This is a genomic window from Enterobacter sp. MGH 4 (assembly GCF_000534735.1).
Classification (GTDB): Bacteria; Pseudomonadota; Gammaproteobacteria; order Enterobacterales; family Enterobacteriaceae; genus Enterobacter; species Enterobacter intestinihominis.
The window spans coordinates 381,708-439,378 of record NZ_KI973293.1 but is presented as its reverse complement, the minus strand read 5'-3'; the positions used below and the strand labels follow the sequence as shown (position 1 = coordinate 439,378).

51 protein-coding genes (2 of these 51 cut by a window edge) are annotated in these 57,671 nt (G+C 54.2%); 24 read left to right on the top strand and 27 right to left on the bottom strand.

Annotated features, from left to right (window positions below):
* From L350_RS08625 to L350_RS23940, 7 genes are all read left to right on the top strand, one after another.
* On the top strand, nt 1-297 hold the 3' portion of the coding sequence (locus L350_RS08625) for a fimbrial protein (RefSeq protein WP_023299349.1). Its footprint begins 315 nt before the window's first position; 297 of the gene's 612 nt are visible here — the last part of the coding sequence; its start codon lies beyond the left edge, outside the window; the stop codon is at nt 295-297.
* Nucleotides 298-382: 85 nt separating this feature from the next.
* Nucleotides 383-1,126 carry a fimbrial chaperone gene (locus L350_RS08630; protein ID WP_022647082.1) on the top strand — a complete coding sequence of 248 codons (744 nt, stop codon included), beginning with the start codon at nt 383-385 and terminating at the stop codon, nt 1,124-1,126.
* An 81-nt stretch (nt 1,127-1,207) separates the two neighbouring features.
* Nucleotides 1,208-3,802 carry an outer membrane usher protein gene (locus L350_RS08635; protein WP_032625536.1) on the top strand — a complete coding sequence of 865 codons (2,595 nt, stop codon included), beginning with the start codon at nt 1,208-1,210 and terminating at the stop codon, nt 3,800-3,802.
* 38 nt (nt 3,803-3,840) lie between these two features.
* Nucleotides 3,841-4,410, top strand: a complete 570-nt coding sequence (locus L350_RS08640; protein WP_032625598.1) for a fimbrial protein — start codon at nt 3,841-3,843, stop codon at nt 4,408-4,410.
* Between the two features lie 26 nt (nt 4,411-4,436).
* A complete protein-coding gene (locus tag L350_RS08645; RefSeq protein ID WP_023299346.1) occupies nt 4,437-5,000 on the top strand; it encodes a fimbrial protein in 564 nt (187 codons plus the stop codon).
* A gap of 14 nt (nt 5,001-5,014) precedes the next feature.
* Nucleotides 5,015-5,617, top strand: coding sequence for a fimbrial-like protein (locus tag L350_RS08650; RefSeq protein WP_032625534.1), 603 nt, complete (start codon nt 5,015-5,017; stop codon nt 5,615-5,617).
* Nucleotides 5,618-5,637: 20 nt separating this feature from the next.
* A complete protein-coding gene (locus L350_RS23940; RefSeq protein WP_050595075.1) occupies nt 5,638-6,723 on the top strand; it encodes a fimbrial protein in 1,086 nt (361 codons plus the stop codon).
* A gap of 3 nt (nt 6,724-6,726) precedes the next feature.
* Here L350_RS23940 and L350_RS08655 read toward each other — a convergent pair whose 3' ends face one another.
* From L350_RS08655 to L350_RS08670, 4 genes are all read right to left on the bottom strand, one after another.
* On the bottom strand, nt 6,727-7,974 hold the full coding sequence (locus L350_RS08655; RefSeq protein WP_032625531.1) for a polysaccharide deacetylase family protein: 1,248 nt from the start codon (nt 7,972-7,974) through the stop codon (nt 6,727-6,729).
* A 63-nt stretch (nt 7,975-8,037) separates the two neighbouring features.
* Complete coding sequence (locus L350_RS08660; protein ID WP_022647075.1) at nt 8,038-8,478, bottom strand: PTS sugar transporter subunit IIA; 441 nt, start codon at nt 8,476-8,478, stop codon at nt 8,038-8,040.
* Between the two features lie 105 nt (nt 8,479-8,583).
* Nucleotides 8,584-9,354: an ABC transporter permease gene (locus tag L350_RS08665; protein WP_022647074.1), complete on the bottom strand. Its 771-nt coding sequence runs from the start codon at nt 9,352-9,354 to the stop codon at nt 8,584-8,586.
* A complete protein-coding gene (locus L350_RS08670) occupies nt 9,351-10,277 on the bottom strand; it encodes an ABC transporter ATP-binding protein (protein WP_003856300.1) in 927 nt (308 codons plus the stop codon). The genes L350_RS08665 and L350_RS08670 overlap by 4 nt, the downstream gene beginning before the upstream one ends.
* 107 nt (nt 10,278-10,384) lie before the next feature.
* Between L350_RS08670 and can the strand changes: the two genes are divergently transcribed.
* Nucleotides 10,385-11,047, top strand: coding sequence for a carbonate dehydratase (can, locus tag L350_RS08675; RefSeq protein WP_003856301.1), 663 nt, complete (start codon nt 10,385-10,387; stop codon nt 11,045-11,047).
* Nucleotides 11,048-11,111: 64 nt separating this feature from the next.
* Here the strand turns inward: can and hpt are convergent, their stop codons facing one another.
* A complete protein-coding gene (gene hpt / locus L350_RS08680) occupies nt 11,112-11,648 on the bottom strand; it encodes a hypoxanthine phosphoribosyltransferase (protein WP_032625527.1) in 537 nt (178 codons plus the stop codon).
* Between the two features lie 206 nt (nt 11,649-11,854).
* On the opposite strand from hpt, the gene L350_RS08685 reads away from it, so the two are divergent.
* Nucleotides 11,855-14,245, top strand: coding sequence for a glucose/quinate/shikimate family membrane-bound PQQ-dependent dehydrogenase (locus L350_RS08685; RefSeq protein WP_032625525.1), 2,391 nt, complete (start codon nt 11,855-11,857; stop codon nt 14,243-14,245).
* A gap of 86 nt (nt 14,246-14,331) precedes the next feature.
* On the opposite strand, the gene cueO is transcribed toward L350_RS08685, so the two are convergent.
* Nucleotides 14,332-15,891 (bottom strand): multicopper oxidase CueO, encoded by a 1,560-nt coding sequence (cueO, locus tag L350_RS08690; RefSeq protein ID WP_032625523.1) that lies wholly within the window; start codon nt 15,889-15,891, stop codon nt 14,332-14,334.
* Between the two features lie 145 nt (nt 15,892-16,036).
* On the opposite strand from cueO, the gene L350_RS08695 reads away from it, so the two are divergent.
* From L350_RS08695 to speD, 3 genes are all read left to right on the top strand, one after another.
* Nucleotides 16,037-16,384, top strand: coding sequence for a YacC family pilotin-like protein (locus L350_RS08695; protein WP_003856306.1), 348 nt, complete (start codon nt 16,037-16,039; stop codon nt 16,382-16,384).
* Nucleotides 16,385-16,485: 101 nt separating this feature from the next.
* Nucleotides 16,486-17,355, top strand: a complete 870-nt coding sequence (gene speE, locus L350_RS08700) for a polyamine aminopropyltransferase (protein WP_032625520.1) — start codon at nt 16,486-16,488, stop codon at nt 17,353-17,355.
* A complete protein-coding gene (gene speD / locus L350_RS08705) occupies nt 17,356-18,150 on the top strand; it encodes an adenosylmethionine decarboxylase (RefSeq protein ID WP_022647070.1) in 795 nt (264 codons plus the stop codon).
* A 31-nt stretch (nt 18,151-18,181) separates the two neighbouring features.
* On the opposite strand, the gene yacL is transcribed toward speD, so the two are convergent.
* Nucleotides 18,182-18,544, bottom strand: coding sequence for a protein YacL (gene yacL, locus L350_RS08710; protein WP_022647069.1), 363 nt, complete (start codon nt 18,542-18,544; stop codon nt 18,182-18,184).
* A gap of 181 nt (nt 18,545-18,725) precedes the next feature.
* A complete protein-coding gene (gene acnB, locus L350_RS08715; protein WP_022647068.1) occupies nt 18,726-21,323 on the bottom strand; it encodes a bifunctional aconitate hydratase 2/2-methylisocitrate dehydratase in 2,598 nt (865 codons plus the stop codon).
* A gap of 387 nt (nt 21,324-21,710) precedes the next feature.
* On the opposite strand from acnB, the gene L350_RS08720 reads away from it, so the two are divergent.
* Complete coding sequence (locus L350_RS08720) at nt 21,711-23,228, top strand: DUF3300 domain-containing protein (RefSeq protein WP_032625518.1); 1,518 nt, start codon at nt 21,711-21,713, stop codon at nt 23,226-23,228.
* A gap of 10 nt (nt 23,229-23,238) precedes the next feature.
* Entirely contained in the window at nt 23,239-24,030 is a 792-nt protein-coding gene (locus L350_RS08725; protein WP_032625516.1) for a DUF2950 family protein, read from the top strand.
* Between the two features lie 52 nt (nt 24,031-24,082).
* Here the strand turns inward: L350_RS08725 and lpdA are convergent, their stop codons facing one another.
* From lpdA to pdhR, 4 genes are all read right to left on the bottom strand, one after another.
* Entirely contained in the window at nt 24,083-25,507 is a 1,425-nt protein-coding gene (lpdA, locus tag L350_RS08730) for a dihydrolipoyl dehydrogenase (protein WP_003856313.1), read from the bottom strand.
* Nucleotides 25,508-25,682: 175 nt separating this feature from the next.
* Complete coding sequence (aceF, locus tag L350_RS08735) at nt 25,683-27,578, bottom strand: pyruvate dehydrogenase complex dihydrolipoyllysine-residue acetyltransferase (protein ID WP_032625514.1); 1,896 nt, start codon at nt 27,576-27,578, stop codon at nt 25,683-25,685.
* Between the two features lie 14 nt (nt 27,579-27,592).
* Nucleotides 27,593-30,256, bottom strand: coding sequence for a pyruvate dehydrogenase (acetyl-transferring), homodimeric type (gene aceE, locus L350_RS08740; RefSeq protein ID WP_022647064.1), 2,664 nt, complete (start codon nt 30,254-30,256; stop codon nt 27,593-27,595).
* A 123-nt stretch (nt 30,257-30,379) separates the two neighbouring features.
* On the bottom strand, nt 30,380-31,144 hold the full coding sequence (gene pdhR, locus L350_RS08745) for a pyruvate dehydrogenase complex transcriptional repressor PdhR (RefSeq protein WP_006173806.1): 765 nt from the start codon (nt 31,142-31,144) through the stop codon (nt 30,380-30,382).
* A gap of 537 nt (nt 31,145-31,681) precedes the next feature.
* Here pdhR and aroP point away from each other — a divergent pair.
* The 3 genes from aroP to L350_RS08760 all read left to right on the top strand — a co-directional run bounded on the left by aroP (nt 31,682) and on the right by L350_RS08760 (nt 35,572).
* Entirely contained in the window at nt 31,682-33,049 is a 1,368-nt protein-coding gene (aroP, locus tag L350_RS08750) for an aromatic amino acid transporter AroP (RefSeq protein WP_032625509.1), read from the top strand.
* 164 nt (nt 33,050-33,213) lie between these two features.
* Nucleotides 33,214-34,611: a glycoside-pentoside-hexuronide (GPH):cation symporter gene (locus L350_RS08755; RefSeq protein ID WP_022647062.1), complete on the top strand. Its 1,398-nt coding sequence runs from the start codon at nt 33,214-33,216 to the stop codon at nt 34,609-34,611.
* Between the two features lie 10 nt (nt 34,612-34,621).
* Nucleotides 34,622-35,572 (top strand): glycoside hydrolase family 43 protein, encoded by a 951-nt coding sequence (locus L350_RS08760; RefSeq protein WP_032625507.1) that lies wholly within the window; start codon nt 34,622-34,624, stop codon nt 35,570-35,572.
* A gap of 18 nt (nt 35,573-35,590) precedes the next feature.
* Here L350_RS08760 and ampE read toward each other — a convergent pair whose 3' ends face one another.
* Together ampE and ampD are read right to left on the bottom strand one after the other, a co-directional pair.
* Nucleotides 35,591-36,445 carry a beta-lactamase regulator AmpE gene (gene ampE / locus L350_RS08765; RefSeq protein ID WP_032625504.1) on the bottom strand — a complete coding sequence of 285 codons (855 nt, stop codon included), beginning with the start codon at nt 36,443-36,445 and terminating at the stop codon, nt 35,591-35,593.
* On the bottom strand, nt 36,442-37,005 hold the full coding sequence (ampD, locus tag L350_RS08770; RefSeq protein ID WP_032625501.1) for a 1,6-anhydro-N-acetylmuramyl-L-alanine amidase AmpD: 564 nt from the start codon (nt 37,003-37,005) through the stop codon (nt 36,442-36,444). Before ampD ends, ampE begins: the two co-directional genes overlap by 4 nt.
* Before the next feature lie 87 nt (nt 37,006-37,092).
* On the opposite strand from ampD, the gene nadC reads away from it, so the two are divergent.
* The 4 genes from nadC (at nt 37,093) to hofC (ending at nt 41,164) form a co-directional block, all read left to right on the top strand.
* A complete protein-coding gene (gene nadC, locus L350_RS08775; RefSeq protein WP_032625499.1) occupies nt 37,093-37,986 on the top strand; it encodes a carboxylating nicotinate-nucleotide diphosphorylase in 894 nt (297 codons plus the stop codon).
* A gap of 174 nt (nt 37,987-38,160) precedes the next feature.
* Nucleotides 38,161-38,598, top strand: coding sequence for a prepilin peptidase-dependent pilin (ppdD, locus tag L350_RS08780; protein ID WP_023299332.1), 438 nt, complete (start codon nt 38,161-38,163; stop codon nt 38,596-38,598).
* Nucleotides 38,599-38,610: 12 nt separating this feature from the next.
* Complete coding sequence (gene gspE / locus L350_RS08785; protein ID WP_032625497.1) at nt 38,611-39,990, top strand: type II secretion system protein GspE; 1,380 nt, start codon at nt 38,611-38,613, stop codon at nt 39,988-39,990.
* Nucleotides 39,980-41,164, top strand: coding sequence for a protein transport protein HofC (gene hofC / locus L350_RS08790; RefSeq protein WP_032625494.1), 1,185 nt, complete (start codon nt 39,980-39,982; stop codon nt 41,162-41,164). Before gspE ends, hofC begins: the two co-directional genes overlap by 11 nt.
* Nucleotides 41,165-41,197: 33 nt before the next feature.
* Here the strand turns inward: hofC and L350_RS08795 are convergent, their stop codons facing one another.
* Nucleotides 41,198-42,241: a GMP reductase gene (locus L350_RS08795; RefSeq protein ID WP_022647054.1), complete on the bottom strand. Its 1,044-nt coding sequence runs from the start codon at nt 42,239-42,241 to the stop codon at nt 41,198-41,200.
* A 228-nt stretch (nt 42,242-42,469) separates the two neighbouring features.
* Between L350_RS08795 and coaE the strand changes: the two genes are divergently transcribed.
* The 3 genes from coaE to yacG are packed head-to-tail and all read left to right on the top strand — an operon-like array spanning nt 42,470 to nt 44,037.
* Nucleotides 42,470-43,090 carry a dephospho-CoA kinase gene (coaE, locus tag L350_RS08800; RefSeq protein ID WP_032625491.1) on the top strand — a complete coding sequence of 207 codons (621 nt, stop codon included), beginning with the start codon at nt 42,470-42,472 and terminating at the stop codon, nt 43,088-43,090.
* On the top strand, nt 43,090-43,833 hold the full coding sequence (zapD, locus tag L350_RS08805) for a cell division protein ZapD (protein ID WP_022647052.1): 744 nt from the start codon (nt 43,090-43,092) through the stop codon (nt 43,831-43,833). Before coaE ends, zapD begins: the two co-directional genes overlap by 1 nt.
* A 9-nt stretch (nt 43,834-43,842) precedes the next feature.
* Nucleotides 43,843-44,037 carry a DNA gyrase inhibitor YacG gene (gene yacG / locus L350_RS08810; protein ID WP_003856332.1) on the top strand — a complete coding sequence of 65 codons (195 nt, stop codon included), beginning with the start codon at nt 43,843-43,845 and terminating at the stop codon, nt 44,035-44,037.
* A gap of 34 nt (nt 44,038-44,071) precedes the next feature.
* Here the strand turns inward: yacG and mutT are convergent, their stop codons facing one another.
* From mutT to murD, 12 genes are all read right to left on the bottom strand, one after another.
* Nucleotides 44,072-44,464, bottom strand: a complete 393-nt coding sequence (gene mutT / locus L350_RS08815) for an 8-oxo-dGTP diphosphatase MutT (protein ID WP_032625594.1) — start codon at nt 44,462-44,464, stop codon at nt 44,072-44,074.
* Nucleotides 44,465-44,521: 57 nt separating this feature from the next.
* Nucleotides 44,522-47,227 (bottom strand): preprotein translocase subunit SecA, encoded by a 2,706-nt coding sequence (gene secA, locus L350_RS08820; protein WP_022647050.1) that lies wholly within the window; start codon nt 47,225-47,227, stop codon nt 44,522-44,524.
* 59 nt (nt 47,228-47,286) lie between these two features.
* Nucleotides 47,287-47,790: a secA translation cis-regulator SecM gene (gene secM, locus L350_RS08825; RefSeq protein ID WP_032625592.1), complete on the bottom strand. Its 504-nt coding sequence runs from the start codon at nt 47,788-47,790 to the stop codon at nt 47,287-47,289.
* A gap of 280 nt (nt 47,791-48,070) precedes the next feature.
* On the bottom strand, nt 48,071-48,988 hold the full coding sequence (lpxC, locus tag L350_RS08830) for a UDP-3-O-acyl-N-acetylglucosamine deacetylase (RefSeq protein ID WP_003856337.1): 918 nt from the start codon (nt 48,986-48,988) through the stop codon (nt 48,071-48,073).
* A gap of 101 nt (nt 48,989-49,089) precedes the next feature.
* Nucleotides 49,090-50,241: a cell division protein FtsZ gene (gene ftsZ / locus L350_RS08835; protein WP_022647048.1), complete on the bottom strand. Its 1,152-nt coding sequence runs from the start codon at nt 50,239-50,241 to the stop codon at nt 49,090-49,092.
* Nucleotides 50,242-50,303: 62 nt separating this feature from the next.
* A complete protein-coding gene (gene ftsA, locus L350_RS08840; protein WP_003856340.1) occupies nt 50,304-51,560 on the bottom strand; it encodes a cell division protein FtsA in 1,257 nt (418 codons plus the stop codon).
* Nucleotides 51,557-52,399, bottom strand: a complete 843-nt coding sequence (gene ftsQ / locus L350_RS08845; RefSeq protein ID WP_003856342.1) for a cell division protein FtsQ — start codon at nt 52,397-52,399, stop codon at nt 51,557-51,559. The genes ftsA and ftsQ overlap by 4 nt, the downstream gene beginning before the upstream one ends.
* A 1-nt stretch (nt 52,400) precedes the next feature.
* Nucleotides 52,401-53,321: a D-alanine--D-alanine ligase gene (locus L350_RS08850; protein WP_023299324.1), complete on the bottom strand. Its 921-nt coding sequence runs from the start codon at nt 53,319-53,321 to the stop codon at nt 52,401-52,403.
* Entirely contained in the window at nt 53,314-54,789 is a 1,476-nt protein-coding gene (gene murC, locus L350_RS08855; protein ID WP_022647046.1) for a UDP-N-acetylmuramate--L-alanine ligase, read from the bottom strand. The genes L350_RS08850 and murC overlap by 8 nt, the downstream gene beginning before the upstream one ends.
* Before the next feature lie 59 nt (nt 54,790-54,848).
* A complete protein-coding gene (murG, locus tag L350_RS08860; protein ID WP_032625488.1) occupies nt 54,849-55,913 on the bottom strand; it encodes an undecaprenyldiphospho-muramoylpentapeptide beta-N-acetylglucosaminyltransferase in 1,065 nt (354 codons plus the stop codon).
* A complete protein-coding gene (gene ftsW / locus L350_RS08865) occupies nt 55,910-57,154 on the bottom strand; it encodes a cell division protein FtsW (protein WP_032625486.1) in 1,245 nt (414 codons plus the stop codon). The genes murG and ftsW overlap by 4 nt, the downstream gene beginning before the upstream one ends.
* Nucleotides 57,154-57,671: the 3' portion of a UDP-N-acetylmuramoyl-L-alanine--D-glutamate ligase gene (gene murD / locus L350_RS08870; protein WP_023299321.1), read on the bottom strand. It continues 799 nt past the right edge of the window; 518 of the gene's 1,317 nt are visible here — the last part of the coding sequence; the start codon falls outside the window, past its right edge; its stop codon occupies nt 57,154-57,156. The genes ftsW and murD overlap by 1 nt, the downstream gene beginning before the upstream one ends.

Genomic DNA, 57,671 nt, shown 5'->3' with positions numbered 1-57,671 from the left:
GATTCCTGGGCGGGTTCTTCTTCAACTTCCGGCGGTCTGCTGGTTCCACCATCAAATACTCAAGGCGCCGCTAAAAACGTCAATCTGGTACTGTCAAACGATGGCAACTCCGCTACCGATCAGATCAAACTGGATCAGACCAACAATACCCAGAAAGCAACGATTGATACCACAGGCGCAGGCGCACTTTACTACCGTGTAGCGTATACCCAGGGTCAGAACTGGGATGCGGCCAACAACCCAGTGTCAGCTGGTGTGGTTCAGGCACAAGCTGCATTCACCATGATCTACGAGTAATTTTAAGCGCATAAATAAAATGCTCATATTATCCCCTGACGTACGTCAGGGGACTATTGATATCATTCCAACAGGAAGTGGAAAAATGTTAAGCACATCATTTTATAAAGGATTTAAAGCTGCCTGCTTTACAGCTGCTGCTGTCGCGTCATTCCAGGCAAGCGCAGATATCGTTATTTCGGGAACACGTATTGTTTATCAGCAGTCGCAAAAAGATGTCATCGTTTCTTTAGACAACCGTGGCAAAAAGCCACTATTAGTTCAATCATGGCTCGATGACGGTCGCGATGACACCAATCCACAGGAATTAAAACTACCGTTTATTATTACTCCACCAGTATCCCGAATTGATCCGCAAAAAGGTCAATCCGTTCGGATCTCGTACCTGGGTGGTTCATTGCCGCAAGATCGCGAATCCCTATTCTGGTTCAATGTGCTCGAGATTCCACCGAAGTCAAAAGTGAAAGACGGTGAAAATCCTAACCAGCTCCAGCTGGCATTCCGCACACGTATTAAACTCTTTTTCCGACCTGACGGCCTGAAAGGTACGCCAGGAGATGCAGCAGCCAAAGTAACGTGGTCACAACAAAAACAAGGTAATACGCTAAACCTGATCGCACACAATGATTCCCCTTACAACGTTTCTATTTCAAATGTAAAGCTGAAATCAGCAAATAAAGAGTACCAGGTTGAGCATAAATCTATTTTACCGTTTAGTACTCAAATTATGCAGGTAAAAGGTTTAGGTAGTACTGCCACCGGCACTGTTGCTTACGAAACCATTAATGACAATGGCGGCTCTGATACTTTTGAAAGCAAAGTAAATTAATAACCGCACCACCGCCACATTATAAATATAACACGTATGAATGATTCATAGCATTCATACGACGACTTGTCTGGATGAAGCATGCTATTTCAACGATCAATTTTATGTCTCGCAATCTGTGCAGCATTTCCTCTGCATGCCAGCGAGACTGAAAAAAAAGCTGTAGACACCTCATCCGAAACAGAATCGGCCATTGAATTTAATGACCAGTTCCTTATCGATAATGGTGGAGGTATCAATGTCGATCGTTATGCTTATGGCAACCCAGTTCTGCCAGGTACTTACCGTGTAAAAGTGAATTTGAATGGCAATTCAAAATCCACGGTCGAGATGACATTCATTGATAACAAAACGCCACGTGCCTCAGCATGTCTGACTAAACTCACGCTGACACAGGCAGGCGTTGATACCAGCATATTAGGCGATGATGTCAAAAACGACGAAACGTCTTGCGTAGATATCAAAAAATATTATCCCGGTGCTTCTGAAAATTTTGATAGTAGCAAGCAGGAAATGGATCTTAATTTCCCGCAAATCTACGTGCTTAAGCTTCCAGCAGGGTATGTCGATCCTTCATTATGGGATAATGGTGTTCCGGCCGGATTACTCTCATACGATCTTAATACCTGGCACAGCGAGTCAAACGGCACCAATTCAGATACCGCTTATGCGGGCTTGCATTATGGCCTGAACGTGGGGCCGTGGCGTTTACGTTCTCGCGGCAGTCTGAACTGGGACAGCGATAATGGCACACATTATTCCAGCCAGGATATCTACCTCCAGCGAGACATCACACCACTTAACGCACAGATGGTAATGGGTGATTCCTACACACGCGGTGATGTCTTTGACTCGGTGAGCCTGCGTGGTGCGCGTATGTATAACGATGACCGCATGCTCCCGGAAGGCACCTCTGGCTACGCGCCAGTAATTCGTGGTGTGGCAAACAGTAACGCCAAAGTTAGCGTAACGCAAAGCGGCAATAAAATTTATGAAACCACCGTTCCACCCGGTGCTTTCGAGATCAATGACCTCAGTACAACAGGCTATGGCAATGATTTGATTGTCACTGTAGAGGAAGCCGATGGAAGTAAACGGACGTTTACCGTTCCGTTCTCCTCAGTTACACAAATGCTCCGCCCAGGCTCCAGCCGCTGGGATGTGGGTTTAGGTGAGCTGAATGATGATTCATTGCACGATAAGCCAAACGTTGGCTACGCAACTTACGCGTATGGTCTGAATAATACCTTTACCGGTTACGTGGGTGCGCAATATACGGATATGGATTTCTACGCCAGCCTGCTTGGTCTGGCTATGAATACCCGTATTGGTGCATTCGCATTAGATGTTACCGGGTCCTATGCCGATATCGACGGGCTGGACACGCTTAAAGGGCAAAGTTATCGGCTGACCTACAGCAAAATGCTTGAAGCTACTAACACATCTCTTAACGTGGCAGCTTATCGCTTCTCTACAGAAGATTATCTCAGCCTTAACGATGCCGCCTCATTGCAGGACAGTATTCATCACGAGGAATATGGCAATCGATCTTATGACAGCAATGCCGAGCTTTATGCTGATTATCAGCGTACCAAAAACCAGATACAGGTCAGCCTGAATCAGCCATTGAATGTTAACGGTGATGAATACGGCTCACTCTATATTAGCGGCACCTGGCAGGATTACTGGAATGACTCTAGCTCCACCTCCGACTACAGCGTGGGTTACAACAATAGTTTTGCTTACGGTAGCTATAGCGTTTCTGTGCAACGCACGTACAACGAAACAGGGGAAAAGGATGACAGCGTTTATTTAAACGTCAGTATTCCATTCAGCATATTCAATAAAGATAGCGCGCAGTCAGGCGGATTTAATAACGTCAACATGAGCCTGCGCACTGATTTAAAAGGCGGTACCAGTTTTAACTCTACGGCAAGCGGCAACTCCAAAAACAGTGAAGTGAGCTATTCCGTTAGCGCCTCATCAAGCGGGGGCAACTACGGCAACCTGAACCAGGTCAGTGGCTATAGCTCATGGAACAGTCCTTACGGGCCGCTCGGTGTCTCAGCGTCCTTTGGCGATGACAATAGTAAACAGTATTCCGCGAGTTATAACGGCGGAATGGTTGTTCACTCGGGTGGCGTTGTATTTACATCCGGCAGTATCGGCGAAACGGATTCACTTGCGCTGGTAAAAGCAAGTGGCGCAACGGGTGCTCGGCTGGGTTACGGCCAAAGCCGCATTAACAGCTCCGGGTACGGGATTATGCCGTATATGTCAGCCTACAGAGAAAACCGAGTATCGCTCGATATCAGCACTCTCGAAGCAGACGTTGAAATCAAAAATACCAGCGCTGTTGCCGTACCTCGCAATGGCTCCGTTGTATTAGTGAATTTTGAAACGGATGAAGGTCGTTCGCTTGTTCTGGAATTACAACGTTCTGATAACGGCTTTATTCCGCTAGGTGCAGACGTTCTGAATGAGAAAAACGAATCTATCGGAACGGTAGGCCAGGCAGGACAAGCTTATGTACGCGGTGTGGAAGACAAAGGCGCTCTCCGGGTGGTATGGGGAAGCGATGGATCCAGCTCTTGCACGGTGCATTATCAGATTCCTGAAAATGCGAAGAAAGCAGGCTTAACCACGATTCTGAGTAATCAACAGTGCCAAATGTAATGATGTTAAAACAGGGAATCACACCCATGGGAAATAATATGAAGAAAAATCATTGCGGTTATTCATTAATCGCATTAGCAATGTTAGCGATGTCAGGTTCTGCTGCGGCAGCCGATCTCAATGTTAACTTCACTGCCAATATCCGCGAAACCACCTGCGATATGAAACTGGTCGGCGGTACGGGTTCAGATACGCAGCAAACGCTGACTATCGGTAATAACGGTCAGGTACGTTTAGATGATGTCAAAGCCGGAACGGCAAATGCCAATTTCAAAATTGTGCTCGTTGAATGCCCGGCGTCGCTAACCTCGTTAAAAACAACCGTAAAAGGAACCAAATCAGGTTATTTAGCTAGCGGCCTTGTTAACCAGATTGCAAAAACTAACGGTGGCGCTGATTACTCTGCGGCTGAAATCGCCAGAGCCGATGCACCAAATACTCCTTTTATCATTAACTCAACCCTGGATTCAGAGCGCCTGGTCTGGAGTCCGACAGAAATCCAGAATAAGGAAGTTGCTCTGGTGGCCACCTTACGTGAAACAAAAGAAAACAGCATGACCATTGGTGATTTTCAGGCCGTGGCGACCTTTGAATTTAGCTACGAGTGATTAGTGCAGGAAAACGGAGCAACATTATGAAATTCAATTCTACTTTTATCGCCCTGTCCGTTTCTGCTCTTCTGTTCTCGGGAATGGCAAGCGCAGCAATTACAGGCACCCCTAGTGTCGAATTAACGATTAAATCAAAAATTGTATCAGGCACATGTACCGCAAAAGTACTTAACGACGCAGGCACAGCCTCCACTGAAATTGCGTTCGGCGACGTATACAAATCCGATCTGGTGAACAAAACCCGAGTCGAGCCGCTCAAGATTAGTTTCACCAACTGTTCTGGAGTAACCAAGGCAACGGTGTCCGCTGCGAAAGGCGCTGGTGGTGAATGCAGTGGCGTCAACAAGACGGGTGATTCTTACTCTGGCGGCTTAGCAACGGGCTTTGAGATCTGGTCGGGTGTTGTCGATACTGGCGAGCTTATGAGCTGTAACACGCCTCCGGCTGCTAAGGATGTCACCATTACTGATGGTACCGGTGAATTCCCGATGAATTCCCGTATCGTTATCGGGCAAGGCCAAACCATTGCTGATGTAGGCGCGGGGGCGGTTACTGCGCCAGTCACGTTTACTATCGCTTATCCATAAGACCAGGAACCAGTATGCAACAATCACCGTTCACTTTATACCAGCCCGGTCTTGTGTTGCTTATGGGCTTGGCTGGTGGCATCTTGCCTGGCGTAAGCCAGGCAAGCTCAGGATTAGACGTAAATATTACCGCTAACATTGTTAATAGCACCTGTAAGATGACCGTGGAAAATGACGGCGAAATTTATCTCCCCAATGCGATGCGCAGTTGGTTTTATAACCCGGATGGTAGCGATCGTTTTACTGCAACCGATGATGCAGGCGGTACGCCTTTTAAGATCCATGTAGATGATTGCTATGGAGACAGCGGTACGGCTAAAAAGCTGAGTTTTAGCTTTTCGCCGCAGTCGGGTTTCTGGCCAGGACAAAATCAGGTTTTCAAAAGTGATGATACCGCCGCAGGCGCGGCAAAAAATGTCGGCCTCGTCGTTTTCTCAGAAAAATATAAAAAGAATGTTTTAAACAACGACGGCACGTCAAAAATCACTTATGACGTAAGCGGTCAGGATACTGCATTTTTAACGGATTATCAGTTCTATGCCCGATATCAAAATATTGGCGTAGTGGCTGGTGGTGTCGTTACCAGTAAAGTATTGGTTGACGTCACTTACGAATAATAATCAGAACAGGAAAAAGGATGAGAATGTTCAACTTTATAAGACAGGGTTTCAACGTGAAAGGCACAATGGCGTTTGCCATGGCGAGCGCGTTATTAACCCTCAGCCACTCCTGCTGGGCAGATGAGTGCCGCATGAATAATGGAAAAGGCGGCACAACCACGCTGATCAATTCTGACTACTCAGGTGGCACCGTACGTCTTCCCCCTCCGGGTAATTATGCCAGTACTCTTTTTAACGTTAACCTGACACCAGGCATTCAGGCCGAATGTGGTATGGGGGACGATGGTTTTAACCTCGTGTCACAAACAAACCCGATCTTGCTGATGGGGAGCAGTTATGGCAGGGCTATGTTTGAAACAAATATTCCGGGGATTTATTATTCCGTAAGGGTGCACACCGCAGAAAGCGATGGAGGCATGGGTGGTTACTTCGCTATGAATACTACTGGCTGGACTACCGTTGCATCCTCAGGTAAGTCTGACCCCTGGGATAGAAAATGGATAAACACCTCAGTTCAAATTTATATTGATGAAGGTTACAGAGGCAACCCGAACAAAGAAACCGCAATCAGACCCAAACCCGGCACTCTGGGTAAAATGGCTATTGGTAATCCAGATGATACTAACAACCGACCATGGACATTTGTGGTCAACGAGGACTCATTCCAGATCCCGATCGTTCTTCCAACCTGCGACATGGCCATGCTATCGGATGGTACTAATAATGTTAACCTGGGAGAATATTATGTTTCAGACATTAAAAACAATCGGGTTAAGGATATCCCTTTTTCCATTAGCTTAAGCAATTGTACCGGTGTGGCAAATATCACAACCAAACTCACCACCTCAAAGCTAACCGGAAAAAATAATGATCTTCTTGGTAATACGCTTTCGTCCGGAGCTGAAGGCGCAGGCGTGAAAATCATGTATAACGGAACCTCTCAACTTCTGCCGAATAATCCTGACTCATCCTATGTCATAACGGATTACCAAACCCCTGAATCCAAGCAAATTAATTATGTTGCTCAACTGGTAGCAAACGGAAACACAGTGAAACCGGGGTCGTTTAAAGCCACCGGCGTATTCACCCTTTCATACGATTAACCGCTATCCCTGCGGCTGATTACTGATCAGCCGCGACATCGTCTCCAGTGAGTCCGTTCTTAAGATATACAAACGCTTCAACAGGAACGGATTATCCCCCGGCTTCACCTTCCCCTTCATCGTCGTCACTGCCATATGAAAACCAGCCTCATTCGCTGCCTTTATCGCTTTATTGTCATAGCCGCCAAATGGATACGACACATACAATACGCGCGGGTTGAACTGAGCCAGTGCACGACGTGAGCGTTCAAAATCAAACAGGATCACGTGATAGCTACGGCTCAACAGGATGGGGTGTTTATAGCCATCCACGCGATGCAGGAAATGAGTGTGAGACTGAATGTCGAACACATCCTGGATGCCCTTAATTTCCTGAACGCTCATAAACTGCAGCGATTTTGGATCCCACTTCTGCGGGTGGCCTTTGATTCGGGATGAAATTATAAACGCCGTCGCGTTGAAGCCATACTCTTTTAGCACCGGATACGCATAGCGGCTCACCGATTTCAGGCCATCATCAAAAGTGATCACCACCGCTTTCGCGGGCAGGTTCATCTTGTTACGTACGTACCCTTCAAGCTGGTACATCGTCAGCGTGGTATAGCCCTGATCGCGTAACCAGGCCATCTGATTATTAAACGCACGTACGCTGGTCGTCGTGGAGGTATGTCGAAAACGGGTGTTCTCTTCATCACGCAAAATATGATGGTAGGTCAGAACCGGTAGCCCGTTATCTTCCTGCGCATCCAGGCTGCTTACCCATGCCAGACGATTACCGATGCGGATCTGGAACCAGGTCTGGTTCAGGCGGTCTTTCAGCTTATTCAGAATCGGATAGCGAAGATTAGCGCTTAAGGTGCCAAAGGGCGCGCTTCCGCTGCTGGGGGCGTTATACACCGGCGTGTCTTTCCAGGTAATGAGGTTTTGATTACTGAGCGGCTTGTTCAAGTCACCCAAACTATCCTCAACGCGTTGTTTGCCCTGAACTTTTTCAAGGTGGTCTTTATCAATAAACCCCGTACCGAATCCGAAACGAAATTCATAGTAATCCGCCGCGGCCGGAAAGACAGCGAGGATCTGCCCGGCGCGGACATTCCCCACATTCACAACGGCATTTCCCACCTGCGCCCAGATGGCCGCATCTTCGGTGGTTTGCATATATTGGGCAGGAAGGCCTTGCTGACTGGTCAGGCTGGCAGACGCACCACCGGAAACCACGAGCAGAAGGATAAAGATAACGCGTTTGAGCATGGAATATAAATCGACACAGAAAATCAGCCGCCATTGTAACAAAAGCGGCATCAATACCAATGTTTAATGCTTATACAGATCGTGAAGCAGAACAAAAGGCGGGTTCTTCTGCTGCTGGTGCCACAAGCTGCTCACGCCCGGCGAGCCCTGCGCCACAATGGCGTGACGAAACTCAGCGCTGCTCAACGTTGCGCGCAGCGGATACATCGCTTCGAGTAAAGGCAGGCTGATACCGGAGATTACTTCACAGTTATCGTGCTTATGGCTCATTAGGGCAGCCGCACGGTATGGCGCCGCGCCGGATCTGTCAGTGAGAAAAATCACGCCATCGCCGGTGTCGGTTTCATGCAGCGCGTCACACATCATCCGGCTGAGCATATTGGTGCTCAGCCCTCGCCAGTAATTTACCGCACGACATTGCGCCAGGGGGCCAAATCGGGCCTCCAGCTTAAGCAGCATTTCCTGTGCCTCTTCATCGTGGCAGGTGATCACCCATCCCAGCATAACGTCTCTCCTTAGCAGGCGAGTAGTTTATCCAGGTGAAGGTTAGTTTACGGTGATAACTGTCAAAGAAAGTGCCCGGCAAACAGAACGTCGCCGGGCAGAAGGTTAGCTACGCAGCCCGCGTCCGCGCTGGATCAGATACCAGCACAGCAGATAGAATGCCACGATAAACACCACCAGCACCACAACGGTGGTGAACAGCGGGACATCGGCAATGCCGAGGAAGCCAAAGCGGAAGCCGCTGATCATGTAGACAATCGGGTTCAGGTGCGACAGCGCCTGCCAGAACGGCGGCAACAGCGTCAGGGAGTAAAACACCCCGCCCAGATAGGTCAGCGGCGTCAGCACGAAGGTCGGGATCAGGCTGATGTCATCAAACGTTTTAGCAAACACCGCGTTCAGCAGCCCGGCGAGGGAGAACAGGATCGCCGTCAGCAATAATGTGAGCGCCACGAACAGCCACGAATGCACCTGGAACGGGACGAAGAACAACGAAATCGCCGTCACCAGAATCCCCACGCACAGCCCGCGCGCTACGCCGCCGCCCACGTAACCGGCGATGATCACATGCGTTGGCACCGGGGCCACCAGCAGCTCTTCAATGTTGCGCTGGAACTTGGCGCTAAAGAACGACGACGCTACGTTCGCGTAAGCGTTGGTGATCACCGCCATCATGATCAGGCCCGGCACGATAAACTGCATATAGGTAAAACCGTGCATCTCACCAATGCGGGAGCCAATCAGGTTACCGAAAATGATGAAGTAGAGCGTCATGGTGATCACCGGCGGCACCAGGGTTTGCACCCAGATACGCATAAAGCGGTTAATCTCTTTTGCCCAGATGCTTTTCAGCGCGACCCAGTAAAGATGCGTCATGCCTTGTCTCCTTGTTTGTCGTGCACCAGAGAGACAAACAGCTCTTCCAGTCGGTTTGCTTTGTTACGCATGCTTAATACCTGAATGCCCTGCGCACTCAACTGTGAGAACACGCTGTTGATACCCTGCTCGCGCAGCACTTCTACCTCCAGCGTCGAGGTATCGACCAGGCGATAGTTGTAGCCCTCCAGTTTCGGCAGCGCGCTTTTCGCCGCCAGATCGAGGATAAAGGTCTCTGATTTGAGCTTGGAAAGCAGATTCTTCATCGAGGTGTTTTCCACCAGCTCGCCGTGCTGAATGATGCCGATATTGCGGCACAGCATTTCCGCCTCTTCCAGATAGTGCGTGGTCAGAATGATGGTGGTGCCTTTATCGTTCAGATCTTTCAGGAAGCCCCACATGGAACGACGCAGTTCAATATCCACCCCAGCAGTCGGCTCATCAAGGATAAGCAGCTTTGGCTCGTGCATCAGCGCGCGGGCAATCATCAGGCGGCGCTTCATCCCCCCGGACAACATCCGCGCGCGTTCGTTACGCTTCTCCCACAGGTCGAGCTGTTTCAGATACTTTTCGCTGCGCTCAAGCGCCTCTTTGCGCTCAACGCCATAATAACCCGCCTGGTTAACAACAATCTGCTGTACCGTCTCAAACGGGTTGAAGTTGAACTCCTGCGGCACCAGCCCCAGCTGACGCTTGGCGTTGACCACATCTTTTTGCAGATCGTAGCCAAACACGCTGACGCGGCCGGAGGTTTTATTGACCAGCGAGCTGATGATCCCGATGGTGGTGGATTTCCCCGCCCCGTTCGGCCCCAGAAGCGCGTAGAAATCTCCCGCTTCGACTTTAAGATCTATCCCGCGCAGCGCCTGAACGCCCCCCGGGTAGGTTTTTTTGAGCTGTTCAAGCTCCAGTGCAATCGCCATGAATTCAACTTACCTTAAGTTCTGACACACGTTGTGTGGTTTCATTAAAAGTCGGGTTACCCTATAGTAGCGCAACGCAATCACTTGGTTACAGGTCGCTAACCTCCATGAACGACATAGATACACTCATCAGCAACAATGCACTATGGTCAAAAATGCTGGTGGAGGAAGACCCCGGATTTTTTGGAAAACTCGCGCAAGCGCAGAACCCGCGCTTTCTCTGGATTGGATGTTCTGACAGCCGTGTCCCCGCCGAACGTCTGACGGGTCTTGAACCTGGCGAACTGTTTGTTCACCGCAATGTGGCTAACCTGGTTATTCATACCGATCTCAACTGCCTTTCGGTTGTGCAGTACGCCGTTGACGTTCTTGAGGTTGAGCACATCATTATTTGTGGCCACTACGGCTGCGGCGGCGTGCAGGCGGCGGTCGAAAACACAGAGCTGGGGTTAATCGATAACTGGCTGCTGCACATTCGTGATATCTGGTTCAAACATAGCTCACTGCTGGGCGAAATGCCGCAGGAGCGCCGTCTCGACACCCTGTGTGAGCTGAACGTAATGGAGCAGGTCTATAACCTGGGCCATTCGACGATTATGCAGTCTGCCTGGAAACGCGGGCAGAAGGTCTCCATCCACGGCTGGGCGTACGGTATTCACGACGGTCTGCTGCGCAATCTGGAAGTGACCGCCACCAACCGCGAAACGCTGGAACAGCGTTACCGCTCGGGAATTGCCAACCTCAAGCTTAAGCATGTGAACCATAAATAACAAAGCCGGGGGTTTTCACCCTCTCCCTGTGGGAGAGGGCTGGGGTGAGGGCATCAGCCCGCAATTATTCGTCCAGAATCACTACTTTCCCAACATACGGCAGATGGCGATAACGCTGCGCGTAATCAATGCCGTAACCCACCACGAATTCGTCCGGGATGGAGAAACCAACGAACTCCACCGGCACCTGCACTTCACGGCGCTCAGGCTTATCCAGCAGGGTACAAATCGCCAGTGATTTTGGTTCACGCAGGCTCAGGATCTCACGAACTTTAGAGAGCGTGTTGCCGGAGTCGATGATGTCCTCAACAATCAACACATCTTTGCCACGAATATCTTCATCCAAATCTTTCAGGATTTTCACATCACGGGTTGTGGACATGCCGCTGCCGTAACTGGAGGCGGTCATAAAATCGACCTCGTGCGGCACCTGCACTTCACGGCACAGGTCTGCCATGAACATGAAAGAACCACGCAACAGACCGACCAGCACCATTTCGCTGTCGCTGTCCTTGTAATGTTCGGTGATTTGACGACCCAGTTCGGCGATACGCGCTTTGATCTCGGCTTCCGGGATCATCACTTCAACAGTATGTTTCATATTACTAACCAAATGATTTTAGTGAAAATCTCTCAATGCGGATGACTCTCGCTCCGGCATCGATACGCAAGCCAGCCATTATACCAGTAAATGGATTGCCCTGGCGTATGAGTTATAAAAAGCAATATTTGTGATTCCGATCACAGTTGTTAATACCTATAATTAATTGCTAGCAAATAATTAACAAAACTGACGAGTACTTTTCTATGGCTGAAACAAAAACTAAACAGCCGCGTCTACTGGTGACATTAACAGCCGCGTTTGCCGCATTCTGCGCGCTGTATTTGTTAATCGGTGGCGTATGGCTGGTCGCGATTGGCGGCTCCTGGTACTACCCGATTGCGGGTCTGGTTATGGTTGGCGTAACCGTCCTGCTTTTACGCAGAAAACAATCTGCTCTGTGGCTGTACGCAGCGTTACTGCTCGCAACCATGATCTGGGGCGTCTGGGAGGTCGGATTCGACTTCTGGGCGTTGACGCCGCGCAGCGACATTCTGGTCTTCTTCGGTATCTGGCTGATCCTGCCGTTTGTCTGGCGTCGTCTGATCGTCCCTTCCAGTGGTGCTGTAGCCGGTCTGGTCGTTGCCCTGCTGATTAGTGGCGGCATCCTGACCTGGGCCGGATTCAACGACCCGCAGGAGATCCACGGTACGCTAAACACTGAATCCACACAGGCTGCGGCTATTTCGCAGGTGGCTGACGGCGACTGGCCAGCCTATGGTCGAAATCAGGAAGGTCAACGTTACTCCCCGCTGAAGCAGATCAACGCTGACAACGTGAAAAACCTGAAGGAAGCCTGGGTATTCCGTACCGGCGACCTGAAAATGCCGAACGATCCGGGTGAGCTGACCAACGAAGTGACCCCGATTAAAGTGGGCAACATGCTCTACCTGTGTACGGCGCACCAGCGTCTGTTCGCGCTCGACGCGGCCACCGGTAAAGAGAAATGGCACTTTGATCCACAGCTGAACTCCAACCCGTCGTTCCAGCACATCACCTGCCGCGGCGTCTCTTACCACGAAGCGCGCGCTGATAATGCCAGCCCGGAAGTCATTGCCGACTGTCCTCGCCGCATTATGCTGCCGGTGAACGATGGCCGCCTGTTTGCCATCAACGCTGAGACCGGTAAGCTGTGCGAAACCTTCGCTAACAAAGGCATTCTGAATCTTCAGACCAACATGCCGGACACTACGCCGGGTCTGTATGAGCCGACCTCCCCGCCAATCATTACCGATAAAACCATCGTGATTGCCGGTTCGGTAACGGATAACTTCTCTACCCGCGAAACCTCCGGCGTTATCCGTGGTTTCGACGTGAACACCGGTAAACTGCTGTGGGCCTTCGACCCGGGCGCGAAAGATCCCAACGCGATCCCATCGGATGAACACACCTTTACCTTTAACTCACCGAACTCCTGGGCACCGGCAGCGTATGACGCGAAGCTGGACCTGGTTTACCTGCCGATGGGCGTGACCACGCCGGATATCTGGGGTGGTAACCGTACGCCGGAGCAGGAACGTTACGCCAGCTCCATCGTGGCGCTGAACGCAACGACCGGTAAACTGGCATGGAGCTACCAGACCGTTCACCACGATCTGTGGGATATGGATATGCCGTCCCAGCCGACGCTGGCGGACATTACCGTTAACGGTAAAACCGTTCCGGTGATTTACGCCCCGGCCAAAACCGGCAACATCTTCGTGCTGGATCGCAGCAACGGTAAGCTGGTTGTTCCTGCGCCGGAAAAACCGGTTCCGCAGGGTGCGGCCAAAGGCGACTACGTCACCAAAACGCAGCCGTTCTCTGATCTGAGTTTCCGTCCGGAGAAAGACCTCAGCGGTGCAGACATGTGGGGTGCCACGATGTTTGACCAGCTGGTATGCCGCGTGATGTTCCACCAGCTGCGCTATGAAGGCATCTTCACGCCGCCGTCAGAGCAGGGCACGCTGGTCTTCCCGGGTAACCTGGGGATGTTCGAGTGGGGTGGGATCTCCGTTGACCCTAACCGTCAGGTCGCCATCGCTAACCCAATGGCGCTGCCGTTCGTTTCCCGTCTGATCCCACGCGGTCCGGGTAACCCAATGGAGCAGCCGAAAGATGCGAAAGGCAGCGGTACCGAAGCCGGTATCCAGCCGCAGTATGGCGTTCCTTATGGTGTGACCCTGAATCCGTTCCTTTCTCCGTTCGGTCTGCCGTGTAAACAGCCTGCCTGGGGTTACATCTCCGGTCTGGATCTGAAGACCAACAAGATCGTCTGGAAGAAACGTATTGGTACGCCACAGGACAGCATGCCGTTCCCGATGCCTGTTCCAGTGCCGTTCAATATGGGTATGCCAATGCTGGGTGGCCCAATCTCCACCGCCGGTAACGTGCTGTTCATCGCGGCAACCGCAGATAACTACCTGCGCGCGTACAACATGACCAACGGTGAAAAACTGTGGCAAGGCCGTCTGCCAGCCGGTGGACAGGCAACGCCGATGACCTATGAAGTGAATGGCAAGCAGTACGTTGTCATCTCCGCAGGTGGTCACGGTTCGTTTGGCACGAAGATGGGCGACTATATTGTCGCGTATGCACTGCCTGACGACGCTAAGTAATGAAAAAGCCCGGTGGCGCTAACGCATACCGGGCTTTCGGGTGTCCTATGTAGGCCGGGTAAGGCGAAGCCGCCACCCGGCTTTTTTTATACGGTAAAGCCCAGCATCATCCCCGTATCTTCATGCTCCAGCAGATGGCAGTGGGCCATATAGGCAAACTCTTTCGGCGCTTCGTGGTCGAACTTCACCAGCACCTCGCTGACACCGCCTTCCACCCTCACCGTATCTTTCCAGCCCCGGCGATGCGCGTCCGGCGCTTTACCGTTCTCAGAGAGAATACGGAACTGCGTGCCGTGGATATGGAACGGGTGCAGCATCATGTCGCCTTCGCCTGAAATCACCCAGCGTTCAAACTGCCCTTTCGTGGCGGCGAACATGGGCGTGTTCATATCGAACGCTTTGCCGTTGATGCGGTTGGCGTTGTGGAAATCGAAACCATGGCCGCCGTGATCCATGCCGCCCATTTTACCGTGGTCCATATTCATATGGCCCATCATCTGGCCGTGGTGCATTCCCGCCATGGCCTGATTGCCGTACTTCTTCATCAGCGCCTGCATGCCCATCATGTCGAGCATCGGGTCCATGGAGAGCTGAAGTTTACGCTGCGTAAGCCCGTCCAGCGACGGGAGTGCGGGTAGCGTGGTGAGGGCGTCCGGCAGCGTACCGGAAGCGGCGATCTGTAGCGGCTGAATGCGCAGGACCGGATGGGGTTTATCAAACGGCGCAACGGCCATCCCCATCTGGCTGACCGGCAGGGTCACCAGGTCAAACGCTTTGCCATCGCTGATATCCACCAGCACCTCGAAGCGCTCGCCCATCAGCATCGGCAGCTCGCTCACCTTCACCGGTTCCGGCAGCAGGCCGCCGTCGCTTGCCACCACATACAGCGGGCGTTTATCGCTGGTGGCGAAGTTCAGCGAGCGGGCGTTACAGCCATTTAGCAGGCGTAAACGCAGCCAGCCTTTTGGCGCGGCATGCTGCGGGTAGATTGCGCCGTTGGTCAGCAGCGTATCGCCAAACCAGCCTACCGCCGCGCTCATTACGTCCAGCTGATAGTCAATTTGCCCGTCAGCGCTGAATTTTTTGTCCTGCACAATCACCGGGACATCGTCGATCCCCCACTGTTTTGGCAGGCGCAGCAGGCGGCTTTCATCGTCTTCAATCAGCACCAGACCGGCCAGCCCCATCGCCACCTGATGGCCCGTTTTGCCATGCTGATGCGGGTGGAACCAGCAGGTCGCCGCACGCTGGTCAGGAGTAAAGGTGACGCTGCGTTTACCACCAGGCCTGATGACGCCCTGAGGCCCCCCATCCACTTCGCCCGGGACTTCCAGCCCATGCCAGTGCAGCGTGGTCTCTTGCGCTAGTGTGTTATGAATGTCTACCGTCACCGCCTTCCCTTTGCGTAACTGCAACGCAGGGCCGAGCAAATTGCCGTTATAACCCCACGTCGTGGCGGCGTGCTGACCGAACGTGGTTTTACCGGCCTGCACCACAAGCTGAATGCGGCTGCGGGCATCTGCGGCGAGTAATTCAGGTATGGGTAAAGCAGGTCTGTCGGCGGCAAAAACGGCGCGGCTCCAGAGCGGTAACGCGCTGGCAACCCCCAGCGCGGCAGAAAATTTTAAAAAATCACGACGTTGCATGTGCATTTCCTTATTTCCAGCAGGCGATCTTTTGAGCATAAACCCTCCCCTTACCGGAAGGTCAAGCACGGCGGCAATAATAAAGATCGTCGGCCTGGCATCAAGTATGCTAACGTTAATTTTCCGTGATGCAGTGGTAAAGGCAATGAAGACGTTTTTCAGAACAATTTTGTTCGCCAGCCTGATGGCGATGTGTGCGAACAGTTACGCGCTAAGTGAAAACGAAGCGGAAGATATGGCCGATCTGACGGCAGTTTTTGTTTTTCTGAAAAACGATTGTGGTTACCAGAATTTACCCAATGGGCAAATTCGTCGCGCACTGGTCTTTTTTGCCCAGCAGAACCAATGGGACCTCAGCAACTACGACAGCTTCGACATGAAGGCGCTCGGTGAAGACAGCTACCGTGATTTAAGCGGTATTGGCATTCCCACTGCTAAAAAATGCAAAGCGCTGGCTCGCGATTCACTCAGCCTGCTCGCCTACGTGAAGTAACCTTCCCGACGCCCCTTGTTGACCCGCTAACCGCTTCACGGCGGTGTTGTGTTGCGCCCATCTGCCGGATGTAATGGATGCTAACGAAGGAGGTGCTCCCCATGACCGAAAAAACGGTATGGCAAGAAACGCTGCATGACCAGTTTGGTCAGTATTTTGCCGTGGATAACGTGCTCTATCATGAGAAAACCGCTCATCAGGATCTGATAATCTTCGAAAACGCCGCCTTTGGCCGCGTAATGGCGCTGGACGGCGTGGTGCAAACCACCGAGCGCGACGAGTTTATCTATCACGAAATGATGACCCACGTCCCGCTGCTGGCCCACGGCCACGCGAAGGACGTGCTGATTATCGGCGGCGGCGACGGCGCGATGCTGCGTGAAGTCTCGCGTCATCAGAATGTCGAAACCATCACCATGGTGGAAATCGACGCCGGTGTGGTGTCGTTCTGCCGCCAGTATCTGCCCAACCACAATGCTGGCAGCTATGACGATCCGCGGTTTAATCTGGTTATCGACGATGGCGTCAATTTTGTTAACCAGACCACGCAAACGTTTGATGTCATTATCTCTGACTGTACCGACCCTATCGGCCCCGGCGCGTCGCTGTTTACCTCGTCGTTTTACGAAGGCTGCAAGCGCTGCCTGAAGCCTGGCGGGATTTTTGTGGCGCAAAACGGCGTTTGCTTCCTGCAACAGGATGAAGCGCTTGATAGCCACCGTAAGCTGAGCACCTATTTTGCTGACGTCAGCTTCTACCAGGCGGCGATCCCCACTTACTACGGCGGGATCATGACCTTTGCCTGGGCGACGGATAACGACGTCCTGCGCCATCTCTCCACCGAAATTATCCAGGCCCGCTTCCACCAGGCCGGACTCAAATGCCGATACTACAACCCGGCGATCCACACCGCAGCCTTTGCGTTGCCTCAATATCTGCAAGACGCGCTGTCCTCAAAGGAGGTGAACTAATTGAAAAAGCTTAAACTGCATGGCTTTAACAATCTGACCAAAAGCCTGAGTTTTTGTATTTACGATATCTGCTACGCCAAAACAGCAGAAGAGCGCGATGGTTATATCGCCTATATCGATGAACTCTACAACGCCAACCGTCTGACCGAGATCCTGACAGAGACCTGCTCGATTATCGGCGCCAACATCCTGAATATCGCGCGCCAGGATTACGAGCCGCAGGGAGCAAGCGTCACCATTCTGGTCAGTGAAGAGCCGGTTGACCCGCAGCTTATCGACAAAACCGAGCACCCCGGCCCACTGCCAGAAGTGGTTGTCGCCCACCTGGATAAAAGCCATATCTGCGTGCACACCTACCCGGAAAGCCACCCGGAAGGCGGACTGTGTACCTTCCGCGCGGATATCGAGGTGTCGACCTGCGGCGTGATTTCACCGCTGAATGCGTTGAATTATTTAATCCACCAGCTGGAATCCGATATCGTCACTATTGATTATCGCGTACGCGGTTTTACCCGTGATATCAACGGCATGAAGCACTTCATCGATCATGAGATCAACTCCATTCAGAACTTCATGTCCGACGACATGAAATCGCTGTACGACATGATGGATGTGAACGTCTATCAGGAGAATATCTTCCACACCAAAATGTTACTTAAGGAATTCGACCTTAAGCACTACATGTTCCACACGAAACCGGAAGATTTAAGCGAAGAAGAGCGTAAGGTCATTACCGACCTGCTCTGGAAAGAGATGCGCGAAATTTACTACGGCCGTAACATTCCGACCGTGTAATCGTGGCCCGAAGCAGGGACGCTTCGGGGAGTTACTTCTGTTTCATAAAGTCGCGGTAGGCGTTCACCACTTTCAGGAAATCTTCCACACCGCACAGCGACAGGCTCTCTTCGTCGTAGTAGCTCATCCCCTCTTCCATCTCATCACCCGAGAACTCAAGCTGGTTGGCACGCACCATCACCTCTTCGCCATCCATCCACAGGGTGTATTCGTGTCCGGCGCGTTGCCAGGAGCGTTCACTGCCTTTCACCGTTTCCGCTGCCTGTTCGACTTCATCCAGCAGCGCGAGGTTCTCTTTCACCTCTTCGTTAAACCAGTGTCCAACGGCTTCGTGCCCCATCGACATTCGCACTTTCACCACGCCGGTGATGTCGCGCAAAAATTCGTAATCCATAGCGTTTTCCTCTGCAAAGCCATTAGGGTAATTATCGCAGCAGAGAGGAAGAAAAAAAGCGGGAGAGGTGGGAGGAATGAAAATAAAAAAATACCCCTCACCCTGGCCCTCTCCCAAAGGGAGAGGGAATAAAATCCCCCTCGCCCCTTTGGGAGAGGGGTTAGGGGTGAGGGGTTGGTTTTTATACCGCGGTCTGGAAGATCACCCCGTCAGCCTTCTCGGTGTACTGAGAGAGCTGGTCGAAGTTCAGATAGCGATAGGTATCCACCGCCGTCTTATCTACCTGAGCCACAAAGGTCTGGTACTCTTCCGGCGTTGGCAGTTTGCCAATCAGCGCCGCAACCGCTGCCAGCTCCGCAGAAGCCAGGTAGACGTTCGCCCCGGTACCCAAACGGTTCGGGAAGTTACGGGTGGAGGTGGAAACCACTGTCGCACCGTCGGCCACGCGCGCCTGGTTGCCCATGCACAGGGAGCAGCCCGGAATTTCAATACGCGCCCCGCTCTTACCGAACACGCTGTAGTAGCCCTCTTCGGTCAGCTGCGCCGCATCCATACGGGTTGGCGGCGCCACCCACAGACGGGTCGGCAGCTGGCCTTTGTGAGTATCCAGCAGCTTACCGGCAGCACGGAAGTGGCCGATGTTGGTCATACAGGAGCCGATGAACACTTCGTCGATCTTATCGCCCTGTACGTCAGAGAGCAGACGCGCATCGTCCGGATCGTTTGGCGCACACAGGATTGGCTCTTTGATATCCGCCAGATCGATGTCGATCACCGCCGCGTACTCTGCGTCAGCGTCAGCTTCCAGCAGCTGCGGATCCGCCAGCCATTTTTCCATGCCCTGAATACGACGCTCCAGCGTACGGCGGTCGCCGTAGCCTTCCGCAATCATCCACTTGAGCAGCACGATGTTGGAGGTCAGATACTCAATAATCGGCTCTTTGTTCAGCTTGATGGTACAGCCCGCCGCAGAACGCTCGGCAGAGGCATCGGTCAGCTCGAACGCCTGCTCAACTTTCAGATCCGGCAGACCTTCAATTTCCAGAATGCGGCCAGAGAAGATGTTTTTCTTGCCCTTCTTCTCAACGGTCAGCAGACCCTGTTTGATGGCATACAGCGGGATTGCGTGCACCAGATCGCGCAGAGTGATGCCCGGCTGCATTTTGCCTTTGAAACGCACCAGCACGGATTCAGGCATGTCGAGAGGCATCACGCCGGTCGCTGCGGCAAACGCCACCAGACCGGAGCCCGCAGGGAAGGAGATACCAATCGGGAAACGGGTATGGGAGTCACCGCCGGTACCCACGGTATCCGGCAGCAGCATGCGGTTCAGCCAGGAGTGGATAACGCCGTCGCCCGGACGCAGGGAGACACCGCCACGGTTCATAATGAAGTCAGGCAGCGTGTGGTGCGTAGTGACGTCAACCGGCTTCGGATATGCCGCAGTGTGGCAGAAGGACTGCATCACCAGGTCAGATGAGAAGCCCAGGCACGCAAGGTCTTTCAGTTCATCACGGGTCATTGGACCGGTGGTGTCCTGAGAGCCCACGGAGGTCATTTTCGGCTCGCAGTACGCGCCAGGACGGATACCAGCGACGCCGCAGGCGCGACCGACCATTTTCTGTGCCAGCGAGAAGCCGCGATTGCTTTCCGCCACGTCTTTCGCCTGACGGAACACGTCACTGTGCGGCAGACCCAGCGCTTCACGCGCTTTGGTGGTCAGGCCACGGCCAATGATCAGCGGAATACGGCCACCGGCACGCACTTCGTCGATCAGCACGTCGGTTTTCAGCTCGAAGCTTGCCAACAGTTCGTTGGTTTCGTGGTTGCGCACTTCGCCTTTATACGGGTAAACGTCAATCACGTCACCCATGTTCAGGTTGCTCACGTCCACTTCAATTGGCAGAGCGCCCGCATCTTCCATGGTGTTGAAGAAGATTGGCGCAATTTTGCCGCCGAGGCACAGGCCGCCGCCGCGCTTGTTCGGCACGTGCGGAATGTCGTCGCCCATGAACCACAGCACGGAGTTGGTGGCGGATTTACGGGAAGAACCGGTACCAACCACATCACCGACGTAGGCCAGCGGGAAACCTTTCTCCTGAAGCGCTTCGATCTGTTTAATCGGGCCAACGCTACCCGGCTGATCCGGCTCGATGCCTTCGCGGGCGTTTTTCAGCATCGCCAGGGCGTGCAGGGGGATATCAGGACGAGACCACGCGTCCGGAGCCGGAGAGAGGTCATCGGTGTTGGTTTCACCGGTAACCTTAAAGACGGTCACGGTAATTTTTTCAGCAAGCGCAGGGCGGTTCAGGAACCATTCGGCATCGGCCCAGGACTGCATCACCTGCTTCGCGTAAACGTTGCCTGCTTTGGCTTTTTCTTCTACATCGTAGAAGTTATCGAACATCAGCAGCGTTGAAGAGAGCGCTTTGGCAGCAATCGGTGCCAGCTTTTCGTTGTCCAGCGCGTCAATCAGCGGATGAATGTTATAGCCGCCCTGCATGGTGCCGAGCAGTTCAATGGCTTTTTCAGGAGTAACCAGTGGGGAGGTGGCTTCGCCTTTGGCGATAGCAGCAAGGAATCCGGCTTTTACGTAGGCAGCTTCATCTACGCCAGGCGGTACGCGGTTGATCAGCAGATCTAACAGGAATTCTTCTTCGCCCTCAGGCGGGTTCTTCAGCAGCTCGACGAGCGCGGCCATTTGGGTTGCATCTAAAGGTTTGGGTACAATTCCCTCGGCGGCACGTTCTGCTACGTGCTTACGGTATTCTTCTAGCACGACGGTTCTCCTCGCTCTCATTGTCATATGCGGCGGGCGTTCTCTTCACGCTCCTGTGAGACAGCAGTTTGTAGGGTAAATGCCCGATACCGCGTCGGGCAGCATAGCAGGATTTCTGCACAGTGTTAATCTGTTTACAAAAAAGCAACATTAAATTATTTGCTGAATCGTTAAGCATGGTGTAGCGGGGAGACGAGGCGAATCTTGTCCTCTTTCCCGTCGCCTTTTCAGCTATCCGATATAATTGTGTAATAAATACTCACACTCTTTATCCGGACGCTCCGGTTGGTTTCCCAACAATAGTCAAAACTGTAAAACACGAGTGAATGATACTCGCGGCAACAGCAACGCCTCACGGCACTGCACTCGTCTCGTTGGAGTCAATCTATGAAGTTGCCTTTTAAGCCACATCTTCTTGTTCTGCTTTGCAGTGCGGGGCTGTTTGCCGCCTCGGGTGTCATGTACGTTAAAAGCCGCGCAACGGAACCTGCTACGCCTGCTCCGGTTACACAACAACCTGGCGCACCGGTAGCCCAGCCTGCGCCCGTCGCTGCCCCGGTCTACACTGCGGCGCAAATCGACCAATGGGTTGCCCCTGTCGCGCTTTACCCGGATGCCCTGCTGTCGCAAATCTTGATGGCGTCGACTTACCCGTCAAATGTTATTCAGGCCGCGCAGTGGTCGAAAGATAATCCTAAAATGCAGGGTGATGCCGCCCTGCAGGCGGTAGCCACCCAGCCGTGGGATCCCAGCGTAAAATCCCTGGTTGCGTTTCCTCAGCTGATGTCGTTGATGGGCGAAAATCCGCCATGGGTACAAAATCTGGGAGACGCTTTCCTTGCACAGCCGAAAGATGTGATGGATTCCGTACAGCGGCTGCGCCTGCTGGCCCAACAAACGGGTGCGCTACAATCCACACCGCAGCAGACGGTCACCACCGTCACGAAACCTGCATCGACAAAAACCACGACAACCGCAACGCCTACCAGCCCAACGGTGATCAAGATTGAATCCGCCGATCCGCAGGTGGTGTATGTTCCCACGTATAACCCGAATACGGTTTATGGTAGCTGGCCTAACACCGCTTACCCGCCGGTCTATCTTCCGCCCTCACCCGGCGAGCAATTCACGGACAGTCTGGTTAAAGGATTAGGTTTTAGCCTCGGGGTCGCTACAACCTACGCCATTTTCAGCAATATTGACTGGGATGACGACGACTGGGATCACCATCATCACGATGATGACTGGGACAATCACGGCGGTTATAACCGCAACGGTGATAACAACATCAATATCAACGTGGATAATTTCAACAGAATCAGCGGGCAGCACCTGAACGGTAATAACCACACCTGGCAGCACAATCCTGCCTATCGTGAAGGCGTGCCTTACCCGAATAACCAGCTGGCTAACCGCTTCCACTCTACACAGACAGCCACCGGGCTAAGCGCGACGCAGCAAAATCCAGTCAATCGCGACAGCCAGCGCCAGGCCGCTCTCAGCCAGATGGAAAAATCAACGGGTAAAACCCTCCCACACTCAGTACATACAGCCACGCGGGACGCACAACGTCTGGCCTCAACGCAACAGTTGAAGCAGATCTCGCAGCGAAATAACTATCGTGGATATGACACCAGGCCACAGGCCGTAAAACGGACGAGCACGCCGCAGCGTGAACATCATCAGACTGACATGCACAGACAGGAGAAGCGGGTTTCACAGACGGTACAGCAGCCAGCCAGGCTGCATCGAGCCAATGCCCTGAGCGGCAACGACAGCCGCTCCGCGAACTGGCAAGCCCAGCAGCAGCGCGGGGCGCAAAGCCGGCAGCTCGCTACTCGTCAACATCAGCCGCGCCAGCTCACTGGCGAACGCGCTGAACGCCATGAATTCCGTCATCGTTAAGGGAGCCGACATGAAACGTCAATTACTCAGTGGAATGGTGTTGTTCATGGTCTCGGCGGCCGTCATGGCACAGCAATCGTTCAGTTCGCCAGAACAGGCGACCAGTGCGCTGGCAAGCGCCATCAGCGAGCAAAATGAAAGTGCGATGAACAATTTGCTCGGTGAAAACTGGCGCGATTTCCTGCCGCCCGAAGGCGTTGATCCTGATGCGGTCGATCGCTTCCTGCGCGACTGGAACGTTCATCATAAAACCGTCATCAGTGGCAACGTGGCGCACCTGGTGGTGGGCGATAACGGCTGGCAGCTACCGATCCCGGTGGTCAAAACGGCATCTGGCTGGCAGTTTGATATGCAGGAAGCCGCAGAAGAGATCCTGACCCGCGAAATCGGGCGCAACGAACTCGCAGCCATCGAAGCGCTTCACGCCTATGTTGATGCCCAGCAGAGCTATTTTGCGATGAACCAAAAGTACGCGCAGAAGATAGTCAGTTCTGAAGGTAAAAAGGATGGACTGTACTGGCCCGTCGCTCCCGGTGAAACGCCCAGCCCACTGGGTCCGGCGTTCAGTCCTCCACAGTCGGGGGCGGGTTACCATGGTTACCGATTCCGCATCCTGCCGGATAAAAATGGCTTTGCCATGGTCGCCTGGCCGGTGAACTACGGTCAGACGGGGGTAATGAGCTTTGTAATTAACCAGGATGACGCGGTTTATCAGGCAGATCTCGGCAACGATTCGGCGCAGAAAGCGCAGGCTCTTAGTGAATACCAGCCGGATAAGACCTGGCAGCCTGTCACACCCTGAACGCAGCGCATAAAAAAAGCGGCCTGAGGCCGCTTTTTTCATCTGAAGAAACTTATTTCTTCTTCGCTTTCGCGTTTGGCAGGTCAGTAATGCTACCTTCAAACACTTCAGCCGCCAGGCCCACGGACTCATGCAGAGTCGGGTGTGCGTGGATGGTCAGCGCGATGTCTTCTGCGTCGCAGCCCATTTCGATAGCCAGACCGATTTCACCCAGCAGCTCGCCGCCGTTGGTACCGACAATCGCACCACCGATGACGCGGTGAGTCTCTTTGTCGAAGATCAGTTTGGTCATACCGTCTGCGCAATCGGACGCGATAGCACGGCCAGAAGCAGCCCACGGGAAGGTGGCAGTTTCATAGCTGATGCCTTTCTCTTTCGCTTCTTTCTCAGTCAGACCAACCCATGCAACTTCTGGCTCGGTATACGCGATAGATGGGATCACTTTCGGATCGAAGTAATGCTTCATGCCGGCGATAACTTCAGCGGCAACATGACCTTCGTGAACACCTTTGTGCGCCAGCATTGGCTGACCGACGATATCGCCGATAGCAAAGATGTGCGGCACGTTGGTACGCAGCTGTTTGTCAACGCGGATGAAGCCACGGTCGTCCACTTCCACGCCAGCTTTGCCCGCGTCGAGATTTTTACCGTTCGGCACACGGCCGATAGCCACCAGCACGGCGTCGTAACGCTGTGGTTCGGATGGGGCTTTTTTGCCTTCCATGGAAACGTAAATACCGTCTTCTTTCGCTTCAACGGCAGTCACTTTGGTTTCCAGCATCAGGTTGAATTTCTTGCTGATGCGTTTGGTGAAGACTTTAACGATATCTTTGTCGGCTGCCGGGATTACCTGGTCGAACATTTCAACCACGTCGATCTCTGAACCCAGCGCATGGTACACAGTACCCATTTCCAGACCGATGATACCGCCGCCCATAACCAGCAGACGCTTAGGAACGGTTTTCAGCTCCAGCGCATCGGTGGAATCCCACACGCGTGGATCTTCATGTGGAATGAATGGCAGTTCGATTGGGCGAGAGCCTGCCGCGATGATCGCGTTGTCGAAGTTGATCACGGTTTTGCCGTTTTCGCCTTCCACTTCCAGGGTGTTCGCACCGGTGAATTTACCCAGACCGTTTACCACTTTCACTTTACGGCCTTTGGCCATACCCGCCAGACCGCCGGTCAGCTGAGTGATAACTTTCTCTTTCCAGGTACGAATTTTGTCGATATCGGTTTTCGGCTCGCCGAAGACGATACCGTGTTCAGCCAGCGCTTTGGCTTCTTCGATAACTTTCGCTACGTGCAGCAGCGCTTTAGAAGGGATACAGCCGACGTTCAGACAAACACCGCCGAGGGTGCTGTAACGTTCTACGATGACGGTTTCCAGACCTAAATCCGCGGCGCGAAATGCTGCGGAGTAACCTGCCGGGCCTGCCCCAAGTACTACGACCTGAGTTTTGATTTCTGTGCTCATCATGACCTCTTAATGTATACCCGTCGTCCACCGGGTCGTTCTATCCGCCCGTATTTTACAAAATTGTTAACAATTTTGAAACAACAAACGGCTCACGAATTATCGCTTTCACCAATAACCTCAAAAACCCCATGAGATTATCAGAAAAAAGCCGGCCGACTGGCCGGCTTTTCGATTACATCACCAGGCGGCGAATGTCGCTCAGGGTGTTGTTGATGATGGTGATGAAACGCGCACCATCAGCCCCGTCGATTACGCGGTGGTCGAAGGAGAGAGAGATTGGCATCATCAGACGCGGCACGAACTCTTTGCCATTCCACACCGGCTCCATCGCGGACTTAGACACACCGAGGATAGCCACTTCCGGCGCGTTTACAATCGGCGCGAAGTGGGTGGTACCCAGGCCGCCGATGCTGGAGATAGTGAAGCAGCCGCCCTGCATTTCGCCGGCAGTCAGCTTACCATCACGCGCTTTTTTGGAGATGGTGGTCAGTTCACGGGACAGCTCGGTAATGCTCTTCTTGTTCACGTCTTTGAAGACCGGAACCACCAGACCATTTGGCGTATCAACCGCAACACCGATGTTGATGTATTTCTTCAGCGTCAGCTTCTGGCCGTCTTCGGACAGGGAGCTGTTGAAGCGTGGCATCTGCTCAAGAGCAGCGGCAACGGCCTTCATGATAAAGACCACTGGGGTGAACTTCACGTCCAGCTTACGCTTCTCAGCTTCGGCGTTCTGCTGTTTACGGAACGCTTCCAGATCGGTGATATCGGTCTTATCGAAGTGCGTAACGTGCGGGATCATCACCCAGTTACGGCTCAGGTTAGCACCAGAGATTTTCTGGATACGGCCCAGCTCCACTTCTTCGATTTCACCGAACTTGCTGAAGTCCACTTTCGGCCATGGCAGCATGCCCGGGATACCGCCGCCAGCGGCTGCCGCAGGTGCAGCTTCGGCGCGTTTCACCGCGTCTTTCACGTAACCCTGAACGTCTTCGCGCAGGATACGACCTTTACGGCCGGTGCCCTTCACTTTCGCCAGGTTCACACCGAATTCGCGCGCCAGGCGACGAATCAGCGGAGTCGCGTGGACGTAAGCGTCGTTTTCAGCGAACTCAGATTTTTCTGCTTTAGCAGCAGGGGCAGCAGCAGGTTTAGCAGCCTGAGCCGGTGCAGCAGCAGGTGCCGGAGCAGCCGCGGCAGCCGGAGCGGCGGCAGGCGCTGCGCCTTCCACTTCGAAGACCATGATCAGAGAGCCGGTAGACACTTTGTCGCCGGTGCTGATTTTGATCTCTTTAACGGTACCGGCGAACGGCGCAGGCACTTCCATAGAAGCTTTGTCGCCTTCAACGGTGATCAGTGACTGTTCAGCGGCAACTTTGTCGCCCACTTTCACCATCACTTCGGTCACTTCAACTTCGTCACCGCCGATATCCGGTACGTTAACGTCTTTCGCGCCGCCAGCAGCCGCTGGTGCAGCGGCCGGAGCCGGAGCAGCAGCCTGAGCAGGCGCAGCGGCAGGTGCTGCACCCGCCACTTCGAAGACCATGATCAGCGAGCCGGTAGACACTTTGTCACCGGTGTTAATCTTGATCTCTTTAACGGTACCGGCGAACGGTGCTGGCACTTCCATAGAGGCTTTGTCGCCTTCTACGGTGATCAGTGACTGCTCAGCCGCAACGGTGTCGCCCACTTTCACCAGGATTTCGGTAACTTCAACTTCGTCACCGCCGATATCAGGCACATTTACTTCTTTCGCTGCCGCGGCCGCTGCTGGAGCAGCAGCAGGAGCGGCTTCTTTCTTCTCTTCCTGCGCAGGTGCAGCAGCTGCTGCACCGTCGGCGGAATCGAAAATCATGATCAGTTTGCCAGTCTCGGTTTTATCGCCAACAGAGACTTTGATCTCTTTAACGATGCCAGCCTGAGGAGACGGGACTTCCATAGAGGCTTTGTCGCCTTCTACGGTGATCAGCGACTGTTCAGCTTCAACTTTGTCGCCTACTTTGACCAGGATCTCGGTGATTTCAACTTCATCAGCCCCGATGTCCGGTACATTGATTTCGATAGCCATTATTCTTTTACCTCTTACGCCAGACGCGGGTTAACTTTATCTGCATCGATGTTGAATTTGGTGATTGCGTCCGCAACCACTTTCTTATCGATTTCGCCACGTTTAGCCAGTTCGCCCAGTGCTGCTACAACCACGTAGGAAGCATCAACTTCGAAGTGGTGACGCAGGTTTTCGCGGCTGTCAGAACGACCGAAGCCGTCAGTACCCAGTACGCGATAATCATCAGCTGGAACGTAAGTACGAACCTGCTCAGCGAACAGTTTCATATAGTCAGTAGACGCCACCGCTGGCGCGTCGTTCATCACCTGAGCGATGTACGGAACGCGTGGGGTTTCCATTGGGTGCAGCATGTTCCAGCGCTCACAATCCTGGCCATCACGCGCCAGTTCAGTGAAGGAGGTCACAGAGTACACATCGGAACCCACACCGTAGTCTTTCGCCAGGATCTGCGCTGCTTCACGAACGTGACGCAGGATAGAACCGGAGCCCAGCAGCTGAACTTTACCTTTGCTACCTTCGATGGTTTCGAGTTTGTAGATACCTTTACGGATACCTTCCTCGGCACCTGCTGGCATTGCCGGCATGTGGTAGTTTTCGTTCAGGGTGGTGATGTAGTAGTAAACGTTCTCTTGCGCTTCACCGTACATGCGCTGCAGACCGTCATGCATGATGACTGCCACTTCGTACGCGTAAGACGGGTCGTAAGAGATACAGTTAGGGATAGTCAGAGACTGAATGTGGCTGTGACCATCTTCGTGCTGCAGACCTTCACCGTTCAGGGTCGTACGACCAGAAGTACCACCGATCAGGAAGCCGCGAGCCTGCTGGTCGCCTGCCTGCCAGCACAGATCACCGATACGCTGGAACCCGAACATGGAGTAGTAGATGTAGAACGGGATCATCGGCAGGTTGTTGGTGCTGTAAGAGGTCGCAGCAGCCAGCCAGGATGCGCCTGCGCCCAGCTCGTTGATACCTTCCTGCAGGATCTGACCTTTCTCGTCTTCTTTGTAGTATGCAACCTGCTCACGGTCCTGCGGGGTGTACTGCTGGCCGTTCGGGCTGTAGATACCGATCTGACGGAACAGACCTTCCATACCGAAAGTACGCGCTTCGTCGGCGATGATTGGAACCAGACGATCTTTGATTGACTTGTTCTTCAGCATCACGTTCAGGGCACGAACGAAAGCGATAGTGGTAGAGATCTCTTTGTTCTGCTCTTCCAGCAGCTGAGAGAAGTCTTCCAGGGCTGGCAGTTCCAGCTTCTCGGTGAAGTTAGGCTGACGAGCAGGCAGGTAGCCTTTCAGCGCCTGACGACGTTCGTGCAGGTACTTGTGCTCTTCAGACCCTTCCGGGAAGGTGATGTAAGACAGGTTTTCTACCTGCTCATCGGTCACTGGAACGTTGAAACGGTCGCGAATATAACGCACGCCGTCCATGTTCATTTTCTTAACCTGGTGAGCGATGTTTTTACCTTCTGCGGTATCACCCATGCCGTAACCTTTGATGGTGTGGGCCAGGATCACAGTCGCTTTACCTTTGGTTTCCTGCGCTTTTTTCAGTGCAGCGTAAACTTTCTTCGGATCGTGACCACCGCGGTTCAGCGCCCAGATCTGCTCGTCAGTCCAGTCTGCAACCAGGGCTGCGGTTTCAGGATATTTGCCGAAGAAGTGCTCACGAACGTAGGCACCGTCTTTGGATTTGAAGGTCTGGTAGTCGCCGTCAACGGTTTCGTTCATCAGCTGGATCAGTTTACCGCTGGTGTCTTTACGCAGCAGCTCATCCCAACGACCGCCCCACATGACTTTGATCACGTTCCAGCCTGCACCCGCGAAGATGCCTTCCAGTTCGTTAATGATCTTGCCGTTACCGGTTACCGGACCATCCAGACGTTGTAGGTTACAGTTGATGATGAAGCACAGGTTGTCCAGCTTCTCACGGGTCGCGATAGTGATCGCGCCTTTAGATTCTGGCTCATCCATTTCACCGTCGCCCAGGAAGGCGTAAACGGTCTGCTCAGAGGTGTCTTTCAGACCACGGTGTTCCAGGTACTTCAGGAATTTAGCCTGATAGATTGCACCAATTGGACCCAGACCCATAGATACGGTCGGGAACTGCCAGAACTCAGGCATCAGTTTAGGGTGCGGATAAGAAGACAGACCCTTACCGTGAACTTCCTGACGGAAGTTGTTCATCTGCTCTTCAGTCAGACGACCTTCCAGGAAGGCACGTGCATAGATGCCCGGAGAGATGTGGCCCTGGAAGTACACCAGATCGCCGCCGTCTTTCTCGTTGGCTGCACGGAAGAAGTGGTTGAAGCACACTTCGTAAACGGTCGCAGAGGACTGGAAGGACGCCATGTGGCCACCCAGTTCCAGATCTTTCTTGGATGCGCGCAGAACGGTCATGATAGCGTTCCAGCGGATAGCAGAACGGATACGGCGTTCCAGATCCAGATTGCCCGGGTATTCCGGTTCGTCTTCGACGGCAATCGTGTTTACGTAGTTGCTAGCCCCTGCACCTGAAGCCACTTTCACGCCGCCTTTGCGCGCTTCTGAAAGCAGCTGATCAATCAGATACTGAGCACGCTCAACACCTTCTTCACGGATGACCGATTCGATCGCCTGTAGCCAGTCGCGAGTTTCGATCGGATCCACGTCATTTTGGAGACGTTCTGACATGGGGGTATTCCTTATCTATCTAATACGTTGATTTGTCTGGAACCTGTCCCATTGTGCTCTCGGTTAAGAGCACAATAAGACAGGTTCTGCGTTTAGTTGCCGCGCTCTAAAAGTACCTGGCGCTTAATCCTTTCGTTGCTGTATGCGGCGCAATGAACGCTCGCGACGCGATTGTTCACGGCTGCGGTCCAGCAAGATTTCCTCAATGAAAGCCAGATGGCGGTGCGACGCTTCACGCGCCTGCTCCGGTTCCCCGGCCATTATCGCCTCGAATACTCGGGTGCGATGGTTGCTTACCAGCGGGAGCATCTCCCGACGGGCATACAACAATTCAAAATTCTGACGAACGTTCTGGGCCAGCATGGGCTCCATGCAGCGTAGCAGATGGAGGAGCACCACGTTGTGCGCTGCTTCGGTGACGGCAATTTGATACTGGACAACGGCGCTGGATTCGGCGTCTAAGTCGCCGGACTGCTGTGCCCGTTCAATGGCCTGATGCAGCTCGCGAATACGTACGCGGTCTTCATCAGTGCTGCGAAGGGCGGCGTAATAGGCCGCGATACCTTCCAGCGCGTGACGGGTCTCAAGCAGATCAAACTGGGATTCTGGGTGGTCAGAGAGAAGTTCTACCAGCGGGTCGCTGAAGCTCTGCCACAGGCTGTTTTGCACAAAGGTTCCGCCACCCTGACGACGGAGCAACAGGCCCTTTGCTTCGAGACGTTGAATCGCCTCACGCAGAGAGGGGCGTGAAACGTCGAACTGTTTTGCCAGCTCGCGTTCTGGCGGGAGTTTCTCGCCCGGGCGCAGTGTCCCTTCGAGAATCAAAAACTCCAGCTGCTGCTCAATCACATCGGAAAGTTTTGGTTGGCGAATTTTGCTGTAGGCCATATTCCCTGTCTTACGCCTTTTTGCCCGGAGTCAATTGGTCTTACCAATTTCATGTTCGTATCGCTAAAGTAACAAAGTATTCACCTTCTGTCCATATTGGTTTTGATTGAAATCAGGAAACCCGGCACATTTTAACAACCTTACAGAACTAACGTTTCAGGAATGTAACTTTGCACAAATGAAATGGTTACTCCCAAAGGGGCAGTTTTAACCATATTTAAACGAGGGATTTTGCAATCTGAAGCGATTCAACAAGGCAAAATATGAAAATTCGCCCACTTATGACGCATTTCTATTCTATAGGTTGGGGTATGAGGGGTTAACGTACCGATTTACAATTGGTTTCTTTTTATTCAAGTCGTCATCAGCCCTTCATAAAGCAGGTGCATTCGCTGGCACTTACCACTATTCTGGCGCTAACGGAAGCCATCTCCGCTTTTTTCGGTATCGTTAACCGTAAAGAAATAAATACAGAATATGGACTTTCATAATTACACACGCACAGCGTGAACATAACAACCACACACGAGGTTTCAAATGGAAGCTCAACAGCATGGCGATCAGCTAAAGCGCGGTCTTAAAAACCGCCATATTCAGCTCATCGCCCTGGGCGGTGCTATTGGTACTGGCCTGTTTCTGGGCAGTGCGTCCGTTATCCAGTCGGCCGGTCCGGGCATCATTCTGGGTTACGCGATTGCAGGTTTCATTGCGTTTTTGATTATGCGCCAGTTAGGGGAAATGGTCGTCGAGGAGCCGGTTGCAGGCTCTTTTAGCCACTTTGCCTACAAATACTGGGGCAGCTTTGCGGGGTTCGCCTCCGGATGGAACTACTGGGTTCTTTACGTGCTGGTTGCTATGGCGGAACTCACCGCCGTCGGTAAATACATTCAATTCTGGTACCCGGAGATCCCCACCTGGGCGTCTGCGGCAGTCTTCTTCGTGCTGATCAACGCCATCAACCTGACCAACGTGAAAGTGTTTGGGGAAATGGAGTTCTGGTTCGCCATTATCAAAGTAATTGCCGTTGTAGCGATGATCATTTTTGGCGGCTGGCTGCTCTTCAGCGGCAACGGTGGCCCGCAGGCAACCGTGCGCAACCTCTGGGAACAGGGCGGGTTCCTGCCGCACGGCATGACCGGCCTGGTAATGATGATGGCGATCATTATGTTCTCCTTCGGCGGTCTGGAGCTGGTGGGCATCACCGCCGCGGAAGCCGACAACCCGGAGCAGAGCATCCCGAAAGCCACAAATCAGGTTATCTACCGTATTCTGATCTTCTACGTGGGCTCCCTGGCGGTCCTGCTCTCCCTGCTGCCATGGACACGCGTCACGGCGGATACCAGCCCGTTTGTGCTGATCTTCCACGAGCTGGGCGACACCTTCGTGGCGAACGCGCTCAACGTCGTAGTGCTGACCGCCGCGCTCTCTGTTTATAACAGCTGCGTTTACTGCAACAGCCGTATGCTGTTCGGCCTGGCGCAACAGGGCAACGCACCGAAAGCGCTGCTTACCATTGATAAACGTGGCGTACCGGTTAACACCATTATCGTGTCGGCGGTCGTGACGGCGCTTTGCGTTCTGATTAACTACCTGGCACCGGAATCGGCCTTCGGCCTGCTGATGGCGTTGGTGGTTTCCGCGCTGGTGATCAACTGGGCGATGATTAGCCTCGCGCACATCAAGTTCCGCCGCGCCAAGCAGCAGGGCGTAACCACGCGCTTCCCTGCCCTGCTCTATCCGCTGGGGAACTGGGTTTGCCTGCTGTTCATGGCGGCCGTGCTGGTCATCATGCTCATCACGCCAGGCATGGCGATTTCCGTCTACCTCATCCCGGTGTGGATTGCGATCCTCGGCGTGGGCTATATGGTGAAACAGAAAAACGCCAAAACGGTGAAAGCGCACTAAGTGTTTTCTCGCTGTACCCGCAGTTGCGGGTACAGCGTCTTGTTACCTTCCTCACAAATTCACGCCAACAGCAAAATCCTCCATATCACCGCCCTTATATTGCAACGCATATATCCGTTTGCCAGCGAATAATTCTCTCCATACCGAAACCCGGAGATCTGTCGATGGATAACAACAAACTGTCAGTAAAAGAAAAGATCGGCTATGGCATGGGTGACGCCGGATGCAACATTATCTTTGGCGCCATCATGTTATTTGTTAACTATTTTTATACGGATATTTTTGGTCTGGCGCCTGCGCTGGTTGGGGTACTGCTGCTGTCCGTTCGCGTGATTGACGCCGTAACGGACCCAATCATGGGCGCGATTGCCGACCGTACCCGCAGCAAATATGGCCGATTTCGTCCATGGCTACTGTGGATTGCCTTCCCCTATGCGCTGTTCAGCATCCTGATGTTCACCACCCCAGAGTGGAGCTATAACAGCAAAGTTATCTATGCATTTGTCACCTACTTCCTGCTGTCGCTGACCTATACCGCCATCAACATTCCGTACTGCTCGCTCGGCGGCGTAATCACCAACGACCCGAAAGAGCGCGTTGCCTGCCAGTCCTATCGTTTTGTTATGGTCGGTATCGCCACGCTGCTGCTGTCGCTTACGCTCCTGCCAATGGCCGACTGGTTCGGTGGGGATAACAAAGCCAAAGGCTACCAGATGGCGATGACCGTGCTGGCGCTGATTGGTACCTGCATGTTCCTGTTCTGCTTCGCCACGGTGCGCGAGCGCGTTCGCCCGGCTGTACAAACCCACGACGAACTGAAAAACGACCTGAAGGATGTGTGGAAGAATGACCAGTGGGTGCGCATTCTGCTTCTGACGCTCTGCAACGTCTGCCCGGGCTTTATCCGCATGGCGGCCACCATGTATTACGTCACCTGGGTAATGGGGCAAAGCACCCATTTCGCCACGCTGTTTATCAGCCTGGGCGTTGTCGGCATGATGTTCGGCAGTATGCTGGCGAAAGTGCTGACCGACCGCTGGTGCAAGCTGAAGGTCTTCTTCTGGACCAACATCGCGCTGGCGATTTTCTCCTGCGCCTTCTACTTCTTCGACCCGAAAGCGACGACAACCATTGTTGTGCTTTACGTCCTGCTGAATATCCTGCACCAGATCCCATCCCCTCTGCACTGGTCACTGATGGCCGACGTGGACGACTACGGTGAATGGAAAACCGGGAAACGTATCACCGGGATCAGCTTCTCCGGCAACATTTTCTTCCTGAAGCTGGGTCTGGCGATTGCCGGGGCGATGGTTGGCTTCCTGCTCTCCTGGTACGGTTATGACGCGGGCGCAAAAGCGCAGAGCGCGGATGCCATCAACGGCATTGTGCTGCTCTTTACCGTCATCCCTGGCATTGGATATTTAATTACCGCGGGCGTTGTACGTCTGCTGAAAGTGGACCGTGAGACCATGAAGCAAATCCAGTCCGATCTGGAGAAGCGTCGCACCAACTATCGTGAACTGAGCGACTATCAGGAATTTAAAGCCGCTGAGACTAAATAAGGAAAGCCGAATGCAAACCTGGCCAAACCCGTTTATTGAACAACGCGCCGACCCGTATATCCTGCGTCACGAAGGACAATATTACTTTATCGCCTCCGTGCCGGAGTATGACCGGCTGGCGATCCGCCGCGCGGACTCGCTGGAAGATTTAGGCAATGCCGAAGAGGTAGTTGTCTGGCGCAAGCCCGACACCGGCCCGATGAGCCAGCTGATCTGGGCACCGGAACTGCATCATATCGACGGCAAGTGGTACATCTACTTTGCCGCCACACATACCCAGGCGCTCGACGAACTCGGGATGTTCCAGCATCGCATGTTCGCCATTGAATGCGCAGATCGCGATCCGCTCACCGGTACATGGGTGGAAAAAGGGCAAATCAAAACCCCGTTTGACACCTTCGCGCTGGATGCCACTACCTTTGTGCATCAGGGCAAACGCTGGTATCTGTGGGCGCAAAAAGCCCCGGACATTTCCGGTAACTCCAATCTTTACCTGTGTGAAATGGAAAATCCGTGGACGCTGAAAGGCGAGCCGGTGATGCTCAGTAAACCGGAATATGACTGGGAGTGCCGCGGGTTCTGGGTCAACGAAGGTCCGGCGGTGCTGTTCCATGGCGATAAGCTGTTTATCAGCTATTCCGCCAGCGCCACCGACGAGAACTACTGCATGGGATTACTGTGGGCAGACCTGAATGCCGATCCGCAAAACCCGGCTAACTGGCATAAATCCCCGCGCCCGGTGTTCGTCACCAGCTACGAAAACCGTCAGTATGGGCCAGGCCATAACAGCTTTACGCAGACGCCGGAAGGCGAAGATGTGCTGGTCTACCACGCGCGAAACTACACTGAAATTGAAGGCGATCCGCTTTACGATCCCAATCGCCATACTCGCCTGAAACTCGTCCGCTGGAACGAAAACGGGATGCCTGATTTCGGCATCCCGCCCGCAGATACGCTATAACGGCTTCGGCACGCTGGCTTAAACCAGCGTGCCGTAAATCGTCAACAGCGCCACAATCACCACCACCACAAACGACGTTTTCTTCGCCATCGAGACGGCAGCCTTTGGCGTTACAACTTTATCCGTGTGCGGCTCACGCGCCAGCGAGAACTGTGCCAGTCGGGTTAAAACCTGATACTGCGCGGTATGGCGGTCTGCAAGGGAGGCAAACCACGCGGGCAGCGCCTTTTCACCGTGACCGATGAGGGCATAGACCACGCCGACCAGACGCACCGGAAGCCAGTCGAGCACGTGCAGGATGGCATCAATGCCGGACTGTAGACGTTCATGCGGCGTAAGATAGCGGGCAAGCCAGGTCTGCCAGGCGCGCAGGAACGCGTAACCCATCAGCAGTACCGGCCCCCAGGGTCCGCCCACCACGAACCAGAACAGCGGCGCCAGGTAGTAACGGAAGTTAATCCACAGCAGCGCGTTTTGCAGCTCCCGCAGAAACTCGCGTTCATCGCAGTCCGGCGGTACACCGTGGATCATCGTCAACTCGCTCGCCATCGCGCCGCGCGCGTGGGCATCATCCCGGGAAGCGGCTTTCAGATACGCGTGATAGTGCAAACGCACCTTGCCCGCGCCAATACACAACACACCGAGCAGGATCCACATCACCAGCAGCGGCACGTTGAAAAAGAGGCCGTAAAGCGAGCGCAGCAACAGGAACGTAATCACCATCACGCCTGCCGTCATCAGCAACGTGCGCAGCATGGAAAAATGCCTGATGCGGCGGAATAACACCTCCAGCCGATGATCCAGATGCCAGTGTTCGCCGAGCTTAAACAGGCGTTCAGCGATCATAACCAGCAGCATGGTAAACAACGTCATGTTATCTCCTTATCTGACGACGTGGTAAGCATGGCGTGAAACCGGGACCAGTCAAAAGCCGGGCCGGGGTCGGTTTTTCTTTCGGGGGCGATGTCGCTGTGCCCTGTAATATTGTCTGCAATGGCGGGATAGCGCCCGATTAACGTTTGCGTTACAGCAACCAGTTTCTCATATTGCGCATCGGTGTAAGGCGTGGTGTCCGTTCCTTCCAGTTCAATTCCAATGGAGAAATCATTGCACCGCTCGCGCCCCTGATACTTCGACACGCCGGCATGCCAGGCACGCTTATCAAAAGGAACATACTGAACCACTTCGCCATTACGACGGATCAGACAGTGCGCCGATACGCGCAGATGCGCAATCTCAGCAAAGAAGGGGTGGGCATCGGGATCTATCGTTCCAGTGAATAACGCATCGATCCACGGACCGCCAAACTCACCCGGCGGGAGACTAATATTGTGAACCACCAGCAGTGTGGGCTTTTCATCCTCCGGGCGGCAGTCGTGGTGCGGCGACGGTACATGCCGCGCGTCCACCAGCCATCCGTTTTCTAACAACATGCTGGAACTCCTTATCTATGGTGCTGTTACTCGGTTCAGAGTAGCATGTTTCAATATTATGATTCGTTACCAATTTGGAGTTTTATCATGCCGCCTCGCCGCTATAACCCCGACCACCGACGTGACGCGCTTCTGGAACGTATTAATAGTGATATCCCGGCAAGCGTTGCCCATGCCCTGAGAGAAGACCTCGGCGGTGACGTCAGCGCCGATAACGATATTACCGCCCAATTGTTGCCAAAAGAGACACGCTCGCATGCGGTGATTATCACCCGTCAAGCGGGGGTTTTCTGCGGCAAACGCTGGGTTGAGGAGGTCTTTACCCAGCTGGCGGGCGACGAGGTGCAGGTAACATGGCACGTTGAGGACGGCGATGCGGTCACGGCGAATCAGCCACTGTTCGAACTGGCCGGCCCGTCCCGCGTCTTGCTGACCGGTGAACGCACCGCCCTCAATTTTGTGCAAACGCTCTCTGGCGTTGCCAGTGAAGTACGCCGCTACGTTGACCTGCTGGCAGGCACCCGCACGCAGCTGCTGGATACCCGTAAAACCCTGCCGGGCCTGCGCATCGCGCTGAAATACGCCGTGCTCTGCGGCGGTGGCGCCAACCATCGTCTGGGGCTATCCGATGCCTTCCTGATCAAAGAGAACCACATTATTGCCTCTGGCTCGGTACGTCAGGCCGTGGAAAAAGCCTTCTGGCTGCATCCGGATGTGCCGGTTGAGGTGGAAGTGGAAACGCTGGATGAGCTGGACGAGGCCATTAAAGCGGGGGCTGACATCATCATGCTCGATAACTTCGACACGGAGCAGATGCGTGAAGCGGTCAAACGCACAAACGGCCAGGCGCAGCTTGAGGTGTCCGGCAACGTGACGTTCGACACCCTTCGCGAATTTGCTGAAACCGGCGTCGATTATATCTCCGTTGGCGCCCTGACCAAGCACGTACGTGCCCTGGACCTCTCGATGCGCTTCAAATAACTGATCTTCCCCTCTCCGCCCGGAGAGGGGAAATACGAAACCGCTCGCAATTACGCTGTCCTTCTCTGCAACACTGAATCATTTCCCTGAAAGCCCTTTCACGTTCGCGCTTTTGCCCCTCGTTTCTGCGCGCCGGTACTGCCACAGTAGCGCCACTTAACGTAAGGAGCAGATATGAACAGACAACAAGGATTTACCCTGATTGAGCTAATGGTGGTCATTGGCATTATTGCCATCCTGAGCGCGATTGGCATCCCGGCCTATCAGAACTACCTGCGAAAAGCAGCGCTCACCGATATGCTTCAAACGTTCATTCCCTACCGCACCGCTATTGAGCTTTGCGCCCTGGATCGTGGTGGTGTGGATCGCTGCGACGCAGGAACCAATGGCATCCCCTCCCCGACAACCACGCGTTACGTTTCAGCGATGAGCGTGGCGAAGGGGGTCGTATCGTTAACAGGGCAGGAAAGCCTTAACGGACTTGAAGTGCTCATGACACCGATCTGGAGCGACGGTAACGGTATGACGGGCTGGACGCGTGCCTGCAACATTGCGTCCGACACGGCGCTCAGACAAGCCTGTGAAGATGTTTTCCGCTTCGACAACAACTGACAGGAGTGGACAATGAACACCGAACAGCTTATGACGCTCTGTCAGCGCCATCACGCACTGCTACTCGCAAGCGACACCGAGATGATCAGCATTGCGGTGGTGGGTAATCCTGCCTCTGAGCTGATGGAAGCGTTACGCTTCGCCACGCAGAAACGTATTGATATTGAGTGCTGGACGGCCGAACGGATGGAAAAACGGCTTCAGTCCCTCTCATCATCACACCTGCCGGGAATAGTGCCAAACTCAGCCGCTGACGTGCTCAGTACAACGTTGCAGCAGGCAGTGAACCAGCGGGCTTCTGACATCCATATTGAACCGACGGAGCACGGCTACCAGATCCGTTTGCGAATCGACGGTGTTCTCTACCCGCAACCGCCGGTTTCCGCCGCCCTCGGTACGACGCTTGCCGCACGCCTGAAGGTGCTGGGCCAACTGGATATTGCGGAGCGCCGCCTGCCGCAGGACGGTCAGTTTACGGTGGAGCTGGCAAGCGCCACCGTCTCTTTTCGTATCGCAACCCTTCCCTGTAGCGGTGGAGAAAAAATCGTGCTTCGTCTGCTTCACCAGGTACAGCAGGCACTGGAGCTTGAACTGCTGGGGATGAGTGCAGACCAGCAGGCCCGTTTTGCCGGGGCGCTTAACAGCCCTCAGGGGTTGATTCTGGTCACCGGCCCGACCGGTAGCGGGAAAACGGTGACGCTGTACAGTGCGTTACAGGCGCGAAATACCCCTGACGTTAATATTTGCAGCGTGGAAGATCCCGTTGAAATCCCGCTTGCAGGCTTAAACCAGACGCAGATTAATCCGCGCGCGGGGCTGACCTTCCAGAGCGTGCTGCGTGCCCTGCTCAGGCAGGATCCTGACATCATTATGGTGGGTGAAATTCGTGACGGCGAAACGGCAGAAATTGCCATTAAGGCGGCGCAAACCGGGCATCTGGTGCTGTCCACCCTCCATACTAATTCGACGACTGAAACGCTGGTACGGCTGCAACAGATGGGCGTCGCGCGCTGGATGATCTCTTCGGCGCTCTCGATGGTGATTGCCCAGCGGCTGGTGCGTCGTTTATGCCCGTACTGCCGACAGGAAGCCAGCCGCCACACCGAATTACCTCGCACGCTGTGGCCCCGGCCGCTTCCTCGCTGGCAACCCACCGGTTGCGATCGCTGCTATCACGGTTTTTATGGTCGCGTAGCCATTTTTGAAGTGCTCGTCATCGACGACACGCTGCGGCAGGCCATCGCCAGCGGAGCAAGCACGGAGGTGATTGGGTCCAGCGCACGTCAGGCGGGAATGACATCTTTGTTTGAGCATGGCTGCATGGCCGTGGAGCAAGGGCTGACCACGCTCGAAGAGCTGTTGCGCGTCCTGGGAATGCCCGATGGCTGCTAATTCGCTCTGGCGCTGGCGTGCCCTGACCACCGAGGGGGAGGTGCAAACCGGCACCCTCTGGGCCATCGACCGTAACGCAGCTTACACGGCTCTGGTGCTTAAACAACTGCACCCGCTGGCGCTAAAACGCTGCCAGCAGCGCCACCGATGGCAGGTGCAGCACTGCTACGATATTTTTCGCCAGCTCGCCACGCTGCTACAGGCCGGACTCACGCTGTCCCAAAGCCTGCACATGCTGGCGGAACAGCATCCTTTGAAGCACTGGCAGGCGCTGCTGCACAGTCTTGCTGATGACCTGAGCGAAGGTTGCGCCCTGTCAGAGGCCATGAAGAAATGGCCAGAGGTGTTTAGCCCACTTTATGTCTCGATGGTGAAGACGGGTGAGCTGACGGGTAAGCTCGAAGCCTGCTGCCGTCAGCTTGCGCAGCAACAAAAATCCCAGCAGCAGCTCAGTGCAAAGGTGAAGAAAGCGCTGCGCTATCCGCTGATCATCCTGACGCTGGCCGTTTTCGTGGTGCTGGCGATGGTCACGCTGGTGTTGCCTGAGTTTGCTGCAATCTACAAAACGTTCAACACCCCGCTCCCTTTGCTCACGCAGGCAGTCATGGGGCTGGCGGCCCTGGTTCAGGCGCATATCCTCACCCTTTTGGCCCTGCTCGTGGCAATGGTTGTCATCGCCTGTAAGCTGCGGCGGCATCCGCGCTGGCAGTACGTCCTGTTACATGTACCTGTGATGGGCACGCTGATGCGTGGGCAAAAACTGGGGCAAATTTTTACAGTGCTGTCATTAACCCAGCAGGCCGGGATTGCCTTTTTACAAGGAGTGGAGAGTGTGGAGGAAACCGTTGAGAGTGGCTACTGGCAGGAGAAACTCCGTGAGATACGCAGCGATATCGAACAGGGGATGCCCGTGTGGTCCTCCTTCCAGAAGGCCTCTGTTTTTACGCCACTGTGTATTCAGCTCATTCGCACCGGAGAAGTATCGGGTTCACTGGATGTGATGCTGATGAATCTGGCCCGCCATCATACGGAACAGACATTTCAGCAGGCAGACAATCTGGCGTCGCTTCTTGAGCCTTTGCTACTGGTCGTGACAGGTCTGATTATTGGCACGCTGGTGGTGGCGATGTATCTGCCAATTTTCCATCTGGGGGATGCAATGAGCGCGGGGTAATGCTGGCGCACGGACGCGCGCCAGCCGTAGCCGTCAGAGGCTATTAAATACGCGGTTTTCCTGCTCCTGAACGCGGATAAACGTCGTGCGTTTCGTCAGCTCTTTCAGGCGGGAAGCCCCCACGTAGGTGCAGGCAGAACGCAGACCGCCGAGGATATCGCGCGCCGTGTTTTCGACCGGGCCACGCAGTGGCAGCTTAACGGTTTTGCCTTCCGCCGCACGGTATTTCGCGACACCACCCACGTGACGGGTCATCGCAGATTCAGAGCTCATTCCGTAGAACAGCATGAATTTCTCACCGTTCTCTTCCACCACGGTACCGCCGCTCTCTTCGTGGCCTGCCAGCATGCCGCCGAGCATCACGAAGTCCGCGCCGCCGCCGAAGGCTTTCGCCACATCGCCTGGCATGGTGCAGCCACCGTCGCTGATGATCTGGCCGCCCAGACCGTGCGCGGCGTCAGCGCATTCAATTACCGCAGACAGCTGCGGATAACCCACACCGGTTTTCACGCGCGTGGTGCAAACGGACCCCGGGCCAATGCCTACTTTCACAATGTCGGCCCCGGAGAGGATCAGCTCTTCACACATTTCACCGGTCACCACGTTGCCCGCGATGATGGTTTTGGTTGGCCAGGCTTCACGCGCCTTGCTGACGAACTGGACGAAATGCTCGGAATAACCATTTGCCACGTCAATGCAGACAAAATTCAGCGCCGGATTGGCGTTCAGGATCTGTTTGGTTTTCTCGAAATCTGCATCAGACGTACCGGTCGAGACCATCACATGCTTCACCACGTCAGCCGAGGCGGAGGCGACAAACGCATTCCACTCCTCAGGGCTGTAGTGTTTATGTACCGCAGTAAGGATGTCGAATTGCGCCAGCGCGGTCGCCATCTCGAAGGTCCCGACGGTGTCCATGTTGGCCGCGATAATCGGCACGCCAGACCACGTCTGACCGGAATGCTTAAAGGTGAATTGACGTTCGAGTTCAACGTCTGAGCGACTTTTCAGTGTAGAGCGTTTAGGGCGGATAAGAACGTCTTTGAAACCTAACTTCAGATCTTCTTCAATACGCATGTGCGGATTCCTGGGGTTAGAGGCAAATATATTAAAAGCACAACTCCAGTGACGCTATCATACGCACTAATACCTGCTCCGCAAGACTGCGAAATTCTCTTTTTTTACGCTACAATCCTATAAATTTACCTGGTAAAAAGCGGGTAAAGAGAGCTAAACATTGGCTGTTGTAAGTTTGAATTTTAAGCAACTGATTTTAAAACTGAATAATTCCCAGGATCTGATTTAATGGGGTATATCGTCGCATTAACCGGCGGCATCGGTAGTGGTAAAAGCACCGTTGCGCACGCGTTTGCTCGTCTCGGCATCACGATTATCGACGCCGATATCATTGCCCGTCAGGTGGTAGAACCCAATACACCCGCCTTAAACGCCATCGAAGCGCATTTTGGTCGCCGTGTGATACAGGCTGACGGCACCCTGAATCGTCGGCAGCTGCGTGAGTGCATATTTTCCGATCCGGCGGAAAAAGCCTGGCTTAATGCCCTGCTCCACCCCATTATCCACCAGGAAACTCAGCGTCAGATTGCCGCAGCCAGTTCGCCCTATGTGTTGTGGGTGATCCCGTTACTGGTGGAAAATCAGCTTCAAAATAAAGCAGACAGAACGCTGGTGATTGACGTTTCCCGCGAAACGCAAATCCAGAGAACCATGGCGCGTGACCATGTTTCACGCGAGCATGCTGAACAAATTCTTGCCGCACAGGCCACGCGCGAAGCGCGCCTCGCCGTTGCGGATGATGTTATTGATAATAACGGCGCACCAGATGCCATTGCATCGGATGTTGCTCGTCTGCACGCGAAGTATCTGACCTTCGCCGCGCAGGCCGTTGCACAGGAAAAACCATAATGTCGACTCATATCCTTTTTGAGCATCCGCTTAACGAAAAAATGCGTACCTGGCTACGCATAGAATTTCTTATTCAACAACTTTCACAACATCTGCCCGTCAACGATCACGCCACCGCGCTGCATTTTTTCCGCAACGTGGGCGATCTGCTGGATGTGATTGAACGCGGCGATGTCCGCACTGAGCTGTTGAAAGAGCTGGAGCGCCAGCAGCGTAAATTACAGGCCTGGGCCGAAGTACCGGGCGTAGATAAAAGTCGAATTGACGCTTTACGCCAGCAGCTAAAAAACAGCAGCGCGACGCTGATGGCCGCGCCGCGCGTTGGACAATTTTTACGCGAGGACCGTCTGATTGCGCTGGTGCGTCAGCGTCTGAGCATACCGGGCGGTTGCTGTAGCTTTGACCTTCCAACGCTGCATATGTGGCTGCACATGCCGCAGGAACAGCGCGATCGCCAGGTGAACAGCTGGATGGGCAGTCTGGAGCCGATGAATCAAACGTTATCCCTGATCCTCGATCTTGTGCGTAACTCTGCCCCGTTCCGCAAGCAGACCAGTCTCAACGGTTTTTATCAGGATAACGGCGACGACGCCGATCTTCTGCGTTTGAATCTCTCTCTTGGCGAGCAGCTTTACCCGCAAATTTCCGGACATAAAAGCCGTTTCGCGATCCGCTTTATGCCGCTGGACAGTGAGCATGGCACCGTGCCGGAACGCCTCGATTTTGAACTGGCCTGTTGTTAAGGAGTGCCGATGTCTGACGTAACCACCGTAAACTGCCCAACCTGTGGGAAAACTGTCGTCTGGGGAGAAGTGAGTCCATTTCGCCCATTCTGCTGCAAACGCTGTCAACTTATAGACCTGGGCGAATGGGCGGCGGAAGAGAAACGCATTCCGAGCGAAGGCGATCTCTCGGATAGCGATGACTGGAGCGAAAACCAGCAGTAACATTTAAAGCCTGCTGGCGCTTCGCTTAGCAGGCCTACGGTTGTGCGACCAGCCGGAGGATCACAGGCTCATTGGCAGGCGGGAATTTTTCCGCATCACTGGCCTGAAGCTCAATCCAGTTACCCGGCTGCCCCTCTTTTCCCCATGGCTCACCTTCCCAGTTTTCCACCAGCCAGAACCACAGCGTGATGTGCCTGTCCGGAAACTGGTACTCCAGCTTATCGAACAGCGTTGCGCCATGCGGGGTGATCCCCACCTCTTCCTGAAGCTCACGCACCAGCGCCTGCTCCGGCGTTTCACCTGATTCGATTTTTCCGCCGGGGAATTCCCATTTGTTGGCCATATGCGCATCGGCGGCACGTTGGGTAATGAAGATCTGGTTTTGCGGGTTGCGAATGATCCCGACAGCAATTTGCAGTGTTTTCATCATGTCACGTCCATAAAAAAGGCGCAGATATCTGCGCCTTTTCGTTTTGTTATGTTCTTAGCTCAGGCGGCCATGGCACGCCTTGTATTTTTTGCCGGAACCGCATGGGCACGGATCGTTACGACCGACTTTACGATCGCCCGTCTGCGCTGCGATTGCCGCTGCGGCTTCGCTCTCATCGGTCTGATGACTCAGCTGCTGCATCTGTGCCAGACGCTCAGCTTCTTCACGACGCTGCTGCTCCATCGCTTCCACTTCTTCCGGCATACGCACCTGAACTTTGCTCAGAGTGCTGATGACTTCATACTTCAGCGACTCCAGCATGGCAGCAAACATGGAGAAGGATTCACGCTTGTACTCCTGCTTCGGATCTTTCTGCGCATAACCACGCAGGTGGATACCCTGACGCAGGTAGTCCATCGCCGCCAGGTGCTCTTTCCACAGGGAGTCCAGGGTCTGCAACATTACGCCTTTCTCGAAGTGACGCATCATCTCAGCGCCAACCACTTCTTCCTTACGCTTATAGACGTCCAGGGCGGTTTCGTAGATACGCTCGCGCAGGGTCTCTTCGTGCAGCTCAGGCTCTTTGTCCAGCCACTCTTTGATTGGCAGTTCGAGGTCGAAGTCGTTTTTCAGACGTTCCTGCAGGCCTTCGATATCCCACATCTCTTCCAGAGACTGCGGTGGAATGTGCGCGTCGATAGTGGCTTTGAACACATCTTCGCGAATGCTGTTGATGGTTTCGCTCACGTCGGACACGTCCAGCAGTTCGTTACGCTGGGTATAAATCGCACGACGCTGGTCGTTGGCAACGTCATCATATTCCAGCAGCTGCTTACGAATATCGAAGTTGCGGCTTTCTACTTTACGCTGGGCGTTGGCAATCGCTTTGGTAACCCACGGGTGCTCGATCGCTTCGCCTGGTTTCATGCCCAGTTTACGCATCATGCCGGACACACGGTCAGAGGCGAAAATACGCATCAGCGCATCTTCCATAGACAGATAGAAACGGGAAGAACCGGCATCACCCTGACGGCCCGCACGACCGCGCAGCTGGTTATCGATACGACGAGATTCATGACGCTCGGTACCAATGATGTGCAGACCACCGGATGCCAGCACCGCGTCGTGACGCACCTGCCAGTCGGCTTTTATCTGCGCGATTTGCTCTGGGGTTGGGTTTTCCAGCTCGGCCACTTCGGCCTGCCAGCTACCGCCGAGCATAATATCGGTACCACGACCCGCCATGTTGGTAGCGATGGTTACGGCAGCCGGGTAACCCGCCTGCGCAACGATATCTGCTTCTTTAGCGTGGAACTTGGCGTTCAGGACGTTGTGCTTGATGCCCGCCTTGGTCAGCTCGTTAGACACCACTTCAGATTTCTCGATGGAGATGGTCCCCACCAGAACCGGCTGGCCCTTCGCGGTACGATCGCGAATATCTTCGATGATCGCCTGGATTTTTTCCGCTTCGGTCATGTATACCAGGTCCGGCATATCCTTACGGATCATTGGACGGTTGGTTGGTACTACCACGGTATCCAGCTTATAGATGGAGCTAAACTCAAACGCTTCGGTATCTGCGGTACCGGTCATCCCCGCCAGCTTCTCGTACAGACGGAAGTAGTTCTGGAAGGTGATGGAGGCCAGCGTCTGGTTTTCGTTCTGAATATCCACGCCTTCTTTCGCTTCCACGGCCTGGTGCAGACCATCGGACCAGCGACGTCCCTGCATGGTACGACCGGTGTGTTCATCGACGATGATGACTTCACCGTCTTTAACGATGTAGTCAACGTCGCGGGTGAACAGGGCGTGCGCGCGCAGTGCAGCCGTTACGTGGTGCATCAGCATGATGTTGCTTGGGGAGTACAGAGACTCGCCCTCTTCCATAATGCCTTCAGCCACCAGCAACTCTTCGATTTTTACCAGGCCGCGTTCGGTCAGGTTGACCTGACGCGCTTTTTCATCCACGGAGAAGTGACCTTCACCCTGGAAGGTATCGGAGTCTTCTTTCTCCTGACGCAGCAGGTGAGGAATGATTTTGTCGACTTTACGGTACATCTCGGAGCTGTCTTCGGCCGGGCCGGAGATGATCAGCGGGGTACGCGCTTCATCGATCAGAATGGAGTCAACCTCATCCACCAGCGCATAGTGCAGTTTACGCTGGACGCGCTCTTCAGGGCTGAACGCCATGTTGTCACGCAGGTAGTCGAAGCCGTATTCGTTGTTGGTGCCGTAGGTGATATCCGCGTTATACGCTTCACGCTTGGCAGGTGCCGGCAGGCCGGACATGTTAATGCCCACGGTCATGCCGAGGAATTCGAACAGTGGACGGTTATTTTCGGCGTCGCGCTGCGCCAGATAGTCGTTGACGGTAACAACGTGAACGCCCTTACCCGTCAGCGCATTCAGGTAAGCCGGCAGCGTTGCAGTCAGGGTTTTACCTTCACCGGTACGCATTTCCGCGATGCAGCGCTCGTTAAGCACCATCCCGCCCAGCAGCTGCACGTCGAAGTGACGCATGCCGAACACGCGTTTACTGGCCTCACGTACTACGGCAAAGGCTTCCGGGATCAGGCTTTCTAAGGTTTCGCCTTTCTCCAGACGCGCACGGAACTCCGCGGTTTTTGCTTTCAGTTCATCATCAGAGAGCTTCTCCATCGCCGGTTCCATACCGTTGATGACGTTCACAGCTTTGCGCATGCGGCGCAGGGTACGATCGTTACGACTACCAAAAACTTTGGTTAACAATTTGATTAGCATAATAAATTCTCAAACGCCCCAGTCGGGCAGATAAATTAAGGTATTGAAAAAGGGTTAATTTAGCTGAGGCGTTGAGGCCCGGCACGGATGCCGTGAACCTGGCTAATCCAGGTCGAAACAGAGAAGGATGCGGGGGAAGAAAAAGCAGTTTGCGCCGTCTGACTCACGGTCACAGGCGGCTGGTTGTCCTGCGTCAGAAGCGCATTGAGCGTATCGAGCAGAGCAAGGTGCTGAGCCTGGACCGGCAGCGTTTCTTCAGCAACAGGCATCGTCTGCGGCGCCATCGCGAACGACAGATGGCGAATAACCGTGCGAATCGCGTGTTGCTGCCAGTAATCAACGGAGAAATTGGGACGACGGCTGGCTTCAAGCCATGCGAGATTAGTGAAGTTAACCCGCGTGGTGAGATCGTGCTTGGTCGTCGTGGAACGTGCTGGGGTTGCCGCGTCTGCGCTGTTGCTGAGCACAGGCAAGCCGAGACTCGCCGCGACCATCCCCAATAAGAGATGCGGCCAGAAGTAACGTCTGCCAAATTGTCGCCAGCGCGTCAGTATTCCGCTCACTTGCTCCACCACGTTCGCCCGCCAGTGCAGGCTGAGTTCAGTTATTCTTTTTTAGCGCCCAGATATTACCACTAAAGCCAATACACGACAGCAGGAATGACACCTTGCAGCAGGTAAAAACGGTCATTAATGCAGCGAACACACCGTTATTTGGCACCCAACACAGGCCAGGGGTGAGAGAGACAAATCCAGAAAGGGCAGAAATAAAAACGACTGGCTTCCCTGGTCGGAGAGAGTACCAGGTGAACCAGTCGCTTTTCTTACGAAACGGCTTTAACCGTTACGCCAGGACCATAGTCGGGGCTTTGAACGCCAGCGGCAGTTCAGCTTCGTCTTCGAAGGTCACATATTCCCAGGCTTCCTGTTTTGCCAGGACGGCCTGCAACAGTTTGTTGTTCAGTGCATGACCGGATTTAAACGCGGTAAAGGCACCAATGATGTTGTGACCACACATGAAGAGGTCGCCGATCGCGTCCAGCATTTTGTGACGGACAAATTCATCTTCAAAACGCAGGCCATCTTCGTTCAGTACGCGATAATCGTCAACAACGATGGCACAATCGAAGCTGCCGCCCAGGCACAGGCCGCGGGATTGCAGATATTCGATATCACGCATAAAGCCGAAGGTACGTGCTCGGCTGATCTGACGCATGAACGCATCCGCAGAGAAGTTCATCGCATAGCGCTGGGTGCTGGAGTCAATCGCCGGATGGTTAAAATCGATGGTGAAGTCCAACGAGAAACCATTGTACGGTTTGAATTCAGCCCATTTGTCGCCATCTTCGACGCGAACGGTCTCTTTAATGCGAACAAATTTCTTCGCGCAGTTCAGTTCTTCGATGCCGGCATCCAGCAACAAATAAACGAACGGAGCAGCACTCCCGTCCATGATCGGGATTTCTGGCGCATCGACTTCAACCATAATGTTGTCGATACCCAGACCCGCCAGGGCGGCGTTCAGGTGCTCTACGGTAGAAATCCGCACGTCATGCTCGTTCACCAGACAAGTACAGAGCATAGTATCACGCACAGATTTGGCATCGGCCGGAAAATCTACCGGTGGATTCAAGTCGGTGCGACGATAGATGACCCCGGTATTGGCCGGCGCAGGGCGTAACGTCAGTGTGACTTTCTTGCCGGTATGTAAACCGACACCCGTCGCCTGAACGATACGTTTAAGTGTCCTTTGTTTGATCATCGTATAATCTCGCCAAATTAACTATCCAACCGAGAGTGTATATCACTAACGGTGGGCCAGTTTAGCACAAAGAGCGCAAATCCCCAAATTCCAGCCAATTCTTAGTCAGCTTGCTTACGCAGGAACGCCGGGATATCCAGATAATCTGGCTCTTTTGCCGTTTGTGGAGTCGGGTCGTTCACCACTTTCGCAGCCGGTTTTTGCTCCTGAGTCAGAGGCGACATACCGTGCTGCTGGTAACGATCCATCACCGGCTGCTGAGTCTGTTTGTTGGTCACGAGGGTGATCTCAGGACGCTTGTCCATACCGATACCGGTGGCCACAACAGTCACACGCAGTTCGTCGTTCATTTCCGGGTCAAGGGACGTACCGATAACAACGGTAGCGTTGTCAGAGGCGAATGCACGGATGGTGTTACCCACGGTTTCGAACTCATCCAGACGCAGGTCAAAGCCAGCGGTAATGTTGACCAGCACGCCGCGCGCGCCAGACAGATCGATATCTTCCAGCAGTGGAGAAGAGATCGCCATTTCAGCGGCTTCTTCCGCACGGTCTTCACCGCTCGCCACGCCAGAGCCCATCATCGCGTAGCCCATCTCGGACATCACGGTGCGAACGTCTGCAAAGTCAACGTTCATCAGGCCAGGACGGGTAATCAGTTCAGCGATACCCTGAACCGCGCCTTTCAGCACGTCGTTTGCCGCGCCAAAGGCGTCCAGCAGAGAGATACCGCGACCCAGCACTTTCAGCAGCTTGTCGTTCGGGATGGTAATCAGAGAGTCCACGTGCTTGGACAGCTCGGTGATACCCTGCTCCGCGAAAGCCATACGCTTCTTACCTTCAAAGTTGAAAGGCTTGGTCACGACAGCAACGGTCAGAATACCTAAATCTTTAGCGACTTCCGCCACAACGGGTGCTGCACCGGTACCTGTACCGCCGCCCATACCCGCTGCGATGAAGACCATGTCTGCACCGTCCAGTGCAGCGCGCAGCGCTTCACGATCTTCTTCAGCCGCGTTGCGGCCCACTTCCGGGTTAGCCCCTGCTCCCAGACCTTTGGTGATGCCACCACCGATCTGAATCGTCTGGCCAACAGCCGTTTTACGCAGCGCCTGCGCATCGGTGTTCACCGCGAAGAATTCAACACCTTCGATGCGCTCGCGCACCATGTGCTCTACGGCGTTACCGCCGCCGCCACCGACGCCGATGACTTTAATCACCGCGTCGTTGGTTAATTCCATAGGTTCAAACATAATCTCTCTCTCCGTTGTGCCTGTCGCCCGAGACCGCTAATTCTCTCCGGTCTCTTAAAAAATTAAAATTCTTTTCGCAACCAGGTGTTAAGTCGTTTGACCCACGACCCCACCGAGACGCGTTTTTCCACCTCTGCCTCACCACTTAAATGGGATTCTTTCCCGTAGTGCAGCAGGCCCACCGCCGTTGAATAGTACGGCTCCTGAGCATAATCCGTTAAACCGGTGATATTCAGCGGCGCACCAATACGCACCTGCGTATGGAACACGCGCTGAGCGCAGGCCGCAAGACCTTCAATTTGCGCTGCCCCGCCGGTTAATACAATCCCCGCTGCGAGATGATGTTTCACACCCTGCTGGCGAAGCTGTTCCTGTAACTGCAAAATCTCTTCGTTGACCAGGTTGAGCAGCTCGGTATAACGCGGCTCAATTACCTCTGCCAGCGTCTGGCGTTGCAGGCTGCGCGGCGGTCGACCGCCTACGCTCGGCACTTCAACGCTCTCGTCTTTGCCGACGATAGAGCCCAGCGCGCAACCGTGGCGCACTTTAATCGCCTCTGCATCGCTCGGTGGCGTACCAAAGGCGTAAGCGATATCGCTGGTCACCACATTCCCGGCGTACGGGATCACTTTGGTGTGGCGCAACGCACCGCCGGTATAGACAGCCATGTCCATTGTACCACCACCAATATCGACCACACAGACGCCCAGTTCACGTTCGTCTTCGGTCAGCACGGAATAGCTCGCGGCAAGTCCGGCGAAAATTAGTTGGTCAACTTTCAGGCCACAACGTTCAACGGCTTTTACAATGTTCTTCGCCATATCGTTGTGACATGTGATCAGGTGCACTTTTGCCTGCATACGTACGCCCGACAGACCGACCGGATTCTTGATACCTTCCTGGTAGTCGATCGCGTATTCTTGCGGGATCACATGCAGCACACGGTGCTCGTCGCGAACACGCACGGATTTCGCCGTGTGGACAACGTTCTCAACGTCTTCCTGCGTCACTTCTTCTTCAGAAATCGGCACCATACCGATTTCATTCTGGCAGCTGATGTGCTTACCAGAAAGGGCCAGATAGACAGAGGAAATCTGGCAATCTGCCATCAATTCAGCCTGGTCGATGGCGCGCTGAACGCATTTCACCACCGACTCAAGGTCGTTTACCCCACCTTTATCCATACCACGGGAAGGGCAGCTGCCCACGCCAATGATATTGACCATACCGTCGGGCAGAACTTCCCCTACCAAAGCGGCAACCTTCGCGGTGCCAATCTCCAGTCCTACTACCAATTTTCTGTCCGTCGACTTGATCATTGTTGTTCTGCCTGTACCTGTGCCTGATTTTGTTGCTGATTAGGTTCCTCGACCGGAGCCGGCTCCCAACCGACTGCTGCGCCTGAGTCATAGCGCAAATCAACGTAGCTTATCCGTTTGCCATCCGTCTGCGCCTGCTGCTGTAAAACCGGGTAAAGTTCTACAAAACGCGCCAGACGTTTCATTGTGTCGCCGCGGCCAAGATTGAGCTTAATGCCATTCGTTAAGGTCAGCTGCCAGGAACGGCGCGCCGTCATCGCAGCATCTTTTAACGTAAAGCGATCCTTAGCCAGCACCTGCCCCATCTCACGAAAACCCTGCAATACTTCGTTTTCGCTGCCTTCCGGGCCATACAACATCGGTAAATTCTGCTTGTTGACACGATCGCTCGGGACGCTGAACGAATTTCCGTCTACGTCAACCATATGCTGATCATTCCAACGCGCAATCGGCACATATTCAACCAGATGAATCTTCAATTCATCAGGCCATTGCTTTCTGACACTCGCCTGTTTTATCCACGGCAGACGTTCAATCTGACTCTGGATAATGTTGACGTCCTGCGTCATAAAGGTGCCAGGCGACCCCAGCGCCAGAATTGACTGGCGAATGTCATCGTTACGCGTGTAGTGACGCTCTCCGGTCACTACCAGCTTCGACAGCGGCAACCGCTGTGCGTCTTCCATCCAGCCCAGCACCATCCAGCCGCTGATAAACACGGTGCACAGCACCCCGAGCAGGAAGATAATCCCTGCAAGACGCGTTCCATTACTCCGGCGCGAAGAAGAATATTCTTCTTCGTCATCGCGGTTGCGCGTGTTCAACGCAGCCTGAGACATATCAGCCCGCCTGGTCCAAAATACGTACGACTAATTGCGAGAAGCTCATTCCCGCCTGACGCGCCGCCATCGGCACAAGGCTATGGCTGGTCATACCCGGAGACGTGTTTGCTTCCAGCAGATAAAATTGCCCATCACCGTCAAGCATCACATCAATTCGTCCCCAGCCTCGGCATCCCAAAACATTCCAGGCTTTAAGCACCAGAGACTGTAATTCCGCTTCACGTTGTGCTTCAAGGCCAGCTGGGCAGAAATATTGCGTCTCATCAGAGAGATACTTCGCCTCATAATCATAGAAGACTCCGGCGGGTTGGATGCGTATTGACGGTAAAATTTCTTCACCAAGCATCGCGACGGTAAATTCCGGCCCGCTAAGCCATTTTTCAATCAGAACTTCTTCATCATGTTGAAATGCCAGAGCTAAAGCGTCAGCCAAATCTACAGCTTTATCAACTTTGGACATTCCCACGCTCGACCCTTCACGGCTAGGCTTCACAATAACCGGTAAGCCCAGTGACGCAATGCGTGTATTAACGCTGTCCGACAAGCCCAATTCAAATTCACGGCGCGTCAGTGCAACCCATGGCGCAACGGGCAGACCCGCCCCCTGCCACAGCAGTTTGCTGCGCAGTTTATCCATGGAGATGGCGGATGCCATCACGCCGCTGCCGGTGTACGGCATACCGATCAACTCCAGCAGCCCCTGCAACGTGCCGTCTTCACCGCCGCGGCCATGCAACGCGATAAAGGCTTTATCGAAGCCCATCGCTTTCAGCTGCGTAACGTCCACCTCTTTCGGATCAACCGGATGCGCGTCCACGCCACCTTCACGCAGGCCCGCCAGCACGGCAGCGCCCGAATTCAGAGAAACCTCGCGTTCGGCGGAAGTGCCGCCAAACAGGACAGCAATCTTATCAGCCATGACGCTCGTCCTCCTGAGTTTGCGGCTTCAGTTTGATTTCAGCTAAGGTACGGGCGATTTTGCCGATATTTCCCGCACCCTGAATCAGGATCAGATCGTTACCCGTCAGGACCGGGGCAAGCATTTCAGCTACCTGCACCGGGTCGGGGACCAGGATAGGGTCCACTTTACCGCGTCCGCGGATGGTACGACATAAAGACCGACTGTCCGCGCCCGGAATCGGCGCTTCACCCGCGGCATAAACATCCAGCATCAGCAGGGTATCGACCTGCGAAAGGACGTTGGCAAAATCGTCATACAGATCGCGGGTACGTGTGTAACGGTGCGGCTGGAAGATCATGACCAGATTCTTTTCCGGCCAACCCGCGCGTGCCGCTTTGATGGTAGCGTCCACCTCCGTCGGATGGTGACCGTAGTCATCGACCAGCATCGCAGAACCTGGCTTACCGTTTACTGGCTCCAGTGGGAACTCACCCAGGAAGTCGAAGCGACGGCCCGTTCCCTGGAAGCTTTCCAGCGCGCGCAGGATCGCCTCATCATCAATGCCTTCTTCCGTTGCAACAGCCACCGCCGCCGCCGCATTCAGGGCATTGTGACGTCCCGGCGCGTTCAGGGTGACATGCAGGAGCTCTTTATCCTGGCGTGCCAGGGTGAAATGTCCCTGCGCACCAATCTGCTTATAATCTTCCACGCGTACATCAGCGTCTTCGCTGAAGCCGTAGGTGGTAATTTGACGCCCGACGCGCGGCAGCAGCTCGCGGATCACCGGGTCGTCCACGCACATCACCGCACGGCCATAGAACGGCAGGTTGTGCAGGAAGTTAATAAAGGTCTGCTTTAAGTTCTCGAAGTCGCCCTGGTAGGTATCCATATGGTCAGCTTCGATATTGGTGACGATAGCCACCATCGGCTGCAAATGCAGGAACGACGCGTCGCTTTCATCCGCTTCCGCAATCAGATAACGGCTGTGGCCCAGACGCGCATGCACGCCAGCGGCTTTCACCAGACCACCGTTAACGAACGTTGGGTCGAGACCCGCTTCCGCATAAATGCTGGAGACCATCGCTGTTGTTGTGGTTTTACCGTGCGTACCGGCCACCGCAATGCCGTGACGGAAACGCATCAGTTCAGCCAGCATTTCCGCGCGACGGATCACCGGAATGCGCGCCTCATGCGCCGCAACGATTTCCGGGTTATCCGCGGAGATCGCGCTGGACACTACAACCACGCTCGCATCGCTCACGTTTTCCGGGCGATGATTGAAATAGATAGTCGCCCCCAGCGACGCCAGCTGCTGCGTAACAGGGTTTGGCGCCAGGTCAGACCCGCTGATCTGATAGCCTTCGTTAGCTAACACTTCGGCAATACCGCCCATGCCAGCACCACCGATGCCGACAAAGTGAATGTGCCGGACGCGACGCATCTCGGGCACGATAGAACGCAGTTTTGCCAGTTGTTGTGTATTCATTCTCTAAACGCCATCGACTACTTCAAAAAAATCGTGCAGCGCAACACGCGCTGCGAGAATTATGCCTGGGCTGCCAGGCGCACTTCTTTTGCCACCCGTTCCGTTGCATCCGGGATAGCGGTCGCGCGTGCGCGTTGCGCCATCTCCAGTAATACATCCCGGTTCCAGCCCGCCAGGGTAGTGGCGACCGCATCAGCGGTAAATTGTGGCTGCTCAAAAATCTTCGCGGCACCCGCTTTCTCAAGCGGCAGCGCATTCCAGTACTGCTGTCGGTCTTTGTGCTGGAACGGCACAAACAGCGCCGGCAAACCGGCGGCGGCGATTTCGCTCACCGTCAGCGCGCCCGAGCGACAGACAACGACATCGGCCCAGGCATAGGCTGCGGCCATATCATCAATAAATTCAGTCACTTTATGCTGCGGCTGACCTTCCTGCGCGTAGGCCTGCTCAACGCTCTGCTGAGCGCCCTTCCCGCTCTGGTGCCAGATGGTCACCGCATCACCCAGTTTTGCCGCAACCTGTGGCATCGTCTGGTTTAAAATACGTGCGCCCTGGGAACCGCCGACAACCAGCACGCGCACCGGCCCTTCTCGGCCCGCCAGACGTGCATCTGGCAGCGGCAGCGCCAGCACGTCCACACGCACCGGATTCCCTACGACATCCGCTTTCGGGAATGCCCCGGGGAAGGCCTGCATAACTTTGGTGGCGATTTTTGCCAGCCATTTGTTGGTCAACCCGGCAATACCGTTCTGCTCATGCAGAACAACAGGGATGCCCAGTGACCACGCCGCCAGTCCTCCCGGACCGGAAACGTAGCCGCCCATGCCCAGAACGACGTCAGGCTTAAAGCGCTTCATAATGTCGCGCGCCTGACGCCAGGCATTGAAAATGCGCACCGGCGCCAGCAGCAGCGCCTTGATCCCTTTGCCACGAAGGCCAGAAATACGAATAAAGTCGATCTCGATACCGTGTTTAGGTACAAGGTCGGCTTCCATGCGGTCTGCGGTTCCCAGCCAGCGTACCTGCCAGCCCTCTTCCATTAAATGGTGCGCAACCGCCAGTCCCGGGAACACGTGTCCGCCGGTCCCGCCTGCCATCACCATTAACCGCTTCGGTTGATTCATCGTGAACCTCGTGTAAACGCCTGAGCTTTCTCCAGACGCGTTTCATAATCTATGCGTAACAAAAACATGATGGCCGTCGACATGATCAACAGACTCGAACCACCATAACTGATCAACGGCAACGTCAGACCTTTGGTCGGCAGCATACCCGCTGCGGCCCCAACGTTTACCAGTGCCTGGAAGCTAAACCAGATACCAATTGAGCAGGCCAGGAAACCGGAGAAGCGGTGATCGATCTCCAGCGCTTTACGGCCAATCGACATGGCGCGGAAAGCGACGAAGAATACCATTAATAGCGCCATTACCACACCGATATAACCCAGTTCTTCCCCAATAATGGAGAAGATAAAGTCGGTATGCGCCTCCGGTAAATACTCCAGTTTTTGCACCGAGTTGCCCAGGCCTTGGCCCCAGACTTCGCCGCGGCCAAACGCCATCAGCGACTGTGTCAGCTGATAACCGCTGCCGAACGGATCTTCCCATGGGTTCCAGAACGAGGTCACACGGCGGATACGGTATGGTTCGGCGAGGATCAGCAGCACCACTGCCGAAATCCCCATCCCGATGATGGCAATGAACTGCCACAGTTTTGCTCCCGCCAGGAACAGCATCGCCAGCGTAGTGACAAACAGTACGACTACCGTACCGAGGTCGGGCTGCGCCAGCAGCAGGATCGCAAGCACCAGAATCACGCCCATCGGTTTTAAGAAGCCGCGCAGGTTGTTACGAACTTCGTCGACTTTACGCACCAGGTAGTTTGCCAGGTAGCAGAACAACGAAAGCTTGGTGAACTCTGCAGGCTGAATACGCAGCGGACCAAAGGCGATCCAGCGTGATGCCCCGTTAACGGAGCTCCCGACGACCAGAACGATCAACAGCATGATGATTGAGGCGATAAGCATGGCCGTACTGTGCCGCTGCCAGAACGACATCGGCAGGCGTAAGGTGATCATTGCCAGGCAGAACGCGAGAATGATGTACAGCCCGTCACGCTTGGCAAACAGGAACGGATCGTTTGCCAGACGCTGTCCGACAGGCATCGACGCCGAGGTGACCATAATAAAGCCGGTCGCTGCCAGCCCCAGCGTGAGCCAGAACAGAGTGCGGTCGTACATAATCAAGCTGTCGGAATCTTTATCCCGTGAAGCCATCACCCAGCCTTTCAGCGCCGTAAACAGCCATACCAGGATACCAAACCCTGGCAGACGCGGCATTTTCAGGCGAGGGAGAGATAAACGCATCAGCCTAACTCCTTCGCCAGGCGGGTAAAGACATCGCCCCGCTGTTCGAAATTCTTAAATTGATCGAGGCTGGCACAGGCTGGCGAGAGCAGCACCATATCGCCGGGCTTCACGCGGGGGGCGATAAGGCGCATCGCCTGTTCCATGGTCTCGGTTTGTTCGGCGACCTCAGGACGCAACGCCGCAAGCTCGCTGCCATCGCGGCCAAAGCAATAAAGGCGCACGTTATCACCGTTGAGGTACTGCTTCAGCGAGGAGAAATCGGCTGATTTACCGTCGCCGCCCAGCAGCAGATGCAGTGTGCCTTCAACGTGCAGACCGTTCAATGCCGCCTCGGTGCTACCCACATTGGTCGCTTTGGAATCGTTAATCCAGCGTACGCCGTTGTGTTCCAGCGCCAGCTGAAAACGGTGAGCCAGGCCGGTAAAGGTGGTCAGCGCCTTCAGGCTTGAAGATCGCGGCAGGCCAACGGCATCCGCCAGCGCCAGCGCCGCCAGGGCGTTGGTGTAGTTATGCT

Excerpts from the sequence above, each read along its gene's own strand:
- L350_RS08630 (WP_022647082.1), top strand. The coding sequence starts at position 383 with ATGTTAAGCACATCATTTTATAAAGGATTTAAAGCTGCCTGCTTTACA.
- L350_RS08635 (WP_032625536.1), top strand. The coding sequence starts at position 1,208 with ATGCTATTTCAACGATCAATTTTATGTCTCGCAATCTGTGCAGCATTT.
- L350_RS08640 (WP_032625598.1), top strand. The coding sequence starts at position 3,841 with ATGAAGAAAAATCATTGCGGTTATTCATTAATCGCATTAGCAATGTTA.
- L350_RS08645 (WP_023299346.1), top strand. The coding sequence starts at position 4,437 with ATGAAATTCAATTCTACTTTTATCGCCCTGTCCGTTTCTGCTCTTCTG.
- L350_RS08650 (WP_032625534.1), top strand. The coding sequence starts at position 5,015 with ATGCAACAATCACCGTTCACTTTATACCAGCCCGGTCTTGTGTTGCTT.
- L350_RS23940 (WP_050595075.1), top strand. The coding sequence starts at position 5,638 with ATGAGAATGTTCAACTTTATAAGACAGGGTTTCAACGTGAAAGGCACA.
- L350_RS08655 (WP_032625531.1), bottom strand. The coding sequence starts at position 7,974 with ATGCTCAAACGCGTTATCTTTATCCTTCTGCTCGTGGTTTCCGGTGGT.
- L350_RS08660 (WP_022647075.1), bottom strand. The coding sequence starts at position 8,478 with ATGCTGGGATGGGTGATCACCTGCCACGATGAAGAGGCACAGGAAATG.
- L350_RS08665 (WP_022647074.1), bottom strand. The coding sequence starts at position 9,354 with ATGACGCATCTTTACTGGGTCGCGCTGAAAAGCATCTGGGCAAAAGAG.
- L350_RS08670 (WP_003856300.1), bottom strand. The coding sequence starts at position 10,277 with ATGGCGATTGCACTGGAGCTTGAACAGCTCAAAAAAACCTACCCGGGG.
- can (WP_003856301.1), top strand. The coding sequence starts at position 10,385 with ATGAACGACATAGATACACTCATCAGCAACAATGCACTATGGTCAAAA.
- hpt (WP_032625527.1), bottom strand. The coding sequence starts at position 11,648 with ATGAAACATACTGTTGAAGTGATGATCCCGGAAGCCGAGATCAAAGCG.
- L350_RS08685 (WP_032625525.1), top strand. The coding sequence starts at position 11,855 with ATGGCTGAAACAAAAACTAAACAGCCGCGTCTACTGGTGACATTAACA.
- cueO (WP_032625523.1), bottom strand. The coding sequence starts at position 15,891 with ATGCAACGTCGTGATTTTTTAAAATTTTCTGCCGCGCTGGGGGTTGCC.
- L350_RS08695 (WP_003856306.1), top strand. The coding sequence starts at position 16,037 with ATGAAGACGTTTTTCAGAACAATTTTGTTCGCCAGCCTGATGGCGATG.
- speE (WP_032625520.1), top strand. The coding sequence starts at position 16,486 with ATGACCGAAAAAACGGTATGGCAAGAAACGCTGCATGACCAGTTTGGT.
- yacL (WP_022647069.1), bottom strand. The coding sequence starts at position 18,544 with ATGGATTACGAATTTTTGCGCGACATCACCGGCGTGGTGAAAGTGCGA.
- L350_RS08720 (WP_032625518.1), top strand. The coding sequence starts at position 21,711 with ATGAAGTTGCCTTTTAAGCCACATCTTCTTGTTCTGCTTTGCAGTGCG.
- L350_RS08725 (WP_032625516.1), top strand. The coding sequence starts at position 23,239 with ATGAAACGTCAATTACTCAGTGGAATGGTGTTGTTCATGGTCTCGGCG.
- lpdA (WP_003856313.1), bottom strand. The coding sequence starts at position 25,507 with ATGAGCACAGAAATCAAAACTCAGGTCGTAGTACTTGGGGCAGGCCCG.
- aceF (WP_032625514.1), bottom strand. The coding sequence starts at position 27,578 with ATGGCTATCGAAATCAATGTACCGGACATCGGGGCTGATGAAGTTGAA.
- aceE (WP_022647064.1), bottom strand. The coding sequence starts at position 30,256 with ATGTCAGAACGTCTCCAAAATGACGTGGATCCGATCGAAACTCGCGAC.
- pdhR (WP_006173806.1), bottom strand. The coding sequence starts at position 31,144 with ATGGCCTACAGCAAAATTCGCCAACCAAAACTTTCCGATGTGATTGAG.
- aroP (WP_032625509.1), top strand. The coding sequence starts at position 31,682 with ATGGAAGCTCAACAGCATGGCGATCAGCTAAAGCGCGGTCTTAAAAAC.
- L350_RS08755 (WP_022647062.1), top strand. The coding sequence starts at position 33,214 with ATGGATAACAACAAACTGTCAGTAAAAGAAAAGATCGGCTATGGCATG.
- L350_RS08760 (WP_032625507.1), top strand. The coding sequence starts at position 34,622 with ATGCAAACCTGGCCAAACCCGTTTATTGAACAACGCGCCGACCCGTAT.
- ampE (WP_032625504.1), bottom strand. The coding sequence starts at position 36,445 with ATGACGTTGTTTACCATGCTGCTGGTTATGATCGCTGAACGCCTGTTT.
- ampD (WP_032625501.1), bottom strand. The coding sequence starts at position 37,005 with ATGTTGTTAGAAAACGGATGGCTGGTGGACGCGCGGCATGTACCGTCG.
- nadC (WP_032625499.1), top strand. The coding sequence starts at position 37,093 with ATGCCGCCTCGCCGCTATAACCCCGACCACCGACGTGACGCGCTTCTG.
- ppdD (WP_023299332.1), top strand. The coding sequence starts at position 38,161 with ATGAACAGACAACAAGGATTTACCCTGATTGAGCTAATGGTGGTCATT.
- gspE (WP_032625497.1), top strand. The coding sequence starts at position 38,611 with ATGAACACCGAACAGCTTATGACGCTCTGTCAGCGCCATCACGCACTG.
- hofC (WP_032625494.1), top strand. The coding sequence starts at position 39,980 with ATGGCTGCTAATTCGCTCTGGCGCTGGCGTGCCCTGACCACCGAGGGG.
- L350_RS08795 (WP_022647054.1), bottom strand. The coding sequence starts at position 42,241 with ATGCGTATTGAAGAAGATCTGAAGTTAGGTTTCAAAGACGTTCTTATC.
- coaE (WP_032625491.1), top strand. The coding sequence starts at position 42,470 with ATGGGGTATATCGTCGCATTAACCGGCGGCATCGGTAGTGGTAAAAGC.
- zapD (WP_022647052.1), top strand. The coding sequence starts at position 43,090 with ATGTCGACTCATATCCTTTTTGAGCATCCGCTTAACGAAAAAATGCGT.
- yacG (WP_003856332.1), top strand. The coding sequence starts at position 43,843 with ATGTCTGACGTAACCACCGTAAACTGCCCAACCTGTGGGAAAACTGTC.
- mutT (WP_032625594.1), bottom strand. The coding sequence starts at position 44,464 with ATGAAAACACTGCAAATTGCTGTCGGGATCATTCGCAACCCGCAAAAC.
- secA (WP_022647050.1), bottom strand. The coding sequence starts at position 47,227 with ATGCTAATCAAATTGTTAACCAAAGTTTTTGGTAGTCGTAACGATCGT.
- lpxC (WP_003856337.1), bottom strand. The coding sequence starts at position 48,988 with ATGATCAAACAAAGGACACTTAAACGTATCGTTCAGGCGACGGGTGTC.
- ftsZ (WP_022647048.1), bottom strand. The coding sequence starts at position 50,241 with ATGTTTGAACCTATGGAATTAACCAACGACGCGGTGATTAAAGTCATC.
- ftsA (WP_003856340.1), bottom strand. The coding sequence starts at position 51,560 with ATGATCAAGTCGACGGACAGAAAATTGGTAGTAGGACTGGAGATTGGC.
- ftsQ (WP_003856342.1), bottom strand. The coding sequence starts at position 52,399 with ATGTCTCAGGCTGCGTTGAACACGCGCAACCGCGATGACGAAGAAGAA.
- L350_RS08850 (WP_023299324.1), bottom strand. The coding sequence starts at position 53,321 with ATGGCTGATAAGATTGCTGTCCTGTTTGGCGGCACTTCCGCCGAACGC.
- murC (WP_022647046.1), bottom strand. The coding sequence starts at position 54,789 with ATGAATACACAACAACTGGCAAAACTGCGTTCTATCGTGCCCGAGATG.
- murG (WP_032625488.1), bottom strand. The coding sequence starts at position 55,913 with ATGAATCAACCGAAGCGGTTAATGGTGATGGCAGGCGGGACCGGCGGA.
- ftsW (WP_032625486.1), bottom strand. The coding sequence starts at position 57,154 with ATGCGTTTATCTCTCCCTCGCCTGAAAATGCCGCGTCTGCCAGGGTTT.